Raw genomic sequence first — 57,671 nt, 5'->3', positions numbered from 1 at the left:
TCCGCGCCCTGTTCTCGCAACAGGCGCAAACCGCGCGCGGTGGCATCGCGATCATCTGGCCAGAACAGGATCGCCCGGGCGCGGCCATTTTCTTCGGCAGGACCAAGCGTGAGATGGGACACGGCGGCCCAAGCGAGCGCCGCGTCCGCGAAGGCGCTGCGCAGGGCTGCAGGATCGCACGACGTGTCAGCAAGGGTTGCCGTTGCGGCGGCAAGCCGGTCCATGCCCGGAAGGATGTGATCGTCCAGAGCGGTGTCAACATCCGCAAGGGCGGGCAGGGCGCAAATGGCGCAAATGGCGGTCAGGGTGAGACGGGGCATTAAAGCGACTCCAGAAAGGCGATCAACGCAGCGCGGTCTTCGGCGGTCAGATTGGCAAAGTGGTTGCGCGCGGTAGCGGCTTCACCGCCATGCCAAAGGATCGCCTCGGTTTGCGAGCGTGCTCGACCATCATGCAGGAATTGACGGTGTCCCGCCACAGCTTCGGTCAGGCCAGTGCCCCACAGAGGTGCAGTGCGCCATTCGGCCCCAGTCGCAAGACCTGCGGGAAGGCCGTCAGCAAGACCCGGCCCCATGTCGTGCAGCAAAAAGTCGGAATAGGGCCAGATCAACTGAAAGCTGTCCTCGGGGCGGTCCTTCAGACGGTGGGTGACAAATTTCGGCATGTGGCAGGCAGTACACTGAGCGGTGTGGAACACTTCCTTGCCGCGCAAAACTTGCGGGTCACTCACATCGGCACGGGCCGGGACGCCAAGGTTGCGGGTGTAGAATGTCACCCGGTCAAGGCTTTCTTGCGAAACTTCATGCCCGCCTTGCTCTGCATCACTGCCATGAGGACCGGCGTTGCAAGCAGGTTGAGCATCGGTGCAATCGCCTGCGGGGTTGGTCTGCAGGGGCGACGAAATGCCAATGTCGGCATTGAATGCGTCGGCTGATTGATGGCGCAGGGTTGGCGCGGTTGCGCGCACGCCAAAGCGACCCAGCATCTCGGTCCCGAATTCGGGTGACCAAACCACATTGGCACGGCCCGAAATGCCATCGCCATTGGCATCATCGGGGTCGGCATGGGCAAGAATGTCTGCGGCCGGGATCGCTTCGATCAGGCCAAGACCGATCATCTGGGGAGCGACGCGCGGGCTGATCTGCGTGTCTTGATGCAGCGGGCCATAACCAAGGTCTGTCAATGTCCAGTCGGGTTTGCGCAAGGTAACGGTTTCGCCGCCCGGCAGGTCCACGGTTTCTGTATCGACCCATGTGACGGAAATGCGTCCTTCGCGGATTTTGCCGGGCACAGCATTGTCAGCGAATTGCCGCCCGTACACAGGGTCCGGCGTGGCGCTGACATAGGTGCGCAGGGCATCCAGCGATGGGGCCTCGACCGAAACAGGAATCCCAAGCCGCACAACAAGAGAGCCGGCAGAGTCGTTTGGCCCGTCCGGGGCATGGCCGCGCCCGTCTTTGATATGGCAGTCCTGGCAAGCCCGACTGTTGAACAGAGGCCCAAGGCCGTCTGACGCGATGGTGGATGCAGGGGCGGTCACCCAAAGCCTTTCAAAGATTCCGTTTCCAACAGCGAATTGCCCTTGCTGTGCAAAGCTGAGGTTGGATTTTGGAAGGCTGAAGGCCTGCGCATCGTTGCGCCGCCTGACTGTGCCGGCACCCCCTTGGTTGGTTTCAAACCGTTCAGCTTCGGTGAACTGGCTGGCAGGGGCTGTCACGGACGCAATTCGGGCTGCTTCGACCGAGCTGCGCGGCACAATGTTCAAGTGCGGATCGGACAGGGCAAGTGTCTGTGCCGCTGCGGTGCCTGCCATCAAAGCTGTCAAGAGCAGCGGGCTTAGGCTGGCTGTGCGGGCGATGGTCATGATGTGCTTTCGAGTAATGGGGCGGCGGAACCGCCCCGTTCAGATGTTGTATGCCTAAGCGGCTGGCTTATTTGAACACCGCGTCCGGATCGTCAAGGCTGTCGGAGCCTTCAAAGGCAATCTGGTTGCGCCCAAGGGCCGCGACGGCCCGTTCGATTTCGCGCGTTTGCGCAATAAGACCGTCGATGGCGGATTGCACCAATGCTCCGCCGACTTCGTTGGCCGGGTTGAGCATCATGTCGTAGTGCATGCCCGCTTCGGCGGCGACTTTCATTTCCATCATTTCCATTTGCGTTGCGTCAAGCGCGGCGGCGAGCGCGTCTGCAACGCCCGCATCCTTTTCAGCCAACAAGTCGCGCAGGCTGGCCCCTGATGTCACGGTGCCGTCGATGCCGACATACTGGCCATTGAACACGTTTCGGATGCCAAGCGCGTCATAGAAATGGTCGTTATGGGTGTTGTCCGAGAAACAGGAGTGTTCCTCTTCGGGATCGTTCAGCAACAAGCCAAGCTGCATGCGTTCGCCCGCTTGTTCGCCATAGGACAGGCTGCCCATTCCGGTCAGGATGCGGTTGATGCCGTCTTCATCGTCCAGCACGGCCTGACGGGCTTCGCCGCCGTCGGCCCATGCCGTTGCCATTTCGCTCAGGTCGGCAACGAGAAGGTCGGTTGCGGCGGTCAGGTATTCTGCTCGGCGGTCGCAATTGCCGTTGGTGCACGCGTCGCCCGTGGCAAAATCAGTCCAGGGGCGCTGGCCCGTTGTGGCGTCATAGGCGCCAATATCTTGGCCCCAAAGTAGAAATTCAATGGCGTGATAGCCCGTTGCGACATTGGCTTCGGCGCCGTCCGCTTCGTGCAGGGTGTCTTGCAGCAGGGCAGGGGTGATCTCGGCGACGTCGATTTCCTGACCCGAGATGGTCACCGTTTCATTGGCGACGACGTTCAGGTTTGCCAGGGCGTTATCGTCGGTGGGTTCCAGCGGGGCCGACCCGGCGGCGACGACATAGTCGATCAAGCCTTCGTCCAACGGCCATGCGTTCACGCGCCCTTCCCAGTCATCGACAATGGGGTTTCCGAAACGGAACGCTTCGGTCTGCTGATAGGGCACGCGGGATGCAAGCCATGCGGTGCGCGCCGCTTGCAATGCTTCGGCAGAGGGGGCGGCGACAAGATTGGCGACCGCAGCCTGAAGTCGCTCTGCGGTGGTCAGGCTGTCGCCATAGGATGCCGCGGCGATGTCGGCATAAGTGGTCAGAACGTCACGGTCTTCGACGGCCATGGCCGGGAGGGCGATCGCCGCACAGAGCGCGGTGGGGACGAGTAGTTTCATTGGACAAGCTTCCTTGTGACCCCACCGCGTGGTCGGGGCCTTGTTCGTGCATCATGCGCAGTGCGCTATTTTCTGGCTTTGGGGTCATGTGCCGCCTTGGCTGCGCAATACCTGACAAAAAACATCAAGAAGCGCAAGGGGGAGATGACAGTTGTGAATGCGCGCGCTGTTTTAGCGAAGCCGGGACGGGGGGTGACAACAAGAAAGCGGCTGCTCCAAGCCTTCTAAGGTTAGGAACAGCCGTCGAAATTTTATAGCTCTGCGGAGAGAGCGGGTGTCTGTCAGGACGCTTTTGGTGCCAGCGGATCGCCCGTCGCCCCGGTGGAAGTCCCGTTCTCTGGGGTCGCGCCATAGGCGGCTTTTGCGGCAGAGCGCATCTTCTTGGCACCGTCTTTGGCCTTTGGTGCAGCGCCGGGCGTGCCGTCAAGCGCGGCATGTGCAGCGGCGCGGACTTGTTTCTTGCCTTCGGCGACTGCGGCACGGGCGGCGGCCTCGACCTTGCGGCGCTCGTCATCATAAGTGCGCCGCGCTTCTGCCATCAGGCGGTCGCGCATTTCTGCGATCTGGCGCGTTTCATCTGTGCTGCGCGGCAACAGCGTGGCTGCGGCAGCGCCGATTGCCAGCGCCCCGGCACCATAGGCGAGCGGGTGCTTTTGAAACGATGACGCCGCAGTTTTTGACAGATCGGCGGATTTACTTTCGATCTGCCGTTGAGCTTCGGCCGCTTGAAGCCTCAGGCGCATGATACGGCTCTGCGCCTCTTGCGACATGTCGTGGAGACCGTCCTGAACGCTGGCACGCAATGTGCTTGCCTTGGCGGTGACTCGGTTCCTGATGCTTTCGGTGGATTCATCGCTACCGGCCTCAGAATCGCCCAAGGTGTTCCACGGGTCTTGCGACCGCAGTGCGGCGGCTTCGTGGTTGGCTTTGACCGCGCGCGAAACGCGGGCGTCAAATTCTGGCGTCAGCGGCTCACCCATGACGCTCTCTGCTGCGTCGGTTCCTGCCCCGCGATAGAGCGCGTTCCCGTCGTCGTCAAAGCGCAGCAGGTCGGTCGGGGCGTCGTTGGCAGTTTCAGCCAAGCTGTCGGACGAGCCTTGTAACAGGCGGCTGGCCCCGAAAGCGACCAATGCAATTCCGGCGCCGGCGGCGATCAGCGCCGCTGGGTTGTCTTGTGCCGAGCGGCGCAGTTTGGTGGCGAGTTCGGACCCATTGCTTTGCAGCGCGCCGGACATATCCGTCAGCCAACTGTCCAGCGAGACGCGATCAGTCAAAGCATCCAGCGTGCTTGCAAGCGCATTGCGGTCAGCTTCGATGTCTTTTTCGATTTGGGTGGGAGTGCGATCTTCATGTTTCATTTCAGGGCCTCCTTCAAAGCTTGGCGATCTTCGTGGTGTTGTTTCAACGCACGAGTCGGTTTCAGGTTGGATGGGTTCAGCGCCTTGGCACCGGCAAGGGTCAATCCAAGCGCGGTCGCGGCAAGGCTGATACCCACGATCAGGGCTGCCCAAGCGGGCTCTAGCCCCAGTTCCGCGATGGCGTCGACAAGCGCCGCGGCCAGCACGTTCAACGCGGCCAGCGCGATCAGCGCACCCGTCACGATCAGTGCAATGCCGGCTGCGGCGCGGCGCAGTGTCTGTTCGGTTTCGGCACGTGCCAAGTCAATTTCGTTCCGAAACAGGCCTGCCACCTGTGCCAGCGCAGTGTTTATCAGACTGCCAGTGCCAGCGTTGGACGCGGTGTCGTTGTCTGGCTGGCTGGTCATCACTCTTCTCCAGCGCGTTGGATTGCAGTTTTCAGATGCGCATTGGCTGTCGCGGACCCGGCAGGTGCAAACCGCATCGCGGCAAAGCCGATGGCTGCGCTGCCCGCGAGAAAGCTGACCGGATTGCTGCGCGCATAGGTGGCCAAATCCCCCAGGATTTGACCGTTGTCGCGGGTTTTCAGGTCTTCGCCCATAGCTACCAACACGTCGCTAAAGGACTCCATAGCTTGGTGGAATTGCTCTTCACCAAGCGCCGGTGGGATACGAGTGTTTCGTGGCATGTTGAGCACCTCACTTTAAAATGCTGATGATGACAATTGCGATGACGGTGACGCCGATGATGTAGAAGATTGTGTGCATAGTGACGCTACCTTCTGGATTTTCATGCGCGCCGCCGGAGGGTGGCACGCTTGATTGGTGTTCAGATCGTGGCCCATCTCAGGCGCGCCGGATCTCTTGCAGACCAAGATTGTGGATGCCGCCCAGAGGGCAAAGCACGGTGTTCACGGTTGCTGTGAAATGGTGCTTAGGCATCTTTTTCTCCTGGTGCTCTGCCCTAATGGCAGTCGCAAAACCAACCGACTGGTAGATCGGAAGTTCCCGCAAAAGCCGCAATTAAACTTTGTTTATATGTGGAACAAATGAGGTCGGAGCGCGTTTGCGCACATGCGCGCAACCTTAGAAAAGTACCCGAATTCGAACCAACGCAGAACTGGATCGAAAGAGTTGCCTGACTGGGAATTCAAGCTCGCCCGGTTCAGCGCGCGTGGGCTGAAAGCTGTCGGTTTTGGTTGGGTGCAGCAAAAAGACCTGAGAAAACGCAGGAACCTATTCGCGGTTCATTTGTTGATTGAATGAAGAGGCGGCACAATGCCGTTTCGGGATCAACACTGGAGTAAACCAAATGCTTTATTGGGCCTTAGTCTTCTTCGTTGTCGCTATTGTTGCCGCACTGTTCGGCTTTGGCGGGATCGCTTCGGCATCTGCCGGCATCGCGCAAATCCTGTTTTTTGTCTTTATCGTGCTGTTCGCGATTGCCCTGATTGCCAACGCACTTCGCGGACGTGCCCCGCGCTGACGTAACAAGTTGTTCAGAAGGGATGCAAAGTGCCGAAGATACTCTAGGCGATCGCGACCCCTCTCGGTAAAAAACCCGCCCGGACATCCGGGCGGGTTTTTCGTATCAAGCTGTAAGCGTCGCCGTTGAAGAGAAGAACAAGGCCTGACTGACAGCCGACCGCACCTGCGCTTCGGTGTAGGGCTTGGAAATCAGAAATGCTGGTTCGGGACGTTCGCCCGTCAAAAGACGTTCGGGATAGGCGGTGATGAAGATCACCGGCAAGTTTGTGAAATCTTCCAGAAGAGTGTTCACTGCATCAATGCCCGAGCTGTCATCTGCCAAGTGAATGTCGGCAAGAACCAGATCTGGCTTGGTCTTGCGGCCAAGATCAACAGCAGCTTTGGCTGTCCGCGCAATGCCTGTAACTTCATGCCCGATTGCGCGGACGATCCCGTCAAGATCCATCGCAATGATCGCTTCGTCTTCGATAATCATGACGCGTCCTGGTGCGTCCTGCGCCATTTCTTGCCGCGCGACGGTGATCAGGTGCTGCGCCTCGTCTTGCGAGACATCCATGATCTGAGCGATGGAGGAGACAGGCAGTTCTTCTATTGTGTTGAGCAAAAGCGCTTCGCGGGCGCCACGAGTCAAATTCTCCATCCGGTCCTGCACGGCGCCCAGCAAGCCGGTTTCATCGGAATCGACCTGAGCGCCCGAGCTTTCCCAGATTTTGTGGAACGCGCGGAACAAGGCCGTTCGTGTGTCGGTCGCACCATCAAGAACGGTCGCGTCGTTCAGGATCGCTTCGAGAGTTGCGGCTGCGTATGTGTCGCCGCTGGCTTGGCTGCCGGTCAGGGCACGGGCGTAGCGGCGAAGGAAAGGAAGGTTTTGTCCGACCTGATCGGCGAAGCTTGTGGCATCAGTCGTCATGGGTGCGTCTCACTTTTTTTGCAACATTTGGGAACCAAACGCGGGAAACTGCGTTAAGTTCCCAAATAGTGCGCGGAGAAACAATATGTATGACGAGGTAGAGATGGATGATGACGTATCAAACGTCGACCCTGTCAAAAGGGACATAGACGAAAAGATCCGCGATTTGTACCGCGAGACGGTAGAAGAAGGCGTGCCCGAACGATTTGCCAAGATGTTGGAAGAACTGCGGAAAAAGGAGGCTTCCAAGTGAGCGATCCTGATCCGAGAGATGAAATTGTTGAACATTTGCCGTCTTTGCGTGCCTTCGCGCGCAGCCTGACCCGAAACCCTGCCCGTGCCGATGATCTGGTTCAGGACGCGCTTTTGAAAGCGTGGAGCAATATTCACAAGTTTGAACCTGGCACAAACATGCGGGCGTGGCTTTTTACGATCTTGCGTAACACGTTTTATTCGGAACGTCGCAAGGCCGCCCGCGAAGTTGAAGATGTCGATGGCGCGTTCACCGCGGGCCTATCTGAAAAGCCGGCCCATGACGGGCGCTTGGCGTTTCGCGACTTTGCCGTGGCGTTCAATCAACTCAGCGTTGAGCAGCGTGAGATTTTGGTCCTCGTTGGCGGCTCGGGCTTTTCCTATGAGGAAGCTGCAGAAATGACCGGCATTGCAATCGGAACGGTAAAGAGCCGGGCCAATCGTGGGCGGATGCGGCTTGCGGAACTGATGGGTCTGAGCGACGCCGACAGTCTTGACATTACAGACCAAGCGACGGTCGCGGTCATGTCAGCTTCCAAAACTGCTGCAGCGTGACGCAGGCGACAACAGGGTGGTTCAGCAGCCTTGCTGTTCGCCTTCTCATATTTCTTTCTGTCGCGTTGATCCCGATTGGGTTGCTGGCGGTCATGCAAACCGGCGACATTGTTCGGCGCGCCGAAAACCGGGCTGACGCCGCGCTGGCCGGCCTCACACGCGATGCCGCTGTGGCCGAGCGCGAAATCATCCAACGCGCTTTTGGGATCGCGATGGGTCTTGCGCCATTTGCCCGTGCGTCTTGGGACACTGAGGATGAGTGCGCCCAAGGTCTGTCGGAGCTTATTGAACAGCAGGAAATGGCTGTTACAGCCGGGTTCATCCGATCCGATGGCGAGATGTGGTGTGCGTCAACGGGTGAAACGTTCGATTTTTCAGACTACCCAGGATGGTCCGACAACGTTGCTGCCCGCGAACCGACGGTAAACGTCAATCCGAGGGCGCCAATCAGCAAACGTCCTGTTGTTACTGTGAGCCAGCCTTTTACGCGGAATGGGGCGTTTGCGGGGTTTGTTTTTGTATCGGTCCCCCATGAAAGCCTGGCCCTTGGGCGCAGCATTGTCGATGGCAGCGGTCTGACAGTGGTGACCTTCACCTCGGGTGGCGAAATTCTGACTGCGATGGGGCATGAAGAGTCTAACCCAGCCGGGGTGCTACCTGTTTCGCGGTCGCTTGAAGATTTGGGTAGTGGCCCGGTTGTTCAATTCCGCGATACCAGCGTATCTGGCGACCCCCGAAGCTATTCCGTGTCGCCGATTCTGGATGGCACGGTTTATGCGCTGGGAACATGGGTGCCGACCCCACATGGTGCGACCGGGCCATTTTCGATAAAACCCGAATTTTTCCCCATCATCATGTGGCTTACCAGTCTTGGGGTTGCTTTTGCCACGGTCTATCGTCTGGTCATGCGTCACTTGTCGAAGCTGCGCAGGCAGATGCGGGCTTTTGCGAAAACCCGCCGGTTGCCGGACCCATCGAATGACAGGGACGTATCCGGGGAAATCCGCGAACTACAGCAGTCGTTTGCAGATATGGCGGAGACCGTGCTTCACGATGAAGCCGAGATGGAGCAGCTTGTGCATGACAAGAACGTTCTGCTTAAGGAAGTCCATCACAGGGTTAAAAACAACCTTCAATTGATCAGCTCCATCATGAACATGCAGATGCGCGAACTGAAGTCTCGCGAAGCGAAAGCTGTTGTGCGGCGGCTTCAGGAACGTGTGCTGGGTCTGGCGACGATTCACCGAAATTTGTACCGCACAGAGAACCTGAGCAAGGTGAACGCGCCGCAAATGCTGACCGAACTGACCGATCAGATCCTTGCGTTGGCAGATGCGGGGCAGGGCAGTTTCGACGTGGATCGCAAGTTTGCCGATATCAACCTTTATCCGGACCAAGCCGTTCCCCTGAGCCTTTTGGTGGCCGAGGCGACGACAAATTCCATGAAATATCTTGGGACCGGAACGGGCCGTTGGGTAAGGATGCGGCTGACAGTCGTGGACGAGACACAGATACTTTTAGAGATCACAAATTCGAAGCCTGAAAGCGAGTCTGACCTTGCGCCGCACACGGCAGATCAGGGCACTGGACTGGGCACAAATTTAATGCGTGCCTTTGCGTTGCAGCTTGGTGGGCAGCTGGATTTCGAGGATCAGCCAGATCAATTCTCTGTCCGGATTGTGTTCACTTGGCTTGGCTTTGATGCCGAAGATCAAGATGCACAGGAAGCGGCGTAGTCTTTGATAAATGGCTCTTTTACCAAGTGAGGAAGGAGCGTCCGGGCAGGGCGCTCTTTTTTGATTCCATGTTTCTGAATGAATTTTGGAACCAGATGGAAAAGGCGCGCGTTGGTAAGGTGGAAGCAATTCAAGGAGTAACTCATGAGCAATGCATTGCGTATCGCACCCGAGAAAACCACCGTCGATACAGGCGTCCGTGACACAGAGACCGTCGCAAAAGGTTTGGCGGATGTTCTGGCAGATACCTATCGGCTGATGTTCAAGACCCATGCTTACCATTGGAATGTGGAAGGCCCACTTTTCTTTTCGATCCATAACCTGACCGAAGCGCAGTATGAAGAACTGTTCAAAGCTGCGGACGTAATAGCGGAACGTATTCGCGCGTTGGGCTTGCTGGCCCCTTGGAGCCTTGACTGGCTCAAGGAACAGTCGGTGATTGGCACACCGGACGCTGCGCCGACTGCCGGTGAAATGCTGGAAGATCTGGCGGGAGATCATGAGCGTCTCGCGCACCGCTTGCACGCCTTGATCAACATGACCGGTGACATTGACCCGGTGACCGAGGACTTGGCCGTCGCGCGGTCGAGCGTGCATGAAAAAGCGGCGTGGATGCTTCGCTCGCTTGGGAAAGAGTGATCGTTCTGCAAAGGGCGCCGCGGCTTTGCGTTGCTCTTTCAGAGGTATGTTACAGACCCGAAGGCTTAAATGCCTTCGGGTCTTCTTGCTTGATGTCGTGCCCCGTCTCGGGCAGTGCAACTGGCCTAGTTAGATAGGTGCAAGACACGGTCAGCCAAAACGGCTGCGGACGTGCGATTATCCACTCCCATCTTCTGAAAGACCTGTTCGAGATGTTTGTTCACGGTCCGCGCGCTGAGCGAGAGGATCTGCGCCACATCGCGATTTGGTTTCCCCATAGACAGCCAATAGAGCACTTCGGATTCGCGTGCCGTGAGGGAAAATGCTTTGCGGAGTAGTTCAGCAGGGCCACCAAGCTGCGTATCAGTCAGCTTGACCAAGACTTCGCGCGCCGATGTGATGCCCAAATAGGAAATTGTCAGGTCCCCATGATGAAACGTGGTGACCTGAGAGGCGGGAAGGGTCCTGCAGTCTTGCAGCCAAAGTCGAAAGGCCTGGCACGCAGACAATTGCCCGGATTGCGTCTGTTCCTGTGAGGTCAGGCTGGCAACCGCCTTTGGGCTTCCCCAAGCGATCTTGCCGTTCCCATCGAATGCGATGACTGAACCGCGTGAGGAATCCAACGCTTCGCGGGCGCTGCGAATGAGTTTTGCGTTCATGACGTGGATTGTGATCCGGGCAAGCAGTTCTTCGATCACCACGGGTTTTGTGATGTAATCTACGCCTCCTGCCTTCAGGCCCCGCACGATGTGTTCCGGTTCTGACAACCCGGTCATGAAGATGATCGGTGTTGAGATCGGGGCATCGCCCAGTTTTAACCTGCGGCATGTTTCGAAGCCGTCCGGCGCGGGCATGATTGCATCCATCAAGATGACGTCTGGTTGGATGCGCTGCGCCAGTTCAATCGCCGTTTCGCCATCTCGGGCGACAAGAACGGTGATGCCGTTTTCCTCAAGTGCGGTTGATACCATTCCAAGCGCTTCTGGGTTATCGTCCACCACCAGCGCAATGTTCTGTGCTTCGCGGTTAAAGGGGTGCATTGCCCGTCTCCTTTTCAAGGCAAGCGATGACGCTTTGCATATCGAACACATTTGCCGCGTGGCGCACCGTTGAAAGCGTCGCGCCGGCAAGCGCACCAGAGGCTTCAAGCGTGTCGATCTTTGAGTTGAGAGCCCGTGTCAGCCCATCGCGGGCCAGGGCAATCAACTCGGCTCTATCGGCTTCGGGTAAATGCCTTGAAACCGAGGCTGCGGGCTGTGTTTCTGCCGCCATAATGAGATCAAGCCGCAGAAGATCAGCGATACGAACGAGTAGATCATCAAGGTTATAAGGCTTTGCAAGGAACGCATCGCACAATTTGAACTCTGGCGATGGCTTTTTGGCATCCATCGCGTGCCCGGAAATCATCGCGATTGGTGTGGTCCTGTGATCCCCACTTCGCAGCGCTTCGGCCAAAGACCAGCCGTCCCCTCCGGGCAAGTCGATGTCGAGCACAAACAGGTCCGGCGAGATGTCTTTTACCATTTCAAGCGCCTGTTCAGCGCTGGAGGCCAAGAGCACTGCGAAACCAAGCGGTGTCAGGAAGTAATCCACCAATTTCAGGTGGCTGGGATCATCATCGACAACCATAAGTGTCTTGCGCGCACCGTGATAGCCGATGAAGGGCAGGCTGCGGGTGTCGTCGGTGGTTGCGGCGACCGGTTGAAGGCTGCTGTTCGGAACAGATGGCAACATCAATCGAACCCGGAACAGGCTGCCTTTGTCCGCCGTGCTTTCAACGGCAATATCGCCACCAAGTATTTCAACCAGCAACTTGGTAATAGTCAGACCAAGCCCAGATCCGGCAACAAAAGGGTGATCCCCACGTTCGAAGGGTTCCCAGATTCTACGAATGTTTTCGGGAACGATCCCTATCCCTGTGTCGCTTACTTCGATGATGGCAACCTCGTTGCGGTAGGTGATGTGCAGATTGACCGACCCCGCCACGGTATAACGAAGTGCGTTTGACAGCAGGTTGATCAGGATCTGACGCAACCGTTTTTCATCGAAACTAACCCATTCCGGCAGCGACCCTTGTGTGGTCTGGGAAAAGGCAATGTTCTTTTCGCGGGCCTGTTCTTCGAAAATGGAACTGATCTGGTTCAGGAACATGCGCAGGTGTATGCGGTCACGGCTGATTTCCAGTCGACCCGCTTCGATCCGGGCGATGTCCAGCAAGCCTTCGATCAAGCCTGCAAGATGTTCAGAAGAGCGGCGGATCGTGGTGACAGACGTCAGCCGGTGCGGTGGCATATCGGGGTCTTTTTCCAGAATCTGGGCAAAGCCGTAGATAGAGTTCAGTGGGGTGCGCAATTCATGGCTCAGCCCAGTCATATAGCGCGTTTTGGCAAGGTTCGCGGCCTCTGCTTTTTCCTTTGCCTGCTGAAGCGCCCGATCAGTGCGTTCGTGGGCGCGCACTTCGGCAAGCAAGCGTTCAGTTTGCCGTTCGGCCTCATCGCGTGTTTTGTGCTGTGTGTCGTTTATGAGGATGAACATCCAGACGCACACACCAATCACGATCAGTGAGATGGAAAAGATGACCATCAGCATCGCATCAAGGTTGTCAGCAGCGCGGTATGACCGGACCAGCAAAAGAAGATAGGCCAGCGTCGCGCCAATCAGCGATGTAAAGATCAAGAACCGCGACAAAGGCATGGTCAGCGCGGTCGCAACAGGGGCAGGCAGATAGTCGTGCAGCGCCCGCGCGGCGACGGCACTCATGCGTGTTTCCGGTTTGCATGCATCGCGGCAAGCACTGTCGATGGTGCAGCACAGCGAACAAATAGGGCCTGAATGAAAAGGGCAGTGCGTCATGTCTTCGGGGTCGAAACTGTATTCACAGATCGAACACTTTTGCTCTGGTCCATCCAGTAAGGGGACGGGCCGGGCTATGTAATACCGGCCTTTCGTCCACCATGCGATGGCAGGGGCCAACAGGAACGAACTGAACAGGGCCACGGCAGATGACAATGCTTCCATCAATGGGCCGAAATAGCCGCCATAGGCTGTGAGCGACAACACACATGCAGTGGCCATTGCACCAATACCAACTGGGTTGATGTCATGCAGATGCGCGCGGCGAAATTCGATGCCCGGTGGACTAAGGCCCAAGGGTTTGTTGACGATGAGGTCGGCAACCAACGCTCCGATCCACGCAAGGGCCACGTGGGAATAGAGTGCGAGCGTACTTTCCAGTGCACCGAATACACCCAATTCCATAAGCATAACGGCTATGGCGACGTTAAAGACCAGCCACACAACCCGCCCCGGATGGCTGTGGGTCAAACGCGAAAAGAAATTCGACCACGCTATCGATCCGGCATAGGCGTTGGTGATGTTGATCTTAAGCTGAGACAAGATCACAAAGCCGGCCGTCAGCAACAAGACAAGCCAAGGGTTTGAGATAACTTCTGAAAATGCAGTGTGGTACATGCGGGTGGGATCGCCCGCTTCGGACATTGGCACGCCTTTGGACAACGCGAGCGTGACAAGATACGATCCTGCCAACATCTTTGCCACACCGAGAACCGACCAACCCGGACCTGCCGCGATCAACGCGGCCCACCAGCGACGTCGTTCTGCACGGGTTTTTGGCTCTGGAAGGAAGCGCAGGAAGTCGACTTGTTCACCGACTTGGGCAATCAGTGAAAAGATCACACCAGCCGCCGCCCCAAGCATGATCAGCTTGCCTGACGGGCTGGTTGCTTCTGGCGCCAAGCCGGTAAAGGATGCCCAACCTTCGATATCGTAACCGACGAACGCAAGCATCACGAAGGGTGTGATATGTAACACGACCCATATCGGTTGTGTCCAAGCCTGAAATGCCGAGATTTTGGAAAAGCCGTTTATGGCCAACGGGATGACCACCAGCGAGCTGAGTAGGTAGCCAAACATCAGCGGGATGCCGAGGGTGAATTCAACCGCCAATGCCAGAATTGCTGCTTCCAGCGCAAAGAAGATGAACGTGAAACTGGCATAAATAAGCGACGTGATGGTGGAGCCGATATACCCGAAGCCTGCTCCGCGGGTCAGAAGGTCAATATCCACGCCATAGCGCGCCGCGTAATAGCTTATGGGAAAGGCCGTCAAAAATAGAATTGCGCCAACCAACATGATCGCCGTTATGGCAATGTCAAAGCCATAGGTCAGTGTGATCGCACCGCCGATCGCTTCGAGGGCGAGAAACGAAATCGATCCGATGGCCGTGTTGGCAACGCGCGCTGATGACCAGTGGCGCGCACGCCGCGCCGTAAAGCGCAGAGCGAAATCTTCCATCGTTTCGTTGGCGACCCAGCGGTTATAGCGCCGTTTTTCCTTGGTCGCGCGATAGGTTCTACTCATCCTATGCCTTCACAGTCATCACGGATCGGACGCCGGTTCAGACACCAGGGCGTTGTTCAGTTCGTGCCGTCTCTCACCCTTGAAGGGTCAATATGTGGTGAAAGGTACAGGGTAAATTCACGCAGCCACATACGTCAATTAACGTATACTGCATCGCAGCATCTTGGCGGACACTCACGAGGCAATAGAACACCTCGCCCGAAAAAGCGGCGCAAACTGCCGACAAGGAGCTGATATGACTGATCGCAAATCCCCGAAAACAACCATAAGGCAAATGCCCGAGCCAAGCCGCCGCGCCTTTATGGCTGGCAGTGCAGCGATGACCGCGGCCCTGTTCGCCCCTAAAACCCTGTTCGCGGCCGACTATCCTACAGAAGCCGTCAACACAACGGGCCTCGCCGTAACGGACGACACGGTCACAATCGGCATTCTGCATTCTGTCACGGGCACCATGGCGATCTCGGAAACCGGGTCGGTGCAGGCTGAAAAGCTGGCGATTGAACAGATCAACGCGCAGGGCGGCATTCTGGGACGCAAGATCGAGTACATTCAGGAAGACGGTGCGTCCGACTGGCCGACCTTTGCCGAAAAATCGCGCAAACTGTTGGTCAACGACAAGGTGGCCAGCGTTATGGGGTGCTGGACTTCGGCGAGCCGCAAAGCTGTTCTGCCCGTGTTCGAGCAGTTCAACGGCATGCTTTATTACCCGACTTTCTATGAGGGCCTAGAGCAGTCGCCAAACGTGATTTACACCGGTCAGGAAGCCACGCAGCAGATCATTGCAGGCCTGGATTGGGTGTCTGAAACCAAGGGTGCCAAGACGTTCTATTTGCTGGGGTCCGACTATATTTGGCCGCGCACGTCGAACAAGATTGCCCGCAAGCACATCGAGAACTTCCTGGATGGCGCAAAGGTTGTCGGCGAAGATTACTACCCGCTCGGCCACACGCAATTCAACTCGGTCATCAACAAGATCCGCCTGAGAAAACCTGACGTGATCTACGCCATCGTCGTGGGGGGATCCAACGTTGCGTTCTATAAGCAACTCAAAGCGGCCGGCATTGATATGACCAAAGAGGCGCCACTGGTGCTGACGATTTCGGTGACCGAAGACGAAATCCGTGGCATTGGCGGCGAAAATATCGATGGTGCCTATGCCTGCATGAAGTACTTCCAAAGCCTTGATAGCCCGAACAACATCGCGTTCGTGCAGGCGTTCAAGGACATGTACGGCGAAGATATGGTCATCGGTGACGTGACGCAGGCGGCTTATCTTGGCCCATGGCTGTGGAAGGCTGCTGTTGAAAAGGCCGGGTCGTTCGATGTGGACAAGGTGCGCGAGGCGCAAATCGGTGTGGAGTTGACCAACGCCCCCGAAGGATACGTCAAAGTACACGAGAACCATCACCTGTGGTCCAAGACCCGCGTCGGTCTGGCAAAGGCGGACGGTCAGTACGAAGTGGTGTTTGAAACCGCTGATCTGGTCGAACCGGATCCGTTCCCCGAAGGCTATCAGTAATAGCCTCTTCCGGTGCCCTGCGCATGACGCGGGCACCGGCTTTTTCAGTTTCGGTTTTTGCCTGATGGGTCAGATCAGGCTGTGTTTTCCGCAAGGGGCATCCACATGTTTTCCGACTACACGATGAACGAGCTTGGCGCGATTTTCGCCATGCAGGGCTTCGCAGGGCTGATCCTGTTCTCGGTCTTTGTGCTTATGGCGCTGGGGCTGGCGATCATTTTCGGCCAGATGGGCGTGATCAACATGGCTCATGGCGAATTCATGATCTTGGGTGCCTATGTCACCTATCTGACGTCCAATCTGTTTGCGGATTATCTGCCCTCAGTGTTCGGGCTGTATTTCTTTGTGGCCATGATCCTGGCCTTTATCGCCTCTGGGGCGCTTGGCCTGTTCGTCGAGTGGGTCATGATCCGACATTTATACAAGCGCCCGCTTGATACGCTTTTGGCGACGTGGGGGCTGAGCCTTATTCTACAGCAGGTCTATCGCAGCGTGTTTGGCGCACGCGAAGTCGGCGTTTCCATTCCGGACTGGATGATGGGGTCGTTGCCGATGACCGACATGATCGAGGTTCCAATCAACGGAATTTTTGTGATGGTTCTTGCGACGGGCATTTCGCTGGCCGTCTATTTCATGATGTACCGGTCAAGTTGGGGCCTGCAGGTGCGCGCGATCAGCCAGAACCGGATGATGGCCGATGCCGTTGGTATCAACACTGCGTGGACTGACCGACTGACCTTTGGCATCGGGTGCGGCGTTGCCGGTGTTGCCGGGTCTGCCTTTACAATGATCGGGTCCACCGGCCCGACCGCAGGCCAGCTTTATATCGTCGATACGTTCCTTGTCGTCGTCTTTGGCGGTGCTGCGAGCCTTCTGGGCACGATTGCCAGCGCATTTTCGATCAGTCAGGCACAGTCGATCATGGAGTTCTTCTTGTCCGGGTCCATGGCCAAGGTGCTCACGCTGCTGACCGTGGTGGGGATCTTGATGATCCGGCCACAGGGTCTGTTCACCCTCAAATTGCGCAAGTGATCGGAGCTGTATGATGGAAAGTTCTTCCAACCGCCTGTTCTCGGCCCGCGATCTCATCGGTTTTGCTGTTCTGATCGCTATCATCTTTGTCGTTCTTCCCATTGCGCTTGATGGGTTTCGGTTAAACCTGTTTGGCAAATACTTGACTTACGCCTTCGTTGCGGTGGGGTTGGTGCTGTGTTGGGGCATGGGCGGGATCCTGAGCCTGGGGCAGGGCGTGTTCTTTGGGCTTGGTGGGTATTGCATGGCGATGTTCCTCAAGCTTGAGGCGTCGACACCTGAAAACACTTCCATTCAGTCCACACCGGGCATTCCCGATTTCATGGACTGGAACCAACTCACCGCGCTTCCTGCGTGGTGGGAGCCGTTCAATTCGTTGTTCATAACGTTGATCGCAGTAATTCTGGTGCCTGTTGTCTTTGCCTTTATCATTGGCGTTGCGATGTTCCGCCGCCGTGTGGGCGGTGTGTACTTCGCGATCATCACACAGGCTTTCGCGGCGATCCTGACGATCCTGATCATCGGGCAACAAGGGTTCACCGGCGGGGTGAACGGTATCACTGACCTTCGCACGCTCAAGGGCTGGGACATCCGGAGCGAGGAAGCCAAGGAAATTCTGTATTTCGTCAATGGCGGGCTGCTCATCGTCTGTCTTGTGATCGCGCAATACGTGCGCAAGTCCAAGTTAGGCCGGCTGTTGATTGCCATGCGCGACCAAGAGGACCGGGTGCGTTTCTCGGGCTACGACGTGGCCAGCTTCAAGATCTTCATCTTTTGCCTTGGCGCGGCCTTCGCGGCTGTGGGCGGGGCAATGTTCACGCTGCAGGTTGGGTTCATGTCGCCCACGCTGGTCGGCATCGTTCCATCGATTGAAATGGTGATCTTCTGTGCGGTTGGCGGGCGGCTGTCCATCCTTGGTGCGGTCTATGGCGCGCTGTTGGTGAACTGGGCCAAAACCTCGCTGTCCGAAAGCTTCCCCGAGCTTTGGCTTTTGGGTCTGGGCGGCTTGTTCATCGCGGTTGTGATGGTGTTTCCCAACGGGCTTGCCGGTGTCTACGCCGAACATGTTGAGCCGAGGTTGATGGCCCTTCTGGGCAAATCAAAGGCTGCCGCGCCCGACAGCGCCGCAAACGAAACCCCTGCAGAGTAGGACCCGGCATGAATGTGCATAACCCGAATTTTCTGCTGATGGTCGAAGGGCTTACGGTATCATTTGATGGGTTCAAGGCCGTCAATGACCTGAGCTTTTACGTGGAGCCGAACGAATGCCGTGTCATCATCGGGCCCAATGGCGCGGGCAAGACCACGGTTCTGGACCTCATCTGCGGCCGAACCAAAGCCACCTCTGGATCGGTCAACTTCAAGGGCCGTGAATTGCTGAGCATGCGTGAAGATCAGATCGTGCATGCCGGGGTCGGGCGCAAGTTTCAGACGCCGTCGGTTTACGAAGACCTGACAGTGTTTGAAAATCTGGAACTGTCGTATCCCAAGGGTCACAGCGTATTTGGCGCCCTCACCTTTCGCCGCGACGACAAAGTAAAGACGCGGATCAAGGAAATTGCGGAAACGATCTTCCTTGAAGATCTTTTGAACGACAAGGCGGCGTATCTGAGCCATGGGCAAAAGCAGTGGCTCGAGATTGGGATGCTGCTGATCCAGGATCCGGAGCTTTTGATGTTGGATGAGCCGGTTGCCGGGATGTCGGTGGCCGAGCGCAAGAAAACCGCCGAACTGCTCAATCGCATCATTCAGGACCGGTCGGTGATCGTGATCGAACATGACATGGGCTTCGTCGCTGATATCGCGACGCGCGTGACCGTTCTTCATCAGGGCAAGACCTTGTCCGAAGGATCGATGGAGCGGGTCCAGAACGACCCCAAAGTCATCGAAGTCTATCTGGGCCATTGAGGAATTTTGACCATGCTGAATGTTGAGAATCTGCGCGCGGCCTATGGCGAATCCGAGGTGCTGCATGGGCTGAACCTGGTTGTTGAACCGGGCGAGATTGTGGCCATCATGGGGCGCAACGGGATGGGCAAGACGACCCTCATGCGGACCCTTATGGGGATCATCGCGGAAAGCGGGGGAGAAACGCGGGTTGGCCCCATGTCGGTGTCGGGCAAGAAACCGCACCAACGCGTTGCGTCCGGTATCGCCTATGTCCCTCAGGGCCGAATGATCTTTTCGTCGATGACGGTGCAGGAAAACATTGAAACTGGTTTGACTGTCACGGGGTCCAGCAAGATCCCCGAAGACATCTATGATCTGTTTCCGGTTCTAAAGGAAATGCGCTCGCGCCGCGGCGGGAACCTGTCGGGCGGGCAGCAACAGCAACTTGCCATCGCTCGTGCCTTGGCCAGCAACCCCAAGGTTCTGCTGCTCGACGAGCCGACCGAGGGCATTCAACCATCGATCATCCGCGAAATGGCCCGCACTTTGCGCGATATCCGCGACAAGACCGACCTGACCATTGTGGTGTCCGAACAGGTGTTGAGCTTCGCGCTTGATGTCGCGGACCGGGTCATCGTGATCGAGAACGGCACCTTTGTGCACGACGCCCCCCGCGCGGGGCTCGACGAGGCAAAAGTCTCGAAATTTCTGTCTGTTTGAAGAACTTCCGCCCAACCGAGGAGAGGACTACCCATGGCTGACACATTGATTTCAGTGGATCTGAGCGAAAGCCCGCATACCAACGAAAACGTCCACAATCGCTGGCACCCCGATATTCCGATCAATGTCTGGGTTGAGCCGGGTGACGATTTCCGGATTGAGACGTATGACTGGACAGGCGGTCAGATCAAGAACGATGATGATGCTTCTGATGTGCGCGATGTGGAGTTGGAGCAGGTGCACTACCTGTCCGGGCCAATCGGTGTGAAAGGTGCAGAGCCGGGCGATTTGCTGGTCGTCGACATTCTCGATATCGGCGCGGTCGAAGAAATGAACTGGGGCTTTAACGGCTTCTTTTCCAAGCAGAATGGCGGCGGCTTCCTGACCGAACATTTCCCACAGGCGCAAAAGTCGATCTGGGATTTCGACGGCATGTTCACCAAATCGCGCCACGTACCGGGTGTGAAATATGCGGGGCTTATCCACCCCGGTCTTATCGGGTGCTTGCCAGATCGCGACATGCTGGACATGTGGAACCGGCGCGAGACCAAGCTGTTCAATACGGACCCTGAAAGGGTGCCGCCGTTGGCAGCGCTGCCGAATACGCAAAGCGCGCATATGGGTGCGATGAAGGGCGATGCACGTGATGCAGCAGCAAATGAGGCGGCACGGACAGTCCCCCCTCGCGAGCATGGCGGAAACTGTGACATCAAGGATTTGTCGCGCGGCTGTAAGATTTATTTCCCGGTCTATGTGGACGGTGCCGGGCTTTCTATGGGCGATTTGCACTTCTCGCAGGGTGACGGTGAAATCACCTTCTGCGGTGCTATCGAAATGGCTGGCTGGCTGCATATCAAGGTGACCTTGATCAAGGACGGCATGGCAAAATACGGTGTGAAAAACCCTATTTTCAAACCTTCGCCCATCAAGCCAGTGTATGATGACTACCTGATCTTTGAAGGGATCAGCGTCGATGAAAGCGGAGAGCAGCATTATCTGGATGTGCATGTCGCGTATCGTCAGGCCTGCCTTAACGCCATCGAGTATCTCAAGAAGTTTGGTTACACCGGCGCGCAGGCCTACTCGATCCTCGGGACAGCCCCGGTGCAGGGGCATATTTCCGGCGTGGTCGATATTCCCAATGCCTGTGCCACGCTATGGCTTCCCAATGATATCTTTGAGTGGGACATGATGCCGAATGCGGACGGTCCGACCAAATACCTGGACGGGTCCATCGACATGCCGATCGCCCCAGATCTTTGATGTGACCCGGGCGGCGGCGTTCGCGCGGCCGCCCAAAATTTCGATCACTCCGTAGGGATCCCAGCCATGCCATTTTACGACTATCAATGTGAAGATTGCGGGCCATTTACCGCGTTCGCGCCGCTTAGCCAATTTGCGGCGCCTTGCGACTGTCCTGAGTGCAGCAGCGCATCGCCTCGTGTTTTGTTGACCGCGCCGCGCGTCTCAGGGTTGAGCACACAACGACGAAATGCGTTCGAAACCAATGAACGCAGTGCAGACAGTCCGAAACGAACGTCAACGCATGGGCCGGGCTGTGGCTGTTGTTCGGGGGGGCAGAAGGTCGGAAAGAAGACGCTGGTGCATCCGGATGGATCCAAGAGTTTCCCGACCAAGCGACCTTGGATGATTTCCCATTGACCGCCGCCTGTCCCGGGCAGATCCGGGGCAGGCAATCTTGGCCGATGGATTGCTCAGAGGCTTACTGTCCGGCCTTCGGCCAAGGAAAGGGCTGCGGCATCGGCGATGCGCTGCGCAGCGACGCCATCTTGTATGCTGGGGGACGGCGTGCCGCCGCTGGAAACGGCATTCAAAAAGGCTTCCATTTCAGCGAGATACGCGGCTTCGTACCGTTCAAGGAAAAAATGTTTGTTGGGGGCGCTGGTGAACCCATCAGCCCCGGCGCGTTCCACCGTATGCTCCAAATGGTTCGCAGCCCTCAGCATCCCTGCCGCACCATGCACTTCAACCCGCTGGTCATAGCCATACGTGGCGCGGCGCGAATTGTTGATGATGCAGATTTTGCCTGATGCGGTGGTCAAAGTCACAGCAGCTGTGTCAACGTCGCCCGCCGCGCCGATCGTCGGGTCCACAAGGCACGAACCAACTGCGTGTACCGATACCGGCTCTTCCCCGAGCAAGAAGCGGGCCATGTCGAAGTCATGAATCATCATGTCCCGGAACAAACCACCCGACTGTTTGATATAGCTGACAGGCGGTGGGGAGGGATCACGGGAGGTGATGATCACCATCTCAACATTCCCGATTGCACCATCTGCCAACTCGGACCTTAGCCGTGAAAAGCCGGGGTCAAAGCGCCGGTTGAATGCTGTGAAAAAGGGCACGCCGCTGGTGGTGACCACGGCTGCACATTGCGCCGCTCGGTCTGAAGATAAATCAATCGGCTTTTCGCAGAAAATAGCTTTTCCTGCGGCAGCGGCTGCATGGATCTGGTCGAAATGCAGACTGGTGGGGGTGGCGATGATGATTGCGTCGATGTCGGGGGCAGCGATGATCGCATCGGCTTGACGAATATCTGCGCCGCTGGTTTCGGCAAGTGCTTCGGCAGCGGCGGGAACTGCATCCGCCACTGCGGTGAGGCGCGCGCCTTGCAGGCGGGCAATGCTGCGTGCATGCACTTGGCCAATGCGGCCGCACCCGAGCAAACCTATTGAAATCATGTGGAACGTCCTTCTGGATGGTCGGCAGGGGCAAGCCCGCGCAAAGCGATGCGCGCTGCGGCTGCGATATCGGGCTCTACCTTTGACAACAACGTCACGCGGTCAAAGGCGTCCGGGTCAGCGGCAAGGGCTGCGCGCAGGGACGCGCCGAACACCATGCGCAATTCCGTCCCAATGTTGAATTTGCAGATACGTGACCCTCGCGCCAAGGTGCTGCGCTGTGCCAAGGGCACGCCGGACCCGCCATGAATCACCAGGGGAACCTCTGTGACGGCTTCGATGTCGCGAATACGGGCTTCGTCCAATCCGCCCTCGTGATCTTGTTGCAGATGAACATTTCCGACGGAAATCGCCATGGCATCCACCCCAGTGTCGCGGGCGAAAATCGCCGCCTCATCAGGGTCAGTGCCTTTGGAATTCTCACCGTCGCTATAGCCGACGAAGCCAATTTCGCCTTCGCAGGAGATGCCGGCGGCATGGGCCATTTCGGCGATCCGGGCGGTTTCGTCGATGTTTTGAGAAAGTGGTAGTCTGGAGCCGTCAAACATCAGCGAAGTAAAGCCGCTGTCCAGCGCCTCACGGCATTCGGCATACGTGTAGCCGTGGTCAAGATGCGCTACGACAGGGACCGATGCGCCTTCGGCCAAGGTGTGAAACATGCGGCCCAAAACCGGCAGTGGGGTGTGCTTTCGGCATGATGGTCCTGCCTGCAAGATCACGGGCAGACCTTCGGCTTCGGCAGCGTCCACATAGGCGCGCATGTCTTCCCAGCCGAGAGTCACCAGCCCGCCGACCGCGTAGCCGCCCGCCATCGCGGGGCGCAATACCTGAGCCAAGGTCGCGAGGGTCATTTGAACTTTGCCACCATGTCGAGGATACCGGGGATCGTGTGGAGCTGATCCTTATGGGTTTCCTGAAAATTCTGGATCAAGCTGCGCTGGCTCAGCCCGCCAAGAATGGTGAAATAGTACATTTCATAGCCGGGCAGCACGGCGCAGGGATGATACCCTTTGTCGATGCAAATCGTGGACCCGTCGACGATGTGATATGCGTCACCCGGTTTGTTGTCTTCGCGCTGAAGCATCTGCATGCCGGATCCGTGGTTCGGACGAAAGCGGAAGTTATAGGTTTCGTCATGGCGTGTTTCATGGGGAAGATTGTCGGTGTCATGCTTGTGGCTTGGAAAGCCGGACCAACCACCTGCGCCCACGGTATAGAGTTCTGACACCAACAACCGACCAACGCGCCCGTGCTGTTTCTGGCCAAGAATGTGTTTGATCTTACGATGGGTCTTGGTGTCGTCCGACCCGTACTGAACCTTGTCGATTTCGTCTGCGCGCACCGCGAAGGGTTCCAGCACCTCGTCAAACTTTGCGCCGGCGATGAACACTTCTGCCGTATCGCTTAAACAGGTGAACCGCGCCTCGACAGCGGTGGGAACGTATACGCCTTCCGGCTCGCCGTCCCACACATCAACGCCGCGCCCGCCGATGTTCTTTGCGTCAAAACCACCGACCGAAACATCGATCAGGCCAGTTGCGGGGACGATGCAGGTCTCATAGCCGGGGACCGCATAGCCGAAGCTTTCGCCTTTTTTCAGCTTTACGATGTTGAAATAGTTCAACGGAACGCAAGCGTCGTTCGTGTCCACGATGGGGGCATTGCGATTGTCAAACGGAGCGATATGCATGGGTTATCCTTTTGGGCTGTGCAGGACAGTGTCCGGCGCGGGATTGGCGGCGAGAAACGCACGCAATTCTTCGGTAATGGGCATGGCGGGGGCGCAACCGGGGCGTGCAACCACGATGGCCGCGCAGGCAGAGCCGCGTAAGACGGCTTCGTCCAATGGTCGCCCTTCGGCAAGTGCGGCCAGAAAGCCGGCCATGAAACTATCGCCTGCCCCTGTAGGCTTGAGCGGGGTGACTTTAAACACGCCGCTGCGCGTTTCCTCGCCATTGGCAAAGGTGATCGCGCCCATTGGTCCCATTTTATAAACAACGATCTCCGCGCTGGATGCCGCAAGCGCGCGGGCCTTGGCCATTCCCTTGTCGATGCCGCCTGCCATGAACCCGAATTCTTCGTCATTGGCGACGATGATGTCTGACAGGGCGCCGGCGCGTGACAGAATGTCTTCGGCCACTTCCGGGGATGGCCAGCTATAGGGTCGGTAATCCACATCGAAAATCACGGGCAAACCCGCCATACGTGCCAGATTGAACGCATGGAAGGCGGCGCTGCGTGACGGCTCGGCGGCAAAAACGGTTCCAGCGGTAATCAGAGCGTCAAACTGGCTGAAATCGACCGCATTCACATTTTGGACCGTCATTTCAAAGTCGGCGGCGCCATTGCGATAGATGACCGATTGATGGCCTTCGATCCGGGTTTCATAAAGCGCGAGAGAATTTCGAAACTCGCCTGCGATGGGCGTTACATGATCTGCGTCCACGCCATAGCGGTGTAACTGGTTCACGCAATAGCGCCCAACAGCGTCGTCTGACACACGGGTCAGAAGTGCCGCCTTGCAGCCCAGCTTGACCAGCCCCGCCGCGATGTTGGCCGACGATCCGCCCATGGCCACAGTCATATCGGTGGCGTCTTCGACAGCGCCCCCGACAAGGGTCGGGAACAAGTCCATCCCGACCCGTCCCATCACAAGAAAGCGCTTGCCGCTCAGTTTGTTCACGAGGGCCTGCATCACACGCCCCGGCGCTGCTTGACGCGCGCAGCTTCGACTTCCAGGTGCTTCTCGCGCACTTTGGGATGCTCGGTCACATGGGGGGTGCCGACCTCCCACCATGTGTGGCCCTGCGTGGTCCAGCCTTCATAGGCGTCGACATTCATGACGATGACGCTTGTCGTTTCGGCGGCCTTTGCTGCTGTGAATGCTTCGCCGAGTTGTTCTGGTGTGTCCACGCGGACGGCATGCGCCCCCATTGATGCAGCATGCGCGGCGAAATCGACCGCGAAGGCCTCTGGAACTGTTGGTGTGTCTGCCAGCAGGTTGTTGAAACTCTCGTTGCCGGTGTTGTTCTGCAACTTGTTGATGACCGCGAAGCCGCCATTGTCGAGAACTAGCACGATCATCTTTTTGCGGGTGAGAACGGAGGAATAGATGTCCGAATTCATCAGCAGATACGATCCGTCGCCAACAAAGACGATGGTGTCTGCGTCCGGCTCTTTCTCGGCTTGGGCAATACGAGCACCCCACCCGCCGGCGATTTCATACCCCATGCAGGAAAAGCCGAATTCCACATCGACCGTTCCGATATCAAGCGTGCGCCAGTTGGCGGTCACTTCGGCGGGCAGGCCGCCAGCAGCGGTCACAACCCGGTCGCGCGGATCGCAAAGAGCATTCACAACGCCAATTGCTTGGGCATAAGAGTTCGGCCCGTTGCCCGGTTTTACATTTGCCGCCACATACTCGTTCCAGGTTCTGCGTTCGGATTGGGCGAAAGACGTCCAGCTTTCCGGGGCGCGATAGCCTTGCGTGGCGCCGAACAGGGCGTTGATGCTGAGCCTCGCATCGCCAACGACTGGCATGGACATGTGTTTGCCTGCGTCATGGCGCGCCGCATTGAGCGAAATGATCCGAGCGTCCTGTGCAAATGCCGTCCAGGACCCGGTTGTGAAATCCTGAAGCCTGCATCCCACTGAGACGATAACATCGGCGGCTTCGGCGACGGCGTTCGCGCTATCGGACCCGGTTACGCCGACTGGCCCGATGTTCAGCGGGTGATCGTGGCGGAAATTCGCGCGTCCTGCGATGGTTTCGATAACCGGGATGCCTGTCGCGTCAGCAAACGCTGTCAGGTCAGCAACCGCGCCTGAATATTGCACACCGCCCCCGGCAATCAGCACCGGGCGTTTGGCGGATTTTAGCAGCGCTGCGGCATCGGCAAGTTCTTCTGCGTCCGGCGACTGACGGCGAATGCGGTGGGTGCGTTCTTCAAAGAAGGACAGCGGATAGTCATAGGTCCACCCCTGCACATCCTGCGGCAAACCGAGGAACGCAGGCCCGCAATCTGCCGGGTCAAGCAGTGTGGCAATCGCGGCTGGAAGGGTTTGGATAACTTGCGCCGGATGCGTGATCCGATCCCAATACCGCGTGACAGCTTTGAAAGCGTCATTCACTCCCAGTGTCGGGTTACCGAAATGCTCAAGTTGCTGAAGCACGGGGTCCGGCAGCCGGGTCAGGAATGTGTCGCCGCAAAGCATCAGCATGGGCAATCGGTTGGCATGCGCCAGCGCCGATGCAGTCAGAAGGTTCGCGGTTCCCGGCCCGGCGGACGCGGTGCACAGCATGAACCGGCGACGCAGGTGGTATTTGGCATAGGCCGCTGCGGCAAATCCCATGCTTTGTTCGTTTTGTCCGCGATACAGCGGAAGTGTCTCTCGATGATCGTATAAGGCTTCGCCAAGGCAGGTGACGTTGCCATGACCAAAGATGCCAAAGCCACCACCGCAAAGACGGGTACGTTCCCCGTCAGTTTCGATGAACTGGGCGTTCAGATATCGAATGATCGCTTGCGCCGTCGTAAGACGGATTGTGCTCTGTGTCATCAGCGTGTCTCCTTCCCTGCGTGGTGCGACGTCTGCTGTTCCGCAGCTTTGCGCTTGACCACTTTCGGTTTCACACGATAGCAGTGTTGCAACCGGTTGCAATAAGATTTTGGGGGGAGATGCATGCAAGACATCGGGATCGGACTTGTCGGTGGCGGTTACATGGGCAAGGCGCATGCTGTGGCCTATTCGGCTGTCGGCGCCGTTTTTGCGCCGCGTTTGCGTCCGCGTTTGGAAATGGTGGCGGCATCAAGCGTCGAGTCGGCAGAGCGGTATCGCGCGGCCTTTGGATTTCGCCGTGCTGCGCAGGATTGGCAGGCTTTGGTCGCCGATCCCGCGGTTGATGCAGTGGTGATCGCATCGCCGCAAGCCACTCACCGCGCTATTGCTGAAGCCGCTTTCGCGCTGGGAAAACCCGTGTTTTGTGAAAAGCCGCTTGGGGCGTCGCTTGAAGATGCTGAGGCGCTTTGCGCAGCGGCAGAGGCGAGCGGCGTCGTCAACATGATCGGCTTCAACTACGTGCGCACACCGGCCACCCAATATGCACGCCGCCTAATTGCAGAAGGGGTTATTGGCGATGTGACGTGGTTCCGGGGGGAGCACACTGAAGATTTCCTTGCCGACCCGGAGGCGCCCGCCACATGGCGCACCGACGGCGAAGCAAATGGCACCATGGGTGATCTTGCACCCCATATGATCAATGCTGCGCAGGCTTTGCTGGGTCCGGTTGAATCGGTGATGGCGGATATCGAGATCGTGCATGAAAGCCGGGGCGACACGCCTGTCACCAATGACGATCAGGCCCACATGCTGTGCCGCTTTGCGGGCGGCGCGATGGGGCACATGTTCTTCAGCCGAATCGCGACGGGGCGCAAGATGGGCTACATCTACGAAGTGAATGGAACGCGCGGTGCGATCCGGTTCAACCAGGAAGACCAGAACAGCCTGTGGCTTTACAAAGCCGAAGGGCCAGAGGCAGAGCGCGGGTTCCGGCAGATCCTGATCGGTCCGGCGCACCCCGATTATCTGGCGTTCTGTCAGGGACCGGGTCACGGGACCGGCTATCAAGACCAGATCATCATCGAAGCGCGCGATTTCCTCGAAGCGATTGCTGATGGGGCCAATCGCTGGCCATCATTCAAAGCGGGACTGGACGTTGCGCATGTGCTGGATGCCGCGCGCAAGTCACATTCCAATGGGCGTTGGCAGCCCGTCGTTCACACCTGAAGGAGCCTGACCTTGACGATAAAGATCGGAAATGCCCCATGTTCATGGGGGGTGGAGTTTGCGGGTGATCCGCGAAATCCAGATTGGCGGGTTGTGCTGCGCGAAGCGGCTCATGCCGGGTATCGCGGTATTGAGTTGGGGCCTATCGGCTTCATGCCGGAAGACCCGCCGCAAGTTGCGGATGCTTTGGCTGAGAGTGAGCTGGAATTGATTGGCGGCGTTGTTTTCCGTCCTTTCCATGACCCCGCGAAATGGGATGACACGCTGGATGCGGCTGTGCGAACGTGCAAGGCTTTGGTGGCGCACGGGGCGCAGCACCTTGTCATCATCGATTCAATTTCGCCACGCCGCGCCCCCACGGCAGGCCGATGGGATGCCGCAGAAAAGATGGACAGTGCAGAATGGTCGGCGTTCCGGGATCGCATCGCCCAAGTGGCCAAGATCGGTGCCGAAGAATATGGGCTGACAGTCGGTATCCATGCGCATGCAGCTGGCTTCATGGATTTCGAGCCCGAGTTGGAGCGCCTACTGGATGAGGTTGATGAAAGTCTGTTGAAGATCTGCTTTGACACCGGCCACCATTCTTATGCGGGCTATGATCCGGTTGCGTTTATGAAGCGGCACGCGCAGCGGATCAGCTATATGCATTTCAAGGATATTGATCCTGACGTGAAAGCCCGCGTCGTGGCCAATAGCACCGGCTTTTATGAGGCCTGCGGTCAGGGGATCTTCTGCAATCTGGGCGACGGTGATGTTGATTTCGCCAATGTGCGTCAAATCCTGCTGGATAGCGGTTTTGAAGGCTGGTGTACGGTCGAACAGGATTGTGACCCGACCATCGAAGGCACTGATCCGCTTGGTGACGCAACGATCAACCGCAACTATCTGAATTCCATTGGCTTCAAGTGAAGGGGCTGACATGAAACGTCTCAATTGGGGCCTGATCGGCGGCGGCGAAGGCAGCCAGATCGGGCCGGCTCACCGCCTTGGCGCACAGGCTGATGGCAACTTCACACTCGCGGCCGGGGCCCTTGATGTCGACGCAGCGCGGGGCAAAGCCTATGCGGAACGCTTGGGCATTTCGTCTGATCGCGCCTATGGCGATTGGAAAGAAATGCTTGCGGGCGAGAAGGGGCGGGTTGACCGGGTTGATCTGGTCACAGTCGCCACGCCAAACAGCACTCATTTCGACATCACCAAGGCCTTCTTGGAAGCTGGGTTCAACGTGCTGTGCGAAAAGCCGATGACGATGACGGTGGAAGAGGGCGAAGAGATCGTCCGCGTCGCCGAAGCGACCGGCAAGATTTGCGCGGTGAATTACTGCTATTCCGCCTATCCAATGGTGCGTGAGATGCGGCACATGGTGACCAGCGGGACATTGGGCAAGACGCGTTTGATCGTCACCAATTTCAGCCACGGCCATCACGGAAACGCAGCCGAAGCCGATAATCCGCGTGTGCGCTGGCGGTATGATCCTGCGATGGCCGGGATTTCAGGGCAATTCGCAGATTGCGGCATTCATGCGATGCATATGGCCAGTTTTATCGCTGGCGATGAGGTGGAAACCTTGTCGGCTGATTTCGCATCCACAATTGCATCGCGGTCGCTGGAAGATGACGCCATGGTCAACTTTCGCATGGCGAACGGCACCGTCGGGCGGCTGTGGACATCTTCGGTGGCCATTGGGCGGCAACATGGGTTTGACATCCAGGTCTTCGGTGAAGAGGGCGGTTTGCGGTGGACCAGCGAGCAACCCAACCAAGTGCTCTATACCCCGCTCGGTGGGCGCACGCAGATCATTGAAAAAGGCGAGGCGGGGCTATCGGACGAAGCAGCGCGCTTGAGCCGTGTTGCCATTGCCCACCCAGAAGGGTTCCCGTTGGCGGTCGCGAATATCTATGTGGACCTTGCGGCTGCAATCCGGGGCGAAGCAGCGGGGGCACTTCCGCTCGCGGCAGACGGGCTGAGATCCATGGCGGTCGTGCACGCGGCTGTTGCGTCGGCCGGTCAGAACGGGGCTTGGGTAGACGCGCGTCCGCCCATGTTTCGCTAAGCTTCGGGCGGGGGGCGTAATGTTCCCCGCTCTATGATTTGGCACGAGAAGAGCCGCGCCTCCGGGATGCGGTTGGGATCGTCCAGCATCGCGACGACCAATTCGATGCAGCTATCGATGATTTGCTGGATTGGCTGCCGGATCGTGGTCAGGTTGATGTTTTGCCAGCCTGCGATCTGCATATCGTTCAACCCGATAATTCCAATGTCGCCGGGCACGGAAAGCCCGCATGTCTGAATCGCGCTGAGTGCGCCCACAGACAAGACATCGTCCCCGCAAAAATAGGCTTCGGCTGGCGTGCTTTCCAAGAGGCGCAACATTTCGGCGCGGCCAGCATCAAATGAATAGGCAGCGGCGAAGCTTTCGCTTAGCTGCAACTCTGGGACTGAATTCAGAATATCAAAGAACCCACGCCGCCGGTCGATAGTTGATGTCGCACTTTCTGGACCGCCGAGAAACCCAATCCGGCGATACCCACGCTCTAGCAGGGTTCGGGCGGCCATCCGTCCGCATTCCACGTTGTTTATGCCAACCACGTGGACCCCTGGATTGCTGAGGAAGCGGCCGAAGGAATGGACAACCGGAACCCCTGCATCCCGAAACGCCAACGCAAATTCCGGTGGCAGGGTGGAGGATGCAACAATGACCCCATCTACGGAATATTGTTGCACCAACCTCACGGAATTGGCTGGGTCAGTTTCATCCGTCAAGTTCACCAGCAAAGGCCTCAGGCCGCGTTCTTGCAAACTGCGTGTGAAGCGGTCGAAAACTTCAAGGAAAAGCGGATTATGAAAGTTGTTTGAAATCAAACCGATCAGTTTGGTGCGCCCAGTGGTCAGCGAGGATGCCAGAGCATTGGGCTGATAGCCAAGTTCGATCGCGGCCTTTTCAACCTTGCGTCTAGTCTTTGGGGACACAGATGCCCCAGCCGTGAATGTACGTGACACGGCTGACCGAGATACGCCCGCTCGTTCAGCGACTTCCTTTAACGTAACCGGCACGTCGCATCCTTTTGCTGTCCTTAGCCTGTACTAATCCAGCTTCATAATTTCTTGAACAGAAAATTTTGCAACCGGTTGCATTTTGGATCGGCCTATGCTTTTCTCAATGCGTGCGGAGAGCAATCCGTTCGAGAATAAGAAGAACAACTGTCTGGGAGGACATTATGACGAAAGTGATCAAGTCGCTGGCGCTTGGCGCAGCGGTTCTTGCTGCGCCGTTCGCTGCGACAGCTGAGGGGCACGGCGACACTCTGAACTACGTGCTGGTCAGTCACGCGCCGGACAGCGACAGCTGGTGGAACACCATCAAGAATGGGATCGCCCTTGGTGGGGAGCAGATGGGCGTGAACGTCGAGTATCGCAACCCGCCCACAGGTGACCTTGCCGACATGGCGCGGATCATTGAACAGGCTGCGGCGTCGGGGCCTAACGGCATCATCACGACACTTGCAGATTTCGATGTTCTGTCAGGTCCGATCCGCAATGCGGTCGATTCCGGCGTTGACGTGATCATCATCAACTCTGGCACGCCAGAGCAGGCGCGCGAAGTCGGCGCGCTGATGTATGTCGGTCAGCCAGAATATGACGCTGGGTATGCCGCGGGACTTCGTGCCAAAGGTGACGGCGTCGGCAGCTTTTTGTGCGTGAACCACTATATTTCGTCGCCAGCGTCCAGCGAGCGGTGCCAAGGTTTCGCTGATGGGCTTGGTATCGACCTCGGCAACCAGATGATCGATTCCGGTCAGGATCCGTCCGAGATCAAGAACCGCGTGCAGGCCTATCTGTCGGCCAATCCCGAAACCGATGCCGTTCTGACGCTTGGGCCGACATCCGCAGACCCGACCCTTCTTGCGCTTGAGGAAATCGGCCTGTCCGGTGACATCTATTTCGGTACCTTCGATCTGGGCGAAAACATCGTTCAGGGCATTCGTGACGGCGTGATCGAATGGGGTATCGACCAGCAGCCATTCCTGCAGGCGTACCTGCCGGTAATCGTTATGGCTAACTACCATCGCTACGGTGTTCTGCCGGGCAACAACATCAACTCTGGCCCGGGTTTCGTAACCGCGGACGGGCTTGAAATGGTCGAAAAGTTCGCAGGCGAATTCCGCTAAGCTGAGCTTCCGGGCGGCGCTGCATCTGTGGTGCCGCCCTAGCAGACCCTTATTTTCCCCAAAATATAGAGGAGTCCGTGGGCCATGGCTGAGGCTTCATCCACGCCATCTGACGAACGCGTCAAGCAAATTTCACCTTTGCGCCGTGCGCTGATCAGACCGGAACTGGGCGCGATGGTTGGCACGCTCGCTGTGTTCGCGTTTTTCATCCTCTTTGCGTTTGATAGCGGCATGTTCAACAGCCAAGGGATCATGAACTGGGCAACCGTTTCGGCGCAATTCATGATCATCGCGGTCGGTGCGTGTTTGTTGATGATCGCTGGTGAGTTTGATCTCAGTGTCGGGTCAATGATCGGCTTTGCCGGTATGATGATCGCGATTTTCGGCGTCACAATCGGCATTCCGATGTGGGCGGCGATCCTGATCACCTTCTTTTTGTGCATATCGATCGGCGCGTTGAATGGCTTTATCGTCATCCGCACGGGGCTGCCTAGCTTCATCGTGACACTAGCATTTCTATTCATTCTGCGTGGCTTCACAATTTTCTTGCCGCAAATGGTGGAACGTAAAACGATCATTGGCGGGATCCGCGAAGCAGCCGAAGGCGATTGGCTTGCTCCGATTTTCGGCGGCAAGATCTTTGGCAGCTTGTTTATCTGGCTGGGGGATGCGGGGTTGATCACGGTCTTTGAACGCGGAACCCGCGCGGGGCAGCCCGTGGTTGACGGTATTCCAATGCTTATTGTGTGGGCTTTGGTGCTGGTGGTCTTTGGTCATGTGCTGTTGACCCGGACAAAGTTCGGCAACTGGATCTTTGCTTCGGGCGGCGATGCGGAAGCTGCGCGCAATTCCGGTGTTCCGGTCACGCGTGTGAAAATGTACATGTTCATGTTCACCGCCTTTTGCGCCACGGTTTTCGCAATATGCCAGGTCATGGAATTTGGCTCTGCCGGGGCAGACCGGGGTCTTTTGAAGGAATTCGAAGCGATCATTGCTGTGGTTATCGGCGGTGCCTTGCTGACCGGTGGGTATGGGTCCGTCATAGGTGCGGCCCTTGGCGCAGTGATCTTTGGTGTGGTCCAGCAGGGTCTGTTCTTTGCCGGCGTGGAAAGTTCGCTTTTCCGGGTATTCCTTGGTGTGATCCTGCTCGGGGCTGTGATCCTGAATACGTATATTCGCCGCATGATTACCGGAGAACGCTAAGATGAACACGCGCAGCACACATGCCCCCATCATCGAGATGCGGAATATCGAGAAGCATTTCGGCGCGGTCATCGCCTTGGCTGGTGTATCGCTTGAGGTGTTCCCCGGCGAGTGCCATTGTCTTTTGGGTGATAACGGGGCCGGAAAATCAACTTTCATCAAGACCATGTCCGGCGTCCACAAGCCCACCGGCGGCGAGATTATCTTTGATGGCGCGCCGATGAATTTCGACACACCGCGGGATGCGATGGAAGCTGGCATCGCCACAGTCCACCAGCATCTTGCCATGATCCCCCTGATGTCAGTGAGCCGAAATTTCTTCATGGGTAATGAGCCGGTCAAGAAAATCGCCGGGATCAACTTTTTCGATCATGACCACGCGAACGATGTGACAATGTCCGAAATGCGCCGCATGGGCATCAACCTGCGCGGCCCGGATCAGGCGGTGGGGACACTGTCGGGCGGAGAGCGGCAAACGGTTGCCATCGCGCGGGCGGTGTTTTTTGGCGCAAAAGTTCTGATTTTGGATGAGCCGACCTCTGCACTGGGTGTGCGGCAAACGGCCAACGTTCTGGCCACTATCGACAAGGTCCGTAAACAGGGTGTCGCGGTGGTGTTCATCACTCACAACGTGCGTCACGCGTTGGCGGTCGGGGATCGGTTCACAGTCCTCAATCGCGGGCAGACCCTTGGAACGGCACAGCGCGGCCAGATCACGCCGGACGAGTTGCAGGACATGATGGCCGGCGGTCAGGAAATGGCATCGCTTGAAGGCTCGCTTGGGGGCACGGTTTGAGCCAACAATCCGGGCAAGGTCGCAAGCCACTTCTTGACCTGCGCCATCCGTTCATGCGCCCCATGTGGCGTCGCATCTTGATGGTGGCCCTGCTGGCGTTCTGGACCGGGATCGAGATCCTTGGCGGCAACCCGTACTGGGCGTTGCTGGCTGGGGGGATCGGTGTCTACGCGATCTGGGTGTTCTTCTTCGCATTCGATGTTCCAGACGCGATCGGCGACGACAAAGATCGAAAAGGCTAGAGTGCCGGCCTTCTTTTCGAAAGTTGCCCAAGGTCAGGGTAGGGGCGGGCTGGGATTTCGTGCGCAGTGTCGTACTCTGGTGCCAAAGTGGACCGACGAACTCGGTGCGGGTGGATGAATTGCGGTCAACGCGGTTCAATATCTCACGGGATCGAAACAATTGCCTTTGTAACGCCATTTCCAATGTAAAAACGTTACTTTTTGCATTATTGACCGATATCGGGTTTTGTACAATCTACAGACCAACGCTGCACGAGCCCGAATCTCGCGGCCCATTTCCCATTGGCAGCGCATAGGCACCTCAACGAAAGTCAAAGGCGTGACAGTTCCCTTTATCATGGTGGCTCCGAACGGGGCGCGGCGTGACCGATCAGATCATTCATCGCTGCCAGTGACGACGGAGCAGATCGTAGAAACGGCCGCAGCCTGCTTTGCGGCTGGGGCCAATGCGCTCCATCTGCACGTGCGCGATGGGGATGGCAGTCACTCTCTTGATGCGGGGCACTATAACGAAACCTTGGCGGAACTGGCTGGGGCCGTACCCGCGCTGCGCATTCAGATCACGACCGAAGCCGCCGGCGTCTTTGACGTTGCTAGCCAACTCGCATGTTTGCGCGGTGTGAAACCTGAATGGGCGTCAATTTCGGTTCGGGAAATCGCCCGCGATCCGGCGCTTGCGCCCAAGGTCTATGGGGTCTGTGCCGATCAGGGCACCAAGGTTCAGCACATTCTCTATGATGTGGATGATGTCGCCTTGCTCAAGGCGTGGCAGACAGAAGGTATTGTTCAAGAGGGGCAATCATCCGTTTTGTTCGTACTTGGGCGTTACTCCGAAGGTCAGGTTTCTGATCCGGCTGACTTGCGACCATTTCGCGATGCGATGCCTGACACCAATGACTGGATGATCTGTGCGTTTGGGCCGCAAGAACATGCCTGCCTGCTGGCCGCAGCCCATGATGGTGGTAGTCTGCGTGTGGGTTTTGAAAACAGTCTGACAGATTCCAACGGCAACACTTATCTGGATAATGCGGCTTCGGTCGCAGCATTGCGCGCAACGCTTGAAAGGCACCCATCATGAGCCCGCAAAAAAGCCACGTCTTTCCCCGTCATTGCCATGCCAATCTGCCAAAGGCAGTTGGCGGCGATGGGTGCTATCTCATCGATGAAACCGGCAAGCGGTACTTTGACGGATCGGGCGGCGCGGCGGTGTCTTGTCTTGGTCATTCCAACGACCGCGTGCGCGAGGCTGTCAAAGCACAGGTCGACCAGTTGGCCTTTGCGCATACTGGCTTTTTCACGTCTGACCCCGCAGAAGCCCTCGCAGACTTGTTGATCGAAAATGCACCGGGCGATCTGGATCGTGTCTATTTCGTGTCGGGCGGATCCGAAGCAGTGGAAAGCGCGATCAAACTGGCGCGGCAATATCATGTGGAACGCGGCGAACCGCAGCGCCGTCATTTGATCGCCCGGAAGCAAAGCTATCATGGCAATACCCTTGGCGCATTGTCGGCGGGCGGTAATGAGTGGCGGCGCGCGCAATTCGCGCCACTGCTGGTGGATATGACCCACATTGCGCCGTGCTATGAATATGCCGAACGCCCTGATGGGGAAACGCCGCAAGACTATGGATTGCGCGTGGCCAACGAATTGGAAGCCGAAATTCAGCGCCTCGGCGAGGATAGCGTTATCGCGTTCATTGCCGAGCCAGTGGTTGGCGCAACTTTGGGTGCCGTGCCTGCCGTGCCCGGTTATTTTAAACGCGTGCGAGAAATCTGTGATCAGTACGGCGTGCTGTTGATCCTTGATGAAGTCATGTGCGGCATGGGCCGTACCGGGCATCTTTTCGCATGTGATGCCGATGGTGTTGTGCCTGATATCCTGTGTATCGCGAAAGGTCTTGGTGCGGGGTATCAGCCGATTGGGGCGATGCTGTGTTCGTCGGCCATATACGATGCGATCTCTGATGGAACCGGCTTTTTCCAGCACGGCCATACATATATCGGGCATCCGGTTGCGGCGGCGGCGGGTTTGGCGGTTGTGTCGGAATTGCTGGATCGTGCGTTGCCTGCGCAGGTACAAAGCCGCGGCGCTTATCTGAGTAGCGCACTCAGTGCGGCCTTTGGTCAGTACGCGCATGTGGGCGACATCCGGGGGCGCGGCCTGTTTCAGGGTATCGAATTTGTGGCCGATCGTGAAACCAAGCGTACATTCGATCCTAAGCTTGGCCTCGCTGGCAAGCTGAAGAAAGCCGCATTCGCCGAAGGTCTGATCTGTTATCCGATGCCGGGCACACGCGATGGCAGGAATGGCGATCACGTATTGTTGGCGCCGCCCTTTATCGCGACCGAGGCCGAACTGGACGATATGGTGGGCAGGCTGTCGCGCGCTGTGAGCAGTGTAATGGAAGCTGTGTGAAGGTCGCGACTTAAATAGAATGGTGCCCAAAGGGCCGGGGCTGTTGCGGCGAAAACTGAACGATCCGGCTGCATACGAGAGATTTGCGTATTCCACGCGCATTTGGCCACCGGTTCCACGGGGACTTGGCCGGTCATTCCACGCGCATTTGGCCACCTGTTCCACGGCCTTTGGCCACCCCAGGATAGGTGGTCTGTGAGGCAATCTGATCGTGCCTATTCTGCAGCCTTTGAGGTTGCAGGAGGGCGAGATGGAAAGGTTGCCGATGCGCAAGATCAAGGATGTTTTGCGGCTGTACGCTGCGGGTTTGTCGGACCGTAAGATCGCGGTCAGCCTCGGCGTTGGCCGTGGTTCTGTCCGGAATTATCGCGAACGCGCCAAGGATGCCGGTCTGTGCTGGCCTGATGTCGCGGATGTAGACGAGGCCGTGCTGGAGCGGCAGCTCTTCACGCAAACGACATCGCTGGACGCTCCGCGCTTTGCCGAACCCGACTGGAGCCAGATCGCCCGCGAGCTGAAGAAACGGGGCGTGAGCCTGCAGTTGCTATGGGAGGAATACCGAGCCGATCATCCTGATGACGGCTACGGCTACTCGGCCTATTGCCACCGGTATCGCGCGTGGTCGAAGCGATTGTCACCAGCGATGCGACAGCGCCATGTCGCGGGCGAGAAGATGTTTGTCGACTATTCCGGCCTGCGGATGGCGGTAACGGACCCGACCACCGGCGCGGAGACGCCGGTCGAGGTGTTTGTCGCAGTTCTTGGTGCGTCGAACTACGCCTATGTTGAGGCCAGCTGGAGCCAGAGCCTGCCGGACTGGATCGGGGCGCATGTCCGTGCATTTGAATATTTCGGCGGCGTACCGGCGACGATCGTGTCGGATAATCTCAAATCGGCTGTGATCCGGGCCTGTTTTCACGAACCGACCATCAACCGCAGCTACACTGATCTCGCGCGGCACTATGGCACCGCGATCCTTCCCGCGAGGCCGTACAAGCCCAAAGATAAAGCGAAGGTGGAAAGCGCCGTGCTTTTGGTCCAGCGCTGGATTGTGGCCAAGCTGCGCAACCGGACGTTCTTTTCGCTGGCGGAACTGAACGCCGCCATCCGCGAAGCACTGGCTCAGATGAACGCCCGCGTCAGTCGCCATCTGGGCGCCTCGCGCCAGCAGCTGTTCGACACGGTGGAAAAGCCCGCGCTGATGCCCTTGCCCCCCACACGCCATGTACATGCGGACTGGCAAAAGGGCACCGTGCGACCCGATTATCACATCCGCATTCAGGATCATTTCTATTCGGTTCCAAATCGACTGGTCGGGGAGGCGCTGTGGGTCCGCATCACATCGGACACCGTCGAAGCCTTTCATCGCAGTCGGCGCGTGGCCAGCCATCAGCGCGCAGCACCAGGGGATCGCGGGACCACCACCGTCCGGACGCATATGCCGCCCCATCACCGCCACTATGCCGACATGTCCATCGAAAAGCTGCAAGCCAAGGCGCAGGCCATCGGCCCCAATGTGGCCACCGTGATCGACGTGATCGTGCGGGACAAACCCCGTCCCGATCACGGTATCCGCGCCGGGCTGGGTGTTCTCCAGCTGGAACGCGGCTGTGGGGCGGAACGGCTGGACGCCGCCTGTGCGAGGGCACTCGCGCTGAATGCCTGTTCGCTCAAATCGATCACCTCGATCCTGTCCAGCCGCCTGGAAGGCCAGCCTGTTGACGCCACGCCTGATGCACTCCCCATCGCCCACGGCAATATCCGTGGCCCCAAGTATTTTCACTGAGAAGGAGAGGAAACCATGCTCACCCATCCCACCCACGACGCCCTGCGCGCATTGAAGCTCGACGGCATGGCCGAAGTCCTGGCCGAACTGCTGGCGCGCGAGGATAGCCGCCAAATGGACCCGATCGAATGGATCGGCCTCATGCTGGATCGCGAAAGCGCCACCCGCGACACACGCCGATTTCAGGCCCGCCTGCGCGCCGCAAAGCTGCGCGACAGCACCGCGTGTTTGGAAGACGTGGATTACACATTCCCCAGGAAGCTGGACCGAGCGCTGTTCCAAAGCCTGCGCGATAGCGTATGGATATCAAAGGCCCGCCCAATCCTCATCACCGGCCCGTGCGGCGTGGGGAAGTCGTGGTTGGCCTGTGCTTTGGGGCATGAAGCCTGCCGCCGGGGCAAAACCGTGTTCTACTTTCGCATGCCGCGCCTACTGGCAGATCTGGCAGCGGCCCGCGGCGATGGCAGCTATGACCGGCTGTTTCGAAAGATCGCCCGCGCCGATGTGCTGCTCCTCGACGACTGGGGCCCCGAGCAGCTGACCGCCCCGCAACGCCGCGACTTGATGGAGGTCATCGACGAACGCTATGGTCGCAAAGCAACTGTCGTGACGAGCCAACTGCCCGTCGACACTTGGCACGACATGATCGGCGACCCCACCTTCGCCGACGCCATCCTCGACCGCTTGGTTCATAACGCACACAAGTTCGCCCTCGATGGGCCATCAATGCGCAAACGCTCCAACCAGATGCAAAAAACGGACGCTGGAGGTACGAAATGATCCAGCTCCCCCGCACGGGCTTTGCCCACAGGACCCTCCCACGCGCCCGCCGCCGCTTGCTCTTTGGAAAGCGCAGCGCCGGGCCCGCGGGTCCCTCCCATGGACAAACCCGCCTCACACGTCACGCAGTTGACGAAAGACACCAAATAAAGTCATGAAGAAACAGCCTCACAGACCACCTATCCTGGGGTGGCCAACTGCCGTGGAACAGGTGGCCAAATGTTCATGGAATGACCGGCCAAGTCGTGTGGAATACTCAAGATTTGGCCCCTTAACTGAAATCGAGTGCATGTCGCATTTTAAACTCGAACGGGACATTCCGTTCGAGTTGTTGCACCCGAGGGAAAAAGTTGATGGAAGGCTCAACGTTGACCTTACCCAAACGCTTTCGATTGTGATGTCCGGTACTGGGTAAAATACTCCAACTGTGTTGGTGCCGCGCTTTTACGAAAATCATCCTGTTTACTACGGAACGTTCAGCGTGGTTTCTGCCAAAGGTCGCGACCGCTGTTGCCAGCTGTATCTTTATGGGTTGGAAAAAGTGTGAATGAACTTGGGGCTGCTCGAACATATCAAGAGGTTCGTTCCAGATGTTGAGGGATAAACCAAGCAATGCGGACATGTTTCGGCGCGGGCCTTTGTGAACGAGATACAAGGCAAGCCTGCCGATCTCCAGTCGACGTTGAAAGAAAGTAACCGGTATTAGAAAGCCATAGATGAGAAGCGACTGCGCACATGGTTGGATATGACACAGCCTGAGTAAGGGTCCACGCCGCCGCATAAACCAAAGGATGTTGCCATGAAGATAACCGATGCCAAGGTGTTCGTTGGTGGACCCGGAAAGAACTATGTCACCCTGAAGATCATGACAGATCAGGGCGTCTATGGCCTTGGCGATGCAACGCTCAACAATCGTGAAACCTTGCCGGCGGCCTATTTGCAGGATTTCCTGATCCCCAATCTGATCGGGTTGGACCCCCGCAAGAGCGAAGACATCTGGCAGTTCTTTTATCGCGGGGCGTATTTCCGTGGCGGACCGATTGCGATGGCCGCTTACGGTGCGATCGACATGGCGCTGTGGGATATCAAAGGAAAACTGGCGGGGATGCCGCTGTACCAGCTATTTGGCGGTAAAAGCCGCGAGGGCGCAATGGTTTATGCCCACGCAACAGGGGCCGACCTCGAAGATCTGATGGACAGCATCGCCCATTATGTCGAAAAGGGGTACAAGGCTGTGCGGGTGCAATGCGGGATACCGGGGATGCCGAGCGCCAGCTATGCCGTTCCCGAACATAAGGGCGCGGGAAAACACTATATCAGTGATTTCAGCGGTATCCGCCCAAAGGTCGAAGTTTGGGATACGGGTCGTTATATGCGGTACATGCCGGGCGCACTGGCCGAGATACGCGACCGGTTCGGCCCCGACTTACACATCTTGCATGATGTGCATCATCGTTTGCTACCGCGCGAAGCGGCAGAGTTTGCGAAGGCGGTAGAGCCCGCCGGTTTGTTCTGGCTCGAGGACCCAACCCCAGCCGAGGATCAGGATGCCCTCGGGCTTTTGCGCGCCCATGCGACTGTCCCGATCGCGATTGGTGAAGTGTTCAATTCGATCTGGGACTGCAACAAGCTCATCGAGAAAGAGTTGATCGATTTCATCCGCGTCGCGGTGACTTATGCGGGCGGTATTACCCCGGTGAAGCGGATCGTCGATCTGGCCGGGATGCACCACGTTCGCACCGGGTTTCATGGCGCGCCGAGCCATTCCCCATTGTGCATGGCCGCGCAGGCGCACCTGAATGCCTGGGCGCCGAATTTTGGCATTCAGGAATATCTGGTTCTTGGCACGCCTGCTTGTGATGCGCTGTTCCCGTCCGACCATCGGATGGAAAACGGACTGTTCCATGTCAGCGATGCGCCGGGACTTGGTGTGGATTTCAACGAGCTTGAAGCCGCGCGATACAAGTACACGCCGGGCAGCCATCCCATCGTGCGTTTAGAAGATGGCACGCTCTGGAATTACTGAGCAGGGGCGTGAGCCGCCGTTTGCAGCAGGGCATTACGCGGCAATTTCGGCCCGCTTCCAGTTCCCCTTGAACAAGCGGCGATGAAAAGCAGGCAGTTTGATCAACTCTTCCCACATCAGCAGCGACAACACCCAGACCGCGGCCCAATCGAGATATAGCACGGCAAGTGCCGTCGCGGGCACCCGAAACAGCCATTGCGACCAAATAAAGATGTGCATGACATAGATGGTGTCACCGCTTGCCCTCAGGGCGTTGCCACAAATGGCGTTTGATCCTTTGGGGAACGGAAGAACAACAAGCACCGGCACAAAGCTTAAAAGGATCGTCCGTGTTTCGATGTTCAGATCGGCATAAAGGGCATTGGCCGACAAGCACACAGCAAGATAGACGGCGGCCACCAGGCCTGCGGCGATGAATGCCCCGCGCCAGGCGCTGCTCAGGAAACGGTCAAGAACATCTTCGCGTGCTTTTCGGCCCAAGAGTTGCGCCACGATGATACCGGTCGCTTGCGCCCATTGCATTCCCACAGTCCCGGCCACCATGATCCAAGGCGAGATCAGGGTCATCGCCGCAAAGGCGTTGAGGCTGAGGCGTGCATAGATCAACGCACAGACATGTGTGGCGAACTGTGCGCTGAAAAAGGTTGCGGCGATCGGAAGCGAAAACCCGACGTGCTGACTTAGAGATGCCTTGAAGCTGCCCCGCCGCCACCCCGCGACATGACGCAGACCTCGGTCAAGCCGGATAAGTTGGAATAGCAGAAACCCGACTTGAACCACGATGGCGATGGCGCTGCCCAAGGCGGCCCCGGTAATTCCAAGAGCAGGCAGGCCCCAAAGCCCGTGGATCAGGGCGATGCTGCTGAACACATTGATGGGCAGAGACAAACAGAAACTGTAAAGCGGAAGCCGTGTTCGCCCGCAGCCGTTGAAGTAGCTCGATAAACATTGGCCGACGGCTTCGCCAAGGATCACGATGGAAAAAACCGAAAGGTAATTCCAAGCAAGGCTTGCGACCTCTTCACTCGGGGCCATCGTACCAATTACGCCGCCACCGAACAGCCAAATTGCGGTCAGGCCAACGCTTCCTACGGCCAAGTTGATTGTCATACCCGAGGCCAGCGCCGATTTCACATAGATCTGATCCCCGGTACCAAAGACCTGTGCCGTGCGGATCTGCATTGCGTGCGAAAACGCCAGGATTGCCCCCAAGACGAAGCCCGCGACAGCGGCGGCCAGCCCCATTGCCGCCAGAGCTGTCTCGCCCAAAGCAGAGACGAGATAGGCATCAATCACGACCGTTCCATGTAAGATAATCGCTTTGAGCGTCATCGGCCAAGCCAACGCCAGAACGTCGCGCGAGGTCGGGCCCGTATCGGACGAGAGAGAAGCTGTGGAATTGGACGTCATGTGGGCAGAAAAGCCTGAGTAAGAGGTGGCTTTACGGCATAACAGGACTTCGTCTCGCGCGGGCGAGGGAAGGGCTTGGGGTGGTTGTGCCGGAAAGGATTAGTCTTCGCTGGGTTCGAAATAGCTGGCGTTTATCGCGGAAATTCGTTCGATCGTGGCGTCGAGGCGGGAAAGATGCAGCATCCCGGCTTTGATAGCTGTTTCTGCGTCATGCGCTTTGATAGCGTCGGCAATTGCCCGATGATCAGCCACCAGTTCGGGCATCCGATCTTCTTTTGACAGTCCGAGCATGCACAAACGGTCCACCTTCGACTTCTCTGTGGTGATGACGTCAAAGGCAAACTCAGCCTCTGCAATCGCGCACAGGGTCTTGTGAAACTCATAGTCGAGGGCGCCAAAGCCTTCGACATTTCGATCTTCAATGGATTTTTCTTGGGCAGCGATTGCAGCGTCGAGGCTGGCTGCACCCTGCGCGTCGCAATTAAGGGCCGCGCGCAGCAGGACTTCCTTCTCAACGGCGGCGCGCACAAAGCGTGATTTTGTGATCTCGCGGGTCGAGAACCGTTTCACTTCGGTCGCCCGCTGAGGGCGGATCAGAAGGAGATCCAGATTGGCCAAGCGGCTGAACGCATCGCGGACGGGCTGACGTGACACACCGAACTTTGCGGCGATTTCGGCCTCGGAAATCTTGTCGCCGGGCCGCAGGTTCAGAGACAGGATTTCACCGTAAAGAAAGTCAAAGACGGCATCGACACTTGTCCGGCGCTCGCCAAGCGCATTTTGCTGAACCATGACGTCACCTCCTTCTTCTCTTGCTTTCTAGGCCTTGCAAAACATGGACGGCTTTGCAAGCGATTGCACGGTTTAACGCACTTCCATCGTTCGTACGGGCACTGCGTACCCCTTAGGACACTATACGATTATAGACTAGTATTCCAGTGAAATTACTAGTATACCAGTTAGTGAGAAAAGGGCGAATCAGTCGCTTGATTTTGGTGCCTCGCGGGGAGCGAAGCATTTGGAGGGGGAAGCTATGTCCGGCGTCAGCCTTAAAGGTATTGTCAAAGCCTATGGCGCGCTTCAGGTGGTTCACGGAATCGACCTCGAGGTGCAGGAAAAGGAATTCGTCGTTCTGGTCGGTCCGTCTGGATGCGGAAAATCAACGACGCTACGGATGATCGCCGGTCTTGAAGAGATATCGGACGGCGACCTTACGATCGACGGGCGGCATGTAAATCGCGTGGCGCCAAAAGACCGCGACGTTGCGATGGTATTTCAGAACTATGCTCTTTACCCGCATTTGAACGTCGCTGATAACATTGCCTTTGGCTTGCGTATCCGCAAGGAAAGCAAAGAAACCATCGCGTCTTCTGTGGAAGAAGTTGGCGGTATTCTTGGGCTTACTCCCTATCTTGAGCGCAGGCCTGCTGATTTGTCCGGCGGGCAGCGGCAGCGGGTGGCCATGGGCCGGGCGATTGTGCGTCGCCCCAAAGTTTTCTTGTTCGACGAGCCGCTTTCGAACCTAGATGCAAAACTGCGCACGCAGATGCGCGCCGAAATCAAGCGGCTGCACAAGCGTCTGGGTGTAACCTCGATCTACGTGACGCATGACCAGGTCGAGGCGATGACCCTCGCGGATCGAATAGTGGTCATGCACGATGGCCGGATCGAGCAGATCGGGTCGCCGATGGAATTGTTCTTGAACCCGGTGAACACCTTCGTAGCGGGTTTCCTTGGGTCGCCGCCGATGAACATGGTTAACGCCCGTATCGTAGCCGGTGATCTGGGGCCGGTCGCTGAATTTGGCGATAACAAGATCCAACTCGACCAAGTGGCATCCTTGCAGAATTCCGTTGGGCAGGATGTGGTTCTTGGAATTCGTCCCGAGTTTGTGACGGTGGCAGATGACACCGTACCGCATCGCGTAAGCGTTGAGGTGGACCTGATTGAGACCTTGGGATCCGAAGCGTTGATCCATGCAAGTTTGCAAGGTGACCCGTTTGTCATTCGCACTGAAACCGTTGGTCAGATGAACGTGCTTGACGGGATTTCCGGGTTTACCATTGCGCCGCATTTGATCCGTGTCTTTGATGCAAAGACAGGCGTTTCATTGCCCGGCCAGGCCGTCGGCCAATGAGTACGGATCCTGATTTCACTGGCCCGACGACAGAGAACCTTGTGTTCGATGCCGCCGAGGCGCAGCGCCGCCGCCGTGGGAGCACATTGGTGCGCATCGGCGATCACCTGAAGCGGGAATGGCAACTGTATGCGATGCTGCTTCCGACCATCCTGTGGCTCATCATCTTTTTGTACAAACCGATGTACGGGCTTCAGATCGCCTTCAAAGACTATTCCATCTTCCGCGGTGTTGCTGACAGCCCGTGGATCGGGCTTGAGCATTTCAACACGCTTTTCAACAATGATCAGTTCCTCAGAGCGGTCAAAAACACAGTCATCATAAGCTTTTATAGCCTTCTGTTTGGCTTTCCGATGCCGATCCTGCTGGCGTTGATGTTCAACGAAGTTTTGAATCAGACCTTCAAGAAAAGCGCCCAGACAATTGTGTATCTGCCGCACTTCATCTCGTCGGTGATCATCGCGGGCATCGTTATCACGGCCTTTTCCCCTTCGGCGGGGATTGTGAACACTGTCCTGGGATGGCTTGGGATCGACTCGATTTACTTCCTGACAAAACCCGAGTGGTTCAGGCCCATTTTTGTCGGCACAGGCATCTGGCAAGAGGCGGGCTTCCAGTCGATTGTCTATCTCGCGGCCATCGCCGGGGTGTCACCTACGCTGTATGAAAGTGCGGTCGTCGATGGGGCATCCCGCTGGCAGATGATGTGGAAAATCACGGTCCCGTCAATCATGCCAACGATCATCATCATGCTGATCATTCGCATCGGGAACATCCTCGAAGTGTCGTTCGAGATGATCATCCTGCTGTACCAACCCGCGACCTATGAGACGGCAGATGTGGTGAATACGTTCATCTATCGTCAGGGCCTGCAAGGCGGGCAGTATGACTTTGCTGCCGCTGCGGGATTGTTCAACGCTGTTGTCGCCTTCGTCCTGGTCATGACCGCGAACACCATTTCAAAGCGCTATTCGCGCACATCACTGTGGTGAGGGGACCGAGACAATGGCGAACATGAATCTCTATTCCCGCGGTGACAAGCTCTTTGTGATCGTAAACATGGTGCTGCTTGGGCTTTTCACGATCTCGACGTTGTACCCGTTTATCTACATCGCGTCGTTGTCCATGAGCACCGGGTTCGAGGCGCGAGCCGGTAACGTCATTCTGACGCCAGTTGGCTTTACGCTTGAAGCCTATAAGCAAGTGCTGAGTGAGCCGCAGTTCTGGATCAGCTACCGCAATACGTTCATTTACACGATTGGCGGCGTTCTGATGAGCCTCGCGTTCATCATTCCCGGTGCTTATGCCCTGTCGCGTCCGCAGCTTTATGGACGCCGGTTCTGGAACCTCGCCGTGGCGTTCACCATGTGGTTCAACGCGGGTCTGATCCCCTTCTTCCTGAACATGCGCGATCTGGGCCTGCTCGACAGCTATTTCGGCATTATCATCGGCTTCGCCGTCAACGGCTTCAATATCATCCTGCTGCGCAACTTTTTTGAGGCGATCCCACAGTCATTCGAAGAGGCGGCGCGGATGGATGGGGCCAACGAATTCCAGGTCCTCTGGAAGGTGTACATGCCGCTGTCGAAACCAGCGATCGCGACCGTGGCGTTATTCTGTATCGTATCGCGCTGGAATGGCTTTTTCTGGGCGATGGTGCTGTTGCAGGATGAAGATAAGATCCCGCTTCAGGTCTATCTGCGCCACGTAATCGTCGAACTTTCAGATGATGAAGAATTTGCCACAACGCTTCTGACATCGGCCTATTCGTTCGAAACCGTCAGTGCGGCGATCATCGTCTGCTCCATCATCCCGATCTTGCTTATCTACCCGTTCCTGCAGAAGTATTTCAGCAAGGGCATCTTGTTGGGTGGGGTCAAAGAATAATCGAGAACAACGCATTAGGGAGGAAACCATGCGGAAACTTGTACTTCCACTTGCCATCCTTGGCACGACGGCTCTGACGGCTCCGGCCTTTGCTGATGATCACCTGCGTATCGTGGATGATCCTGTCGAATTGACCATCCACATGCATTGGCCGCGCGCACAGGGCTACGAAGTGCCCAAGACCGGCGAGCCCTATCCGGTTGAACTGAAGGCGCGTGAGCTGACTGGCGTTTCGCTGGAAGACGCGACAGCAGGCAAGAACTCCACGGACTCGCTCGAGGCCATGAATCTGCTGATTGCGCAGGGCAACATGCCTGACATCGTGGGCGGCCACTTGATCAAACAGCCGGTGAATGAGTACGGCCCTCAGGGCGCGTTTGTTCCACTGAATGACCTTGTCGAAGAGCACGCCCCCAACATCAAGGCATTCTGGGATAGCCATCCGGGTCTGAAAGAGGCGATTTCTGCCTACGACGGCAACTATTACTACATTCCCTATCTGCCCGACGGCAAATATGGACGCGCGTGGTTCATTCGTCAGGATTGGCTCGACGTTCTTGGGCTGGAGCAGCCTCAGAACGTGGATGAACTCTACGACGTGCTTGTTGCGTTTCGCGACCAAGACCCCAACGGCAATGGCGTGAAAGATGAGATCCCCTATTTCGCCCGCCAATGGGAAGAGGTAAACCGCCTTTTGACCCTGTGGGATGCCCGTTCTTCCGGGTCGGACACCTATCATGATTTCTACGTCAATGACGAAGGCAAGCTGGTGCATCCCTATGCGCAAGACGCCTATCGCACCGCGCTGTCCAACGTTGCAAAGTGGTATGCAGAAGGGCTGATTGACCCGGAAATCTACACGCGTGGGTCGTCCTCGCGCGACTATCTGCTTGGTGAGAACCTGGGCGGCATGACCCACGACTGGTTTGCGTCCACGTCGGGGTATAACTCTGCGCTTGCAGATGCGGTTGAAGGGTTCAACTTCATTCCGTTTTTGCCACCGGAATCCGCAGGGGGCGTTCGCATGGAAGAGCATCGCCGCATTCCGATCAAGCCAGACGGGTGGGCGATCAGCTATACTGCCGAAGACCCGGTCACCGTGGTCAAGTATTTCGACTTCTGGTTCTCTGAAGAGGGGCGTTTGCTGTCTAACTTCGGTGTCGAAGGCAAAACGTGGGACATGATCGACGGAGAGCCGATTTTCAAACCCGAAGTCCTGAACAGCGACTCGCCAATCAACAGCCAGATGTATCTGGAAGGGGCGCAGATCCAGCGCGGTTATTGGCAGGACTACCGCTATGAATGGCAGTGGACGTCGGAGGCGGCCCGCAAAGGGATTGAACTTTACGACACCGAAGATTTGCTCATTGAGCAATTCCTTGGCGTTGCCCTGAATAAGGAAGAGCAAACCGTCTATGACCGGTACTGGCCGTCAATCCGAACCTACATGCTGGAACGCCAGCAGGCTTGGGTTCTTGGGTCCGGCGACGTTGTGTCTGATTGGGACGCGTATATCGAGACATTGAACGACATGGGCTATGAAGAGGTGATTGAGATCCTCAACACAGCTTATGCGCGCCAATACGGCTGATCCTCCCGGCCGTAAGGTGTGGCCGGGACCGTTCCGGCCGCACCGAATTTTACTGTACCGACCGACCCGTAAACCGAAGATACACAAGGACACGACATGCCCGCCAAGACCCAGCTTTCTCTTGATGAACCAAAGGCGGGCCGCCTGACCATTCAGTATGCGCCTGATGAAACCACGCAGGTCGTAGAAAACCCGCCAAGGTTTACGTGGCTGCCGGTGATCGAGGACGAGGCGAAATATGTACTGCGGGTTTCAAAAGATCCCGCCTATCCCGCAAACGGAACCCATGTTTTCAGCCAGCTTCCGTTAAATTTCTTCACGCCCGATATGGTGTTGGATCCCGGTACCTATCACTGGTCCTATGCTGTGTGCGACGACAAGACGGGCGATGCCGCAACACAATGGAGCCAATCGCGTAGCTTTACGCTTGCGGATGATCTGCCACACACGCCTCTTGTGTCGCGGGCGGCGCGCCGGGCCGCTGCCGACAAAGCTCACCCCCGCCTGTGGATGACCCCTGACCGGATAGAGTCGTTTCGCAAAGACATTGCGGCAGACCCGAGCCATTGCACATGGGCCAACTTTTTCGAGAAGTCCGTTCTGCCTTGGATGGACCGTGATATTCTGCCCGAGCCTGTTGGGTACCCTGACCACAAGCGTGTCGCGTCGGTTTGGCGCAAAACCTATATCGACTGTCAGGAATTGCTCTACGCCATTCGCCATCTTGCAATAGGCGGGCATATCACCGGCGACGCGGCAATGATCGACCGTGCGAAGGAATGGCTGTTGTCGGCAGCGGCGTGGAACCCGGTTGGCACGACGTCGCGGTCGTATACCGATGAGTGGGCGTACCGTGTGACCTCGGCGCTGGCCTGGGGCTACGACTGGTTATACGAACATATGTCTGACGAAGAGCGGGCCATGGTGCGCGCCGCCCTGTTAGAGCGCACCCGCGATATCGCAGAACATGCGATCAAAAATGCGCACATCCATTTGTTTCCATATGACAGCCACGCAGTGCGATCCGTATCCTTGACGCTCGTGCCTGCGTGCATCGCTCTGCTGGGCGATGACGAAGATGATGAGGCGCGCGAATGGCTCGACTACTGCATCGAGTTTCTGTTCAACGTCTATTCTCCTTGGGGTGACAGCGATGGCGGTTGGGCCGAAGGTACCAACTATTGGATGATGGGGATGGCCTATCTGATTGATGCCGCCAATTTGCTGAAGTCCTATACGGGCATCGACCTTTACCAGCGGCCATTCTTCAAGAATACCGGGGACTTCCCGCTTTATTGCAAAGCGCCGAATACGCGCCGCGCGACCTTTGGCGATGATAGCACGATGGGTGACCTGCCTTGCATCAAGACCGGGCTGAACATGCGCCAATATGCCGGAGTGACCGGCAACGGAGCGTACCAGTGGTACTATGATGAACTGTCTCGTCTCAACCCTGGCACGGAAATGGCATTTTACAATTGGGGCTGGTGGGACACTAATTTCGACGATCTGGTGTATCACACCGATTGCCCGAGCATCGAAGCCACGCCCCCAGAAAACGGCATGCGCCATTTCAAGGGGATTGGGTGGGTCGGCGTCCAACACGAGATGGCGGATCCAGACAACCACATTCAGTTCGTCTTCAAATCATCGCCATTTGGATCGATCAGTCACAGTCATGGGGATCAGAACGCATTCTGTCTTGCCGGTTTTGGCGAAGACCTAGCGATCAATTCCGGTCACTACGTTGCGTTCAATTCGACGATGCACCAGAAATGGCGGCGGCAAACCCTGTCGAAGAATGCAATCTTGATTGATGGCAAAGGCCAATATGCCGGCCGCGACAAGGTTCAGGCAATGCGCTCAACTGGTAGAATTGAAACTGCCGAGGATCGCGGCGACCACATTTTCATACAAGGCGACGCAACGGAAGCGTACAAAACCCTGTCCCCAGAGGTGACTTTGGTCCAGCGCGACGTCTATTTCGTGCAAGGCTCGTACTTCGTCATTGTCGACAGCATCGATGCGGATACGCCTGTTGGCATAGACTGGCGGCTGCATGCAAACGCACCGCTGGCTTTGGGTGACAGCACGTTCCGCTACAGCGGCGAACGCGCGGGCTTTTATGGGAAAATCCTCTGGTCCGAAGCCGGCGCGCCGAAACTGTCGCAGAACACAGGGTTCCCCGAAGTCGATCCAACCGAGTACGAAGGCTTGCCAGTCAGCACGTGCCTGACGGCGTCCTTTCCAAAATCGGTTCGACACCGTATTGCAACGCTTTTGGTCCCCTATCCGTTGGCTGCCCCGCGCCGGGTGTTCAGCTTCCTTGATGACCAAGGGTATGATTGCGACCTTTACTTTACGGACGCGGACGAACGCAGCTTCAAAGTCGTCATCCCCAAAACATTCGACGTTGGCACCCAGCCGACAACAACTGTCAAAACGAAGGAAAAAGTATGAAACTTCAGGGAAAAGTCGCGGTAGTCACCGGTGGCGGTCGGGATATCGGTTTGGCCATCGCGCTGAAACTGGCAGCCGAAGGCGCAGCCGTTGCCATCAACTATTTTTCAAGCAGTGAAGGTGCAGACAAGGCTGTTGAGAAGATTACAGCTGAAGGCGGTCGTGCATTCGCCCTGCAAGGCGATTTGACCAAGCAAGAAGATGTTGACGCGCTCGTGTCAAAGACGGTTGCTGACTTTGGTGGGATCGACGTTCTGGTCAACAATGCTGGTGGTCTGATTGCCCGCAAAAAGATCGCCGAGATGCCGATCGAGCATTGGCTGGCCGTGATGGATCTGAATCTGACCAGCACGTTCCGGATGACCAAGGCATGCCTTGCGCATCTCAAGGAAGGAACAATCGTGAACCTTGCCAGCCAAGCGGCACGCGATGGCGGCGGCGGCGGGGCAGTGGCTTATGCCACGTCCAAGGGTGCTGTTATGACCATGACACGTGGTCTGGCAAAAGAGCTGGGCCCAGAGATTCGGGTTAACGCGCTTTGCCCCGGAATGATCGACACCGATTTCCACAACATCCATACGCCCGATGCTGGCCGCCGTGGATACGAAGCCGCCGCACCCTTGAAACGTCAGGGCACTGTGGAAGACACGGCCAATCTCGTGCTTTTCCTTGCATGTGACGATTCCGCCTTCATTACTGGGGCGAATATCGACATCAATGGCGGCATGCTGTTCTCCTGATCTTGCAAAAAGGAACCGAAATGTCCGACTTTCCAATTGTTTCGACTGGTGAAAACGTGACGCGGCAAGTCTTGTCCGACCATCCCGATCTGATGGTGGTTGCCTTCCGCTTTGCAGCGGAAGGGGCCGTGGGTGCGTTGCACAATCACCCACATGTTCAGTCGACCTATGTGGAAAGCGGGCGTTTTCGGTTCACTCTTGGTGATGAAGAACGCGAAGTCGGACCGGGCGACAGCTTTGTCTGCGCGTCCGGGCTGACGCATGGGTGCGTCTGTCTTGAACCCGGCACGTTGGTGGATTGCTTCACACCGCGCCGCGATGATTTTCTTTAGTCCAAGGAACCTTTAAATGCGTGTCCTTGCGATTGGCGAATGCATGGCCGAACTCGCCCCGGCTTCGGAACCGTCCGACTATCGGTTGGGTTTCGCGGGCGATACATTTAACACGGCTTGGTACCTTGCGCAGTTGGATCCTGATATCGACGTCGGGTACTTCACCGCAGTGGGAACGGATGCGATTTCGCAGCAAATGCGCCAAGCATTTGTGGACGGCGGAATTGACGACCGTCATGTGATTTCAGTGCCTGACCGAACGGTTGGCCTGTATCTGATTTCTCTTGAGAACGGGGAGCGGAGTTTCTCTTATTGGCGCAACCAAGCGGCAGCGCGATTGTTGGCGCAAGACGCGGTTGCTCTTTCCAAGGCGATGGATGACGCAGATCTTGTCTATTTCTCGGGCATCACACTGGCCATTCTTGACCCAGAGGCGCGCGGCACTTTCCTGTCCGCTCTGCGCAAGGCGCGGTCGGCGGGAAAGACGATTGCTTTTGACCCAAACCTTCGGCCGCGGCTGTGGGCGAGCGAGCAACAAATGACTGACGCAATCATGCAAGGCGCGGCGGTCAGCGACATCGCCTTGCCCTCCTTCGAAGATGAAGCGAGTTGGTTTCACGATGCCGACCCTGATGCGACGGCGGATCGGTATGCAGCCGCCGGCGCGACGACAGTTGTTGTCAAAAACGGGGGCGAGCCGGTGCGTTATTTGCACGATGGCAACCGGGGCACGGTGCCAGTGCCGACATTGTCAGAAGTCGTCGACACAACTGCGGCGGGTGATAGTTTCAATGCCGGTGTCCTTGCCGGTTTGAGGGGCGACGTGCCTTTAGCACACAGCATTGCCCGGGCTTGCCGGCTGGCTGGCAAGGTCGTGCAGGGCAAGGGCGCCTTGGTGTCGATTGACCCGAATGAGATCAAATAATAAGCAGAAACGCTGATCGCGTTTCTGACCGTTGTCTTTAGCTCAAGCTGGCAAACCTGAGATTGTGGTTTGCCGGTTTGGTCTGTTTTAGGTCTGTGTACTTTGCCGATGTAGCATGTGCAGTACGCAGTTTCCCTATGGGAAGCTTTGGGGACCGTATCACATTATTTTAAAGATGTTTTTGCGGCTTCACGCAACGAACCTGCGGTTGGTCTGTACTTGTCACAGCATCAGTGTTTGAGCAGAAATTTGTGGCTTCGCCTTTTGCAACTCATCGGTAGACACCTGCAAAAAAGGTACTTCCAAGCGTTTGTCTGGGCGGACTTTGGCCCAAAATGCTGCCCGCTGCAAATGTTCTTGCGCAAACAAACAACTTGATAAGTGGACCGAATCCGGCAAACCTTAGGTTGAATTTCCCGAAATGCAGGAAGGTTGGCTTCAACATGCGGCTTGAAACTTTGCCTGATCTGCAAACGATGATCGACGAAGCGCGCCCTGAATTTCGGTGCCTTGTCGCATTGCCCACGGGCCATACGGCGCCCATTTCAGCAGCACTCGTGGCGCAGGGGCACGTTGTTCTTGACGCGTCAGACGGCATCCCCAGCCTCTCAAGGGCGGTAGCCTTGGCAGACAGCATCGACGCGCGGTCGCGCATGTCGATTGCCATTGATGCCGGGCTGCACGAATTACGGGGCGCGATAGTCGCGGCTTTACCGGGCGTTGGGCTGGTCCTGCGTTGCCAAACCGTGTCTGATCTAGACGCGATATCAAGCGTTGACAAAGACACACCTGTGCTGGTGGAGAGCGGCAGTTTAGATGTGCTTGCAAAGGCCGCCCACACCCCGGGCGTTGTTGGACTGATCGCCGTCGGGGAAGAGGCTGGGGGATGGTGTGGACCGGACGCTGGGTTGATCCTTGCACAAAGGATGGCTCGGTTGGCCAAGGGTTCGCCGATCCCGGTTCCGTGGTTCATTCGTGCCGCCACAGGCCCAGATTCAGCAGCCGCTTACGCCTTGGCCGGCGCGGCCGGCGTTATGTTGTCGGATGAGCTTTTGCTACTTGCGGAACTGGGGACCAACCCGCGGTTGGCGCGCGCAATTGAAACCGCCAACGGAACGGAAGCGGTACTTTTAGGGGCGCAGCTTGGTGCCCCATTCCGGTTGTTTCTGCATCCCACGCAACCCGCCGCGCGTGCCTTGGAAGCAGCAGCGCTTGACATCGAAGCTTCTTCGCAAAACGCCGAGACGGCGCGCCAACGCTGGATCGCGCAGGTCGATGCGGCGCGAGAGCATGGCGGATTGCACCCGATGGGCCAAGGGATCGGACTGGCCAAGAAGCTGCGTGATCAGTTTTCGAGGATCGGGCCCGTTATTGCCGCTTATCGGGGGGCTGCCGGTGCTGTCCGTGCGCAGGCCGATGTCTTGGCCGGTGCCATTGGTCCGGGTGCGCCGCTTGCGGTTGAGCATGGGTGCGCGTTGCCCATCGTTCAGGGCCCGATGACACGGGTTAGTGACGGGGCAAGCTTCGCGGCTGCGGTGGCCGAAGCCGGGGCGCTTCCCATGCTGGCACTGGCGGCCCTTCGCCCGGAAGAAATATCAACGCTCTTGAAAAATGCGCAGTCTTCGTTGGCGGATCGCCCTTGGGGCGTTGGAATGCTGGGGTTCCTGCCTCCAGAGCAATTCAAGTTGCAACTTGATGAAGTACTGCGTGCCGCACCGCCCTTTGCAATTCTTGCGGGGGGACGTGCTGATCAAGTCCAGCGCCTTGAGGCCGAGGGCATCCGCACCTATGCGCATGCGCCGACCGCAGAGCTTGCCAAGCTTCTTATCGACGGCGGTGTGCGCCGCCTGATCCTGGAAGGGCGGGAATGCGGCGGGCATGTGGGACCGCTTCATTCGCTTAATTTGTGGGAGAGCGTCGCAAATACTTTGGCAGGTCATCCAAAGGTTGGCGAAGTGTCGATTCTTCTGGCCGGGGGTATTCACGATGGGCTGAGCGCGGGTATGGCGGTAACGGCCGCCGCGCCGCTGCTGAATGCTGGCGCTAAACTCGGGGTTTTGATGGGCACCGCATACCTGTCGACGGAAGAGCTCTGCGCATCGGGGGGAATTGGCCCTTATTTCCAGTCGGCGCTGGTCAAGGCAACTGGCACGGCCACCATCGAAAGCGGGCGCGGCCACGCAAACCGCTGCCTTCAAACGCCTTTCGTTGACACGTTTCACAGCGAACGCCGGGCACTTTTGTCGGCGGGCACCGATGCAGACCCCATGCGCGAGGCTCTTGACGATTTACTGCTTGGACGTTTGCGTTTGGCCAGCAAGGGACTCAAGCGCGCGAATGAGGACCTGGTAAGTGTTCCGCCAGAAGAACAGCAGGCCGACGGGATGTTCATGGCCGGCGAGGCCGCATCCCTGATCACATCGGTCCAAACCGTCGAAGCACTTCATCGAAATGTGTCCGAGGGCGCGGTTGATATTCTTCGCGATATAGCGGGTCACGCCGAGCCGGCCTTGACGGGAGACGAAGCAATCAACGCCCGTGCGGCCGCTTGCGACGTGGCGATCATCGGGTTGGCTGTGCATGTGCCGGGCGCGACGGACGCACAAGGGTTCTGGCGCAACATCCTCGACAAACGCAACTCGATTTCCGAAATACCAAAGGACCGCTGGGACCATCGGATTTATCACAGCGACGCAACGGAAGATGACGCGGTGACCAGCCATTTTGGCGGGTTCATGGATGGCATGCTGTTTGACCCGCTTCGGTTCGGCATTCCGCCGAAATCTGTGCCTCACATTGCCCCGGGCCAGTTATTGACACTTGAAACCGTGCGCCGTGCCTTTGCTGATGCAGGGTATGCGGATCGGGAATTTGACCGGGAAAACAGCTCTGTCATTATCGGCGGCGAGGATGCGGGCGGTTTTCTTGGCAATGCGCTGACCACGCGTGCCCTTGCGCCCTTGTTGACAGACGCTGATGCCGTTCGGGAAATCAGATCGCGCACCCCAAGCTGGACCGAAGAGACCTTTCCCGGTGTGCTCACCAGTGTCGTAGCCGGGCGTATCGCAAATCGCTTTGATTTGGGCGGCGCGAATTACACGATCGATTCCGCTTGCGCATCCAGTATCACGGCGCTTGCGCTCGCGACCGATGAACTGACTTCGGGGCGAAGTAATCTGGTGGTTCTGGCCGGCGTTGATACAACACAAACGCCATACCATTATACCGCGTTCTCTTCGGTCACGGCCCTGTCCCGTCGCGGTCGGCTAAGCGCTTTTGATCAGTCCGCCGATGGCACGGTTCTGTCTGAAGGTGTCGCCGCATTCATCCTAAAGCGGCGCGAGGATGCCGAGCGGGACGGGGACAGGATTTACGCAACGATCAAGGCCGTTGCCTCGTCTAGCGATGGGCGCGGTATGGGCATGACTGCGCCCCGCCCACTGGGCCAGAAACGGGCCTTGCGGCGTGCCTACCGTGCCTTGGGCGGCACAATGGCAGACATTGACTATTACGAGGCGCACGGCACCGGGACACCGGTTGGCGACGCCGCTGAGCTCGACTCTGTTGCAACGCTCATGGCAGAGGCAGGTGTCGAAGGTGAAAGTTGCGCGTTGGGGTCGGTCAAGGCTTTGATCGGCCACACCAAAACCGCAGCAGGCGCAGTCGGCCTCGCCAAAGTTGCACTGTCCATTCATCACCGGACCTTGCCCCCTCAGCCCGGTATCGAACACCCTGTCGGCGCGCTTGGCCAAAGTGACTTTCCGCTTTACGTGACCGATGGGCCAACACCTTGGCTGGCGTCTGATCGGCCCCGGCGCGCTGGGATCAGTGCATTTGGCTTTGGCGGGACCAATGCCCATGCCGTGCTGGAAGAGCATCCCGCCTTTGGCGTTCAGGCACCGGGCGCAGATCGCTGGCCGGCCCATTTTGTCGCGCTGACGGCCCGATCCCAACAGGATCTTGAACGCAAATGGTCGCTTGTTCTTGCGCTTGCGGTTCAAGAACAGGGCGGCCCGTCACTTGAAAGCATTGCGTCCGCAGCTGCGGCAGAGTGTGACCCGAATGGGCAGCTTCGATCAGCCATCATCGCGGAAAGCCGTGGGGATTTGGCGCAGCAGGTGCAGTGTCTGCTCGACCATTTTCAAAACCCCGAGGTAAAGCTGGGCGATACAATCTGGCTTGGTGCCGCGTCGGCCGCGCCGCCAATCGCGTTCCTGTTGCCGGGGCAGGGCAGTCAACGGGTTCAAATGTGCCGCGAGGCTGCCGTCTATCTGCCGGAAATGCGTACAAGCCTTGCGGCGGCCGACACTGCGGCAAGGCAGGCGACCGGGGCGCGTCTGGGGCGCATAATCTATCCGCCTTCGGCATTCGATGCGGAAACGAAAACCGCGCAGGCGGCGCTTTTGACTGAACCCCAGAACGCGCAAATTGCTTTGGGTGGGATTTGCGCGGGCATGGTGGATTTCCTTGGCCGGATCGGCGTGCGACCCGACATGACCGCCGGACATAGTTATGGGGAACTTGTCGCGCTTTATGCTGCTGGCGCGATAAGCCGGGGCGATCTTATGTCCCTGTCCGCGGCGCGCGGCAGCGCAATGGCGCAGGCAGCGC

General features: G+C 57.5%; 50 protein-coding genes (1 of these 50 running past the window's edge). 33 read left to right on the top strand and 17 right to left on the bottom strand.

Features of this window, described 5'->3' with window-relative positions; translation table 11 throughout:
- The 6 genes from E2L05_RS11760 to E2L05_RS11735 form a co-directional block, all read right to left on the bottom strand.
- Window positions 1-320, bottom strand: partial view of an imelysin family protein gene (locus E2L05_RS11760; RefSeq protein WP_133343102.1) — the beginning only. It extends 634 nt beyond the left edge of the window; the window shows 320 of its 954 coding nt (coding positions 1-320); it begins with the start codon at window positions 318-320; the stop codon falls past the left edge of the window.
- Window positions 320-1,864, bottom strand: a complete 1,545-nt coding sequence (locus E2L05_RS11755; protein ID WP_394346553.1) for a di-heme oxidoreductase family protein — start codon at window positions 1,862-1,864, stop codon at window positions 320-322. Before E2L05_RS11755 ends, E2L05_RS11760 begins: the two co-directional genes overlap by 1 nt.
- Before the next feature lie 67 nt (window positions 1,865-1,931).
- Complete coding sequence (locus E2L05_RS11750; protein WP_133343101.1) at window positions 1,932-3,194, bottom strand: imelysin family protein; 1,263 nt, start codon at window positions 3,192-3,194, stop codon at window positions 1,932-1,934.
- A gap of 281 nt (window positions 3,195-3,475) precedes the next feature.
- Window positions 3,476-4,552, bottom strand: a complete 1,077-nt coding sequence (locus E2L05_RS11745; RefSeq protein ID WP_133343100.1) for a DUF3618 domain-containing protein — start codon at window positions 4,550-4,552, stop codon at window positions 3,476-3,478.
- Window positions 4,549-4,959 carry a phage holin family protein gene (locus E2L05_RS11740; RefSeq protein ID WP_133343099.1) on the bottom strand — a complete coding sequence of 137 codons (411 nt, stop codon included), beginning with the start codon at window positions 4,957-4,959 and terminating at the stop codon, window positions 4,549-4,551. The genes E2L05_RS11745 and E2L05_RS11740 overlap by 4 nt, the downstream gene beginning before the upstream one ends.
- A complete protein-coding gene (locus tag E2L05_RS11735; RefSeq protein ID WP_133343098.1) occupies window positions 4,959-5,240 on the bottom strand; it encodes a hypothetical protein in 282 nt (93 codons plus the stop codon). Before E2L05_RS11735 ends, E2L05_RS11740 begins: the two co-directional genes overlap by 1 nt.
- Before the next feature lie 623 nt (window positions 5,241-5,863).
- Between E2L05_RS11735 and E2L05_RS11730 the strand changes: the two genes are divergently transcribed.
- On the top strand, window positions 5,864-6,037 hold the full coding sequence (locus E2L05_RS11730; RefSeq protein ID WP_133343097.1) for a DUF1328 domain-containing protein: 174 nt from the start codon (window positions 5,864-5,866) through the stop codon (window positions 6,035-6,037).
- A gap of 105 nt (window positions 6,038-6,142) precedes the next feature.
- On the opposite strand, the gene E2L05_RS11725 is transcribed toward E2L05_RS11730, so the two are convergent.
- Window positions 6,143-6,949 carry a response regulator gene (locus tag E2L05_RS11725; RefSeq protein ID WP_133343096.1) on the bottom strand — a complete coding sequence of 269 codons (807 nt, stop codon included), beginning with the start codon at window positions 6,947-6,949 and terminating at the stop codon, window positions 6,143-6,145.
- Between the two features lie 85 nt (window positions 6,950-7,034).
- Here E2L05_RS11725 and E2L05_RS11720 point away from each other — a divergent pair, with 85 nt between their 5' ends.
- The 4 genes from E2L05_RS11720 to E2L05_RS11705 all read left to right on the top strand — a co-directional run bounded on the left by E2L05_RS11720 (window position 7,035) and on the right by E2L05_RS11705 (window position 10,131).
- Window positions 7,035-7,202, top strand: a complete 168-nt coding sequence (locus E2L05_RS11720; protein ID WP_243721953.1) for a NepR family anti-sigma factor — start codon at window positions 7,035-7,037, stop codon at window positions 7,200-7,202.
- Window positions 7,199-7,756, top strand: a complete 558-nt coding sequence (locus E2L05_RS11715) for an RNA polymerase sigma factor (RefSeq protein ID WP_133343095.1) — start codon at window positions 7,199-7,201, stop codon at window positions 7,754-7,756. The genes E2L05_RS11720 and E2L05_RS11715 overlap by 4 nt, the downstream gene beginning before the upstream one ends.
- Window positions 7,753-9,492: a sensor histidine kinase gene (locus E2L05_RS11710; protein ID WP_133343094.1), complete on the top strand. Its 1,740-nt coding sequence runs from the start codon at window positions 7,753-7,755 to the stop codon at window positions 9,490-9,492. The genes E2L05_RS11715 and E2L05_RS11710 overlap by 4 nt, the downstream gene beginning before the upstream one ends.
- 144 nt (window positions 9,493-9,636) lie before the next feature.
- A complete protein-coding gene (locus E2L05_RS11705; RefSeq protein ID WP_133343093.1) occupies window positions 9,637-10,131 on the top strand; it encodes a Dps family protein in 495 nt (164 codons plus the stop codon).
- A gap of 125 nt (window positions 10,132-10,256) precedes the next feature.
- Here the strand turns inward: E2L05_RS11705 and E2L05_RS11700 are convergent, their stop codons facing one another.
- Both E2L05_RS11700 and E2L05_RS11695 read right to left on the bottom strand, forming a co-directional pair.
- The gene (locus E2L05_RS11700; protein WP_133343092.1) at window positions 10,257-11,171 is read right to left on the bottom strand and encodes a response regulator transcription factor; all 915 of its coding nucleotides are present in this window, start codon (window positions 11,169-11,171) and stop codon (window positions 10,257-10,259) included.
- Window positions 11,158-14,511, bottom strand: coding sequence for an ATP-binding protein (locus E2L05_RS11695; protein WP_133343091.1), 3,354 nt, complete (start codon window positions 14,509-14,511; stop codon window positions 11,158-11,160). Before E2L05_RS11695 ends, E2L05_RS11700 begins: the two co-directional genes overlap by 14 nt.
- Window positions 14,512-14,746: 235 nt before the next feature.
- Between E2L05_RS11695 and urtA the strand changes: the two genes are divergently transcribed.
- The 7 genes from urtA to E2L05_RS11660 all read left to right on the top strand — a co-directional run bounded on the left by urtA (window position 14,747) and on the right by E2L05_RS11660 (window position 21,334).
- A complete protein-coding gene (gene urtA / locus E2L05_RS11690; RefSeq protein ID WP_133343090.1) occupies window positions 14,747-16,030 on the top strand; it encodes an urea ABC transporter substrate-binding protein in 1,284 nt (427 codons plus the stop codon).
- Between the two features lie 105 nt (window positions 16,031-16,135).
- Complete coding sequence (gene urtB, locus E2L05_RS11685) at window positions 16,136-17,062, top strand: urea ABC transporter permease subunit UrtB (RefSeq protein ID WP_133343089.1); 927 nt, start codon at window positions 16,136-16,138, stop codon at window positions 17,060-17,062.
- A gap of 13 nt (window positions 17,063-17,075) precedes the next feature.
- The gene (gene urtC, locus E2L05_RS11680; protein WP_133343088.1) at window positions 17,076-18,212 is read left to right on the top strand and encodes an urea ABC transporter permease subunit UrtC; all 1,137 of its coding nucleotides are present in this window, start codon (window positions 17,076-17,078) and stop codon (window positions 18,210-18,212) included.
- Between the two features lie 8 nt (window positions 18,213-18,220).
- The gene (gene urtD, locus E2L05_RS11675) at window positions 18,221-18,970 is read left to right on the top strand and encodes an urea ABC transporter ATP-binding protein UrtD (RefSeq protein ID WP_133343087.1); all 750 of its coding nucleotides are present in this window, start codon (window positions 18,221-18,223) and stop codon (window positions 18,968-18,970) included.
- Window positions 18,971-18,982: 12 nt separating this feature from the next.
- Entirely contained in the window at window positions 18,983-19,672 is a 690-nt protein-coding gene (gene urtE, locus E2L05_RS11670) for an urea ABC transporter ATP-binding subunit UrtE (protein ID WP_133343086.1), read from the top strand.
- Window positions 19,673-19,705: 33 nt separating this feature from the next.
- Complete coding sequence (gene fmdA, locus E2L05_RS11665) at window positions 19,706-20,935, top strand: formamidase (protein WP_133343085.1); 1,230 nt, start codon at window positions 19,706-19,708, stop codon at window positions 20,933-20,935.
- Window positions 20,936-21,001: 66 nt separating this feature from the next.
- A complete protein-coding gene (locus tag E2L05_RS11660; RefSeq protein WP_133343084.1) occupies window positions 21,002-21,334 on the top strand; it encodes an FmdB family zinc ribbon protein in 333 nt (110 codons plus the stop codon).
- 53 nt (window positions 21,335-21,387) lie between these two features.
- Here E2L05_RS11660 and iolG read toward each other — a convergent pair whose 3' ends face one another.
- The 5 genes from iolG to iolD are packed head-to-tail and all read right to left on the bottom strand — an operon-like array spanning window position 21,388 to window position 26,934.
- The gene (iolG, locus tag E2L05_RS11655; protein ID WP_133343083.1) at window positions 21,388-22,374 is read right to left on the bottom strand and encodes an inositol 2-dehydrogenase; all 987 of its coding nucleotides are present in this window, start codon (window positions 22,372-22,374) and stop codon (window positions 21,388-21,390) included.
- Window positions 22,371-23,225 (bottom strand): class II fructose-bisphosphate aldolase, encoded by an 855-nt coding sequence (locus tag E2L05_RS11650; protein WP_133343082.1) that lies wholly within the window; start codon window positions 23,223-23,225, stop codon window positions 22,371-22,373. The genes iolG and E2L05_RS11650 overlap by 4 nt, the downstream gene beginning before the upstream one ends.
- Entirely contained in the window at window positions 23,222-24,064 is an 843-nt protein-coding gene (locus E2L05_RS11645; protein ID WP_133343081.1) for a 5-deoxy-glucuronate isomerase, read from the bottom strand. Before E2L05_RS11645 ends, E2L05_RS11650 begins: the two co-directional genes overlap by 4 nt.
- Before the next feature lie 3 nt (window positions 24,065-24,067).
- Window positions 24,068-25,069, bottom strand: a complete 1,002-nt coding sequence (gene iolC, locus E2L05_RS11640) for a 5-dehydro-2-deoxygluconokinase (RefSeq protein WP_133343080.1) — start codon at window positions 25,067-25,069, stop codon at window positions 24,068-24,070.
- Window positions 25,069-26,934: a 3D-(3,5/4)-trihydroxycyclohexane-1,2-dione acylhydrolase (decyclizing) gene (iolD, locus tag E2L05_RS11635; protein WP_133343079.1), complete on the bottom strand. Its 1,866-nt coding sequence runs from the start codon at window positions 26,932-26,934 to the stop codon at window positions 25,069-25,071. Before iolD ends, iolC begins: the two co-directional genes overlap by 1 nt.
- A gap of 123 nt (window positions 26,935-27,057) precedes the next feature.
- Between iolD and E2L05_RS11630 the strand changes: the two genes are divergently transcribed.
- Genes E2L05_RS11630 through E2L05_RS11620 form a run of 3 tightly spaced genes read left to right on the top strand, consistent with a single transcriptional unit; the run spans window position 27,058 to window position 30,214 of the window.
- The gene (locus E2L05_RS11630; protein ID WP_133343078.1) at window positions 27,058-28,161 is read left to right on the top strand and encodes a Gfo/Idh/MocA family protein; all 1,104 of its coding nucleotides are present in this window, start codon (window positions 27,058-27,060) and stop codon (window positions 28,159-28,161) included.
- A 12-nt stretch (window positions 28,162-28,173) separates the two neighbouring features.
- Window positions 28,174-29,070 (top strand): TIM barrel protein, encoded by an 897-nt coding sequence (locus E2L05_RS11625; protein WP_133343077.1) that lies wholly within the window; start codon window positions 28,174-28,176, stop codon window positions 29,068-29,070.
- Between the two features lie 10 nt (window positions 29,071-29,080).
- Window positions 29,081-30,214, top strand: a complete 1,134-nt coding sequence (locus E2L05_RS11620; protein ID WP_133343076.1) for a Gfo/Idh/MocA family protein — start codon at window positions 29,081-29,083, stop codon at window positions 30,212-30,214.
- Here E2L05_RS11620 and E2L05_RS11615 read toward each other — a convergent pair.
- Complete coding sequence (locus E2L05_RS11615; protein WP_133343075.1) at window positions 30,211-31,215, bottom strand: LacI family DNA-binding transcriptional regulator; 1,005 nt, start codon at window positions 31,213-31,215, stop codon at window positions 30,211-30,213. The two genes, E2L05_RS11620 and E2L05_RS11615, sit on opposite strands and share 4 nt — an antisense overlap.
- Window positions 31,216-31,379: 164 nt before the next feature.
- On the opposite strand from E2L05_RS11615, the gene E2L05_RS11610 reads away from it, so the two are divergent.
- From E2L05_RS11610 to manD, 9 genes are all read left to right on the top strand, one after another.
- Complete coding sequence (locus E2L05_RS11610; protein ID WP_133343074.1) at window positions 31,380-32,330, top strand: sugar ABC transporter substrate-binding protein; 951 nt, start codon at window positions 31,380-31,382, stop codon at window positions 32,328-32,330.
- Window positions 32,331-32,414: 84 nt separating this feature from the next.
- Window positions 32,415-33,533: an ABC transporter permease gene (locus E2L05_RS11605; RefSeq protein ID WP_133343073.1), complete on the top strand. Its 1,119-nt coding sequence runs from the start codon at window positions 32,415-32,417 to the stop codon at window positions 33,531-33,533.
- A 1-nt stretch (window position 33,534) separates the two neighbouring features.
- Window positions 33,535-34,329, top strand: coding sequence for an ATP-binding cassette domain-containing protein (locus E2L05_RS11600; protein ID WP_133343072.1), 795 nt, complete (start codon window positions 33,535-33,537; stop codon window positions 34,327-34,329).
- Entirely contained in the window at window positions 34,326-34,571 is a 246-nt protein-coding gene (locus E2L05_RS11595; RefSeq protein WP_208016251.1) for a hypothetical protein, read from the top strand. Before E2L05_RS11600 ends, E2L05_RS11595 begins: the two co-directional genes overlap by 4 nt.
- A gap of 319 nt (window positions 34,572-34,890) precedes the next feature.
- Window positions 34,891-35,649, top strand: a complete 759-nt coding sequence (locus E2L05_RS11590) for a BKACE family enzyme (RefSeq protein ID WP_243721952.1) — start codon at window positions 34,891-34,893, stop codon at window positions 35,647-35,649.
- On the top strand, window positions 35,646-36,986 hold the full coding sequence (locus tag E2L05_RS11585; RefSeq protein WP_133343071.1) for an aspartate aminotransferase family protein: 1,341 nt from the start codon (window positions 35,646-35,648) through the stop codon (window positions 36,984-36,986). The genes E2L05_RS11590 and E2L05_RS11585 overlap by 4 nt, the downstream gene beginning before the upstream one ends.
- Before the next feature lie 250 nt (window positions 36,987-37,236).
- Entirely contained in the window at window positions 37,237-38,772 is a 1,536-nt protein-coding gene (gene istA / locus E2L05_RS11580) for an IS21 family transposase (RefSeq protein WP_133343070.1), read from the top strand.
- A 15-nt stretch (window positions 38,773-38,787) separates the two neighbouring features.
- A complete protein-coding gene (istB, locus tag E2L05_RS11575; RefSeq protein WP_133343069.1) occupies window positions 38,788-39,552 on the top strand; it encodes an IS21-like element helper ATPase IstB in 765 nt (254 codons plus the stop codon).
- Window positions 39,553-40,351: 799 nt separating this feature from the next.
- Entirely contained in the window at window positions 40,352-41,578 is a 1,227-nt protein-coding gene (gene manD, locus E2L05_RS11570) for a D-mannonate dehydratase ManD (RefSeq protein WP_133343068.1), read from the top strand.
- A gap of 33 nt (window positions 41,579-41,611) precedes the next feature.
- On the opposite strand, the gene E2L05_RS11565 is transcribed toward manD, so the two are convergent.
- Window positions 41,612-42,988, bottom strand: a complete 1,377-nt coding sequence (locus E2L05_RS11565; protein ID WP_133343067.1) for an MATE family efflux transporter — start codon at window positions 42,986-42,988, stop codon at window positions 41,612-41,614.
- A gap of 99 nt (window positions 42,989-43,087) precedes the next feature.
- On the bottom strand, window positions 43,088-43,780 hold the full coding sequence (locus tag E2L05_RS11560) for a GntR family transcriptional regulator (protein WP_133343066.1): 693 nt from the start codon (window positions 43,778-43,780) through the stop codon (window positions 43,088-43,090).
- Window positions 43,781-44,021: 241 nt separating this feature from the next.
- Between E2L05_RS11560 and E2L05_RS11555 the strand changes: the two genes are divergently transcribed.
- From E2L05_RS11555 to E2L05_RS11515, 9 genes are all read left to right on the top strand, one after another.
- Complete coding sequence (locus E2L05_RS11555; protein WP_133343065.1) at window positions 44,022-45,125, top strand: ABC transporter ATP-binding protein; 1,104 nt, start codon at window positions 44,022-44,024, stop codon at window positions 45,123-45,125.
- On the top strand, window positions 45,122-46,117 hold the full coding sequence (locus E2L05_RS11550) for an ABC transporter permease (RefSeq protein WP_133343064.1): 996 nt from the start codon (window positions 45,122-45,124) through the stop codon (window positions 46,115-46,117). Before E2L05_RS11555 ends, E2L05_RS11550 begins: the two co-directional genes overlap by 4 nt.
- 13 nt (window positions 46,118-46,130) lie before the next feature.
- Entirely contained in the window at window positions 46,131-47,012 is an 882-nt protein-coding gene (locus E2L05_RS11545) for a carbohydrate ABC transporter permease (protein ID WP_133343063.1), read from the top strand.
- A 28-nt stretch (window positions 47,013-47,040) separates the two neighbouring features.
- Entirely contained in the window at window positions 47,041-48,603 is a 1,563-nt protein-coding gene (locus E2L05_RS11540; protein WP_165971745.1) for an extracellular solute-binding protein, read from the top strand.
- A 96-nt stretch (window positions 48,604-48,699) separates the two neighbouring features.
- Window positions 48,700-51,063: a DUF4962 domain-containing protein gene (locus E2L05_RS11535; protein ID WP_133343062.1), complete on the top strand. Its 2,364-nt coding sequence runs from the start codon at window positions 48,700-48,702 to the stop codon at window positions 51,061-51,063.
- The gene (locus E2L05_RS11530) at window positions 51,060-51,803 is read left to right on the top strand and encodes an SDR family NAD(P)-dependent oxidoreductase (RefSeq protein ID WP_133343061.1); all 744 of its coding nucleotides are present in this window, start codon (window positions 51,060-51,062) and stop codon (window positions 51,801-51,803) included. Before E2L05_RS11535 ends, E2L05_RS11530 begins: the two co-directional genes overlap by 4 nt.
- 20 nt (window positions 51,804-51,823) lie before the next feature.
- Window positions 51,824-52,135, top strand: a complete 312-nt coding sequence (locus tag E2L05_RS11525; RefSeq protein WP_133343060.1) for a cupin domain-containing protein — start codon at window positions 51,824-51,826, stop codon at window positions 52,133-52,135.
- A 16-nt stretch (window positions 52,136-52,151) separates the two neighbouring features.
- Window positions 52,152-53,060: a sugar kinase gene (locus E2L05_RS11520; RefSeq protein ID WP_133343059.1), complete on the top strand. Its 909-nt coding sequence runs from the start codon at window positions 52,152-52,154 to the stop codon at window positions 53,058-53,060.
- Between the two features lie 443 nt (window positions 53,061-53,503).
- Window positions 53,504-57,671 (top strand): type I polyketide synthase (locus E2L05_RS11515; RefSeq protein ID WP_165971744.1); only part of this gene is annotated, 4,168 nt, incomplete at its 3' end.

The organism is Meridianimarinicoccus aquatilis (genome assembly GCF_004358675.1).
In the GTDB taxonomy this organism is placed as follows: Bacteria; Pseudomonadota; Alphaproteobacteria; order Rhodobacterales; family Rhodobacteraceae; genus Meridianimarinicoccus; species Meridianimarinicoccus aquatilis.
This window is presented reverse-complemented; position numbering and strand designations above follow the sequence as displayed.

Excerpts from the sequence above, each read along its gene's own strand:
- E2L05_RS11540 (WP_165971745.1), top strand. The coding sequence starts at position 47,041 with ATGCGGAAACTTGTACTTCCACTTGCCATCCTTGGCACGACGGCTCTG.
- E2L05_RS11565 (WP_133343067.1), bottom strand. The coding sequence starts at position 42,988 with ATGACGTCCAATTCCACAGCTTCTCTCTCGTCCGATACGGGCCCGACC.
- iolD (WP_133343079.1), bottom strand. The coding sequence starts at position 26,934 with ATGACACAGAGCACAATCCGTCTTACGACGGCGCAAGCGATCATTCGA.
- E2L05_RS11740 (WP_133343099.1), bottom strand. The coding sequence starts at position 4,959 with ATGACCAGCCAGCCAGACAACGACACCGCGTCCAACGCTGGCACTGGC.
- urtD (WP_133343087.1), top strand. The coding sequence starts at position 18,221 with ATGAATGTGCATAACCCGAATTTTCTGCTGATGGTCGAAGGGCTTACG.
- E2L05_RS11560 (WP_133343066.1), bottom strand. The coding sequence starts at position 43,780 with ATGGTTCAGCAAAATGCGCTTGGCGAGCGCCGGACAAGTGTCGATGCC.
- E2L05_RS11530 (WP_133343061.1), top strand. The coding sequence starts at position 51,060 with ATGAAACTTCAGGGAAAAGTCGCGGTAGTCACCGGTGGCGGTCGGGAT.
- E2L05_RS11550 (WP_133343064.1), top strand. The coding sequence starts at position 45,122 with ATGAGTACGGATCCTGATTTCACTGGCCCGACGACAGAGAACCTTGTG.
- E2L05_RS11645 (WP_133343081.1), bottom strand. The coding sequence starts at position 24,064 with ATGCATATCGCTCCGTTTGACAATCGCAATGCCCCCATCGTGGACACG.
- E2L05_RS11610 (WP_133343074.1), top strand. The coding sequence starts at position 31,380 with ATGACGAAAGTGATCAAGTCGCTGGCGCTTGGCGCAGCGGTTCTTGCT.
- urtC (WP_133343088.1), top strand. The coding sequence starts at position 17,076 with ATGGAAAGTTCTTCCAACCGCCTGTTCTCGGCCCGCGATCTCATCGGT.
- E2L05_RS11620 (WP_133343076.1), top strand. The coding sequence starts at position 29,081 with ATGAAACGTCTCAATTGGGGCCTGATCGGCGGCGGCGAAGGCAGCCAG.
- E2L05_RS11600 (WP_133343072.1), top strand. The coding sequence starts at position 33,535 with ATGAACACGCGCAGCACACATGCCCCCATCATCGAGATGCGGAATATC.
- E2L05_RS11630 (WP_133343078.1), top strand. The coding sequence starts at position 27,058 with ATGCAAGACATCGGGATCGGACTTGTCGGTGGCGGTTACATGGGCAAG.
- fmdA (WP_133343085.1), top strand. The coding sequence starts at position 19,706 with ATGGCTGACACATTGATTTCAGTGGATCTGAGCGAAAGCCCGCATACC.
- urtE (WP_133343086.1), top strand. The coding sequence starts at position 18,983 with ATGCTGAATGTTGAGAATCTGCGCGCGGCCTATGGCGAATCCGAGGTG.
- E2L05_RS11650 (WP_133343082.1), bottom strand. The coding sequence starts at position 23,225 with ATGACCCTCGCGACCTTGGCTCAGGTATTGCGCCCCGCGATGGCGGGC.
- iolC (WP_133343080.1), bottom strand. The coding sequence starts at position 25,069 with ATGCAGGCCCTCGTGAACAAACTGAGCGGCAAGCGCTTTCTTGTGATG.
- E2L05_RS11725 (WP_133343096.1), bottom strand. The coding sequence starts at position 6,949 with ATGACGACTGATGCCACAAGCTTCGCCGATCAGGTCGGACAAAACCTT.
- E2L05_RS11525 (WP_133343060.1), top strand. The coding sequence starts at position 51,824 with ATGTCCGACTTTCCAATTGTTTCGACTGGTGAAAACGTGACGCGGCAA.
- E2L05_RS11695 (WP_133343091.1), bottom strand. The coding sequence starts at position 14,511 with ATGAGTAGAACCTATCGCGCGACCAAGGAAAAACGGCGCTATAACCGC.
- urtB (WP_133343089.1), top strand. The coding sequence starts at position 16,136 with ATGTTTTCCGACTACACGATGAACGAGCTTGGCGCGATTTTCGCCATG.
- E2L05_RS11705 (WP_133343093.1), top strand. The coding sequence starts at position 9,637 with ATGAGCAATGCATTGCGTATCGCACCCGAGAAAACCACCGTCGATACA.
- istB (WP_133343069.1), top strand. The coding sequence starts at position 38,788 with ATGCTCACCCATCCCACCCACGACGCCCTGCGCGCATTGAAGCTCGAC.
- E2L05_RS11660 (WP_133343084.1), top strand. The coding sequence starts at position 21,002 with ATGCCATTTTACGACTATCAATGTGAAGATTGCGGGCCATTTACCGCG.
- urtA (WP_133343090.1), top strand. The coding sequence starts at position 14,747 with ATGACTGATCGCAAATCCCCGAAAACAACCATAAGGCAAATGCCCGAG.
- E2L05_RS11720 (WP_243721953.1), top strand. The coding sequence starts at position 7,035 with ATGTATGACGAGGTAGAGATGGATGATGACGTATCAAACGTCGACCCT.
- iolG (WP_133343083.1), bottom strand. The coding sequence starts at position 22,374 with ATGATTTCAATAGGTTTGCTCGGGTGCGGCCGCATTGGCCAAGTGCAT.
- E2L05_RS11750 (WP_133343101.1), bottom strand. The coding sequence starts at position 3,194 with ATGAAACTACTCGTCCCCACCGCGCTCTGTGCGGCGATCGCCCTCCCG.
- E2L05_RS11555 (WP_133343065.1), top strand. The coding sequence starts at position 44,022 with ATGTCCGGCGTCAGCCTTAAAGGTATTGTCAAAGCCTATGGCGCGCTT.
- E2L05_RS11605 (WP_133343073.1), top strand. The coding sequence starts at position 32,415 with ATGGCTGAGGCTTCATCCACGCCATCTGACGAACGCGTCAAGCAAATT.
- istA (WP_133343070.1), top strand. The coding sequence starts at position 37,237 with ATGGAAAGGTTGCCGATGCGCAAGATCAAGGATGTTTTGCGGCTGTAC.
- E2L05_RS11730 (WP_133343097.1), top strand. The coding sequence starts at position 5,864 with ATGCTTTATTGGGCCTTAGTCTTCTTCGTTGTCGCTATTGTTGCCGCA.
- E2L05_RS11755 (WP_394346553.1), bottom strand. The coding sequence starts at position 1,864 with ATGACCATCGCCCGCACAGCCAGCCTAAGCCCGCTGCTCTTGACAGCT.
- E2L05_RS11545 (WP_133343063.1), top strand. The coding sequence starts at position 46,131 with ATGGCGAACATGAATCTCTATTCCCGCGGTGACAAGCTCTTTGTGATC.
- manD (WP_133343068.1), top strand. The coding sequence starts at position 40,352 with ATGAAGATAACCGATGCCAAGGTGTTCGTTGGTGGACCCGGAAAGAAC.
- E2L05_RS11745 (WP_133343100.1), bottom strand. The coding sequence starts at position 4,552 with ATGAAACATGAAGATCGCACTCCCACCCAAATCGAAAAAGACATCGAA.
- E2L05_RS11520 (WP_133343059.1), top strand. The coding sequence starts at position 52,152 with ATGCGTGTCCTTGCGATTGGCGAATGCATGGCCGAACTCGCCCCGGCT.
- E2L05_RS11585 (WP_133343071.1), top strand. The coding sequence starts at position 35,646 with ATGAGCCCGCAAAAAAGCCACGTCTTTCCCCGTCATTGCCATGCCAAT.
- E2L05_RS11700 (WP_133343092.1), bottom strand. The coding sequence starts at position 11,171 with ATGCACCCCTTTAACCGCGAAGCACAGAACATTGCGCTGGTGGTGGAC.
- E2L05_RS11535 (WP_133343062.1), top strand. The coding sequence starts at position 48,700 with ATGCCCGCCAAGACCCAGCTTTCTCTTGATGAACCAAAGGCGGGCCGC.
- E2L05_RS11735 (WP_133343098.1), bottom strand. The coding sequence starts at position 5,240 with ATGCCACGAAACACTCGTATCCCACCGGCGCTTGGTGAAGAGCAATTC.